Source organism: Umezawaea sp. (assembly GCF_036375055.1).
GTDB lineage: Bacteria > Actinomycetota > Actinomycetes > Mycobacteriales > Pseudonocardiaceae > Umezawaea.
In genome coordinates this window covers 57252-107164 of the sequence record NZ_DASUSQ010000017.1, presented here as the reverse complement: position 1 = coordinate 107164, position 49913 = coordinate 57252, and the positions used below count along the sequence as shown (strand labels likewise).

47 protein-coding genes and 1 pseudogene (1 of these 48 only partly in view) are annotated in these 49913 nt (G+C 74.3%); 21 read left to right on the top strand and 27 right to left on the bottom strand.

Features of this window, described 5'->3' with window-relative positions:
* Together VFZ92_RS06220 and VFZ92_RS06215 are read left to right on the top strand one after the other, a co-directional pair.
* Positions 1-1368, top strand: a pseudogene (locus tag VFZ92_RS06220) (hypothetical protein); the annotation flags it as partial.
* Positions 1369-1378: 10 nt separating this feature from the next.
* Positions 1379-1789 carry an MmcQ/YjbR family DNA-binding protein gene (locus VFZ92_RS06215; RefSeq protein WP_330874816.1) on the top strand — a complete coding sequence of 137 codons (411 nt, stop codon included), beginning with the start codon at positions 1379-1381 and terminating at the stop codon, positions 1787-1789.
* A gap of 1 nt (position 1790) precedes the next feature.
* Here the strand turns inward: VFZ92_RS06215 and VFZ92_RS06210 are convergent, their stop codons facing one another.
* The 6 genes from VFZ92_RS06210 to VFZ92_RS06185 are packed head-to-tail and all read right to left on the bottom strand — an operon-like array spanning position 1791 to position 8613.
* Positions 1791-2945, bottom strand: coding sequence for a lipid-transfer protein (locus VFZ92_RS06210; protein ID WP_330874815.1), 1155 nt, complete (start codon positions 2943-2945; stop codon positions 1791-1793).
* Positions 2942-3340 (bottom strand): MaoC/PaaZ C-terminal domain-containing protein, encoded by a 399-nt coding sequence (locus VFZ92_RS06205; RefSeq protein WP_330874814.1) that lies wholly within the window; start codon positions 3338-3340, stop codon positions 2942-2944. Before VFZ92_RS06205 ends, VFZ92_RS06210 begins: the two co-directional genes overlap by 4 nt.
* Positions 3337-4278, bottom strand: a complete 942-nt coding sequence (locus VFZ92_RS06200; RefSeq protein WP_330874813.1) for a bifunctional MaoC family dehydratase N-terminal/OB-fold nucleic acid binding domain-containing protein — start codon at positions 4276-4278, stop codon at positions 3337-3339. The genes VFZ92_RS06205 and VFZ92_RS06200 overlap by 4 nt, the downstream gene beginning before the upstream one ends.
* The gene (locus VFZ92_RS06195) at positions 4275-5438 is read right to left on the bottom strand and encodes an acyl-CoA dehydrogenase family protein (protein WP_330874812.1); all 1164 of its coding nucleotides are present in this window, start codon (positions 5436-5438) and stop codon (positions 4275-4277) included. Before VFZ92_RS06195 ends, VFZ92_RS06200 begins: the two co-directional genes overlap by 4 nt.
* Positions 5428-6516: an acyl-CoA dehydrogenase family protein gene (locus VFZ92_RS06190; RefSeq protein WP_330874811.1), complete on the bottom strand. Its 1089-nt coding sequence runs from the start codon at positions 6514-6516 to the stop codon at positions 5428-5430. The genes VFZ92_RS06195 and VFZ92_RS06190 overlap by 11 nt, the downstream gene beginning before the upstream one ends.
* A gap of 12 nt (positions 6517-6528) precedes the next feature.
* Positions 6529-8613, bottom strand: coding sequence for an acyl-CoA dehydrogenase (locus VFZ92_RS06185; RefSeq protein ID WP_330874810.1), 2085 nt, complete (start codon positions 8611-8613; stop codon positions 6529-6531).
* Between the two features lie 215 nt (positions 8614-8828).
* On the opposite strand from VFZ92_RS06185, the gene kstR reads away from it, so the two are divergent.
* Positions 8829-9455 (top strand): cholesterol catabolism transcriptional regulator KstR, encoded by a 627-nt coding sequence (gene kstR / locus VFZ92_RS06180; protein WP_330874809.1) that lies wholly within the window; start codon positions 8829-8831, stop codon positions 9453-9455.
* Here kstR and VFZ92_RS06175 read toward each other — a convergent pair.
* Both VFZ92_RS06175 and VFZ92_RS06170 read right to left on the bottom strand, forming a co-directional pair.
* A complete protein-coding gene (locus VFZ92_RS06175) occupies positions 9430-10473 on the bottom strand; it encodes an MBL fold metallo-hydrolase (RefSeq protein ID WP_330874808.1) in 1044 nt (347 codons plus the stop codon). The two genes, kstR and VFZ92_RS06175, sit on opposite strands and share 26 nt — an antisense overlap.
* Before the next feature lie 128 nt (positions 10474-10601).
* Positions 10602-11456: a DUF4394 domain-containing protein gene (locus VFZ92_RS06170; RefSeq protein ID WP_330874807.1), complete on the bottom strand. Its 855-nt coding sequence runs from the start codon at positions 11454-11456 to the stop codon at positions 10602-10604.
* A 152-nt stretch (positions 11457-11608) separates the two neighbouring features.
* Here VFZ92_RS06170 and VFZ92_RS06165 point away from each other — a divergent pair, with 152 nt between their 5' ends.
* On the top strand, positions 11609-12049 hold the full coding sequence (locus VFZ92_RS06165) for a hypothetical protein (protein ID WP_330874806.1): 441 nt from the start codon (positions 11609-11611) through the stop codon (positions 12047-12049).
* Positions 12050-12067: 18 nt separating this feature from the next.
* Here the strand turns inward: VFZ92_RS06165 and VFZ92_RS06160 are convergent, their stop codons facing one another.
* The gene (locus VFZ92_RS06160; protein WP_330874805.1) at positions 12068-15238 is read right to left on the bottom strand and encodes an AfsR/SARP family transcriptional regulator; all 3171 of its coding nucleotides are present in this window, start codon (positions 15236-15238) and stop codon (positions 12068-12070) included.
* A gap of 321 nt (positions 15239-15559) precedes the next feature.
* Positions 15560-16132 carry a TetR/AcrR family transcriptional regulator gene (locus tag VFZ92_RS06155; RefSeq protein ID WP_330874804.1) on the bottom strand — a complete coding sequence of 191 codons (573 nt, stop codon included), beginning with the start codon at positions 16130-16132 and terminating at the stop codon, positions 15560-15562.
* Between the two features lie 148 nt (positions 16133-16280).
* On the opposite strand from VFZ92_RS06155, the gene VFZ92_RS06150 reads away from it, so the two are divergent.
* The 3 genes from VFZ92_RS06150 to VFZ92_RS06140 are packed head-to-tail and all read left to right on the top strand — an operon-like array spanning position 16281 to position 19923.
* Positions 16281-16823: a 2Fe-2S iron-sulfur cluster-binding protein gene (locus VFZ92_RS06150; RefSeq protein ID WP_330874803.1), complete on the top strand. Its 543-nt coding sequence runs from the start codon at positions 16281-16283 to the stop codon at positions 16821-16823.
* Complete coding sequence (locus VFZ92_RS06145; protein WP_330874802.1) at positions 16820-17812, top strand: xanthine dehydrogenase family protein subunit M; 993 nt, start codon at positions 16820-16822, stop codon at positions 17810-17812. Before VFZ92_RS06150 ends, VFZ92_RS06145 begins: the two co-directional genes overlap by 4 nt.
* Positions 17809-19923, top strand: coding sequence for a xanthine dehydrogenase family protein molybdopterin-binding subunit (locus VFZ92_RS06140; RefSeq protein WP_330874801.1), 2115 nt, complete (start codon positions 17809-17811; stop codon positions 19921-19923). The genes VFZ92_RS06145 and VFZ92_RS06140 overlap by 4 nt, the downstream gene beginning before the upstream one ends.
* Positions 19924-20324: 401 nt before the next feature.
* Here VFZ92_RS06140 and VFZ92_RS06135 read toward each other — a convergent pair whose 3' ends face one another.
* The 7 genes from VFZ92_RS06135 to VFZ92_RS06105 all read right to left on the bottom strand — a co-directional run bounded on the left by VFZ92_RS06135 (position 20325) and on the right by VFZ92_RS06105 (position 25786).
* Positions 20325-20486 (bottom strand): hypothetical protein, encoded by a 162-nt coding sequence (locus VFZ92_RS06135; RefSeq protein WP_330874800.1) that lies wholly within the window; start codon positions 20484-20486, stop codon positions 20325-20327.
* A gap of 93 nt (positions 20487-20579) precedes the next feature.
* Positions 20580-21581, bottom strand: coding sequence for a proline racemase family protein (locus VFZ92_RS06130; protein WP_330874799.1), 1002 nt, complete (start codon positions 21579-21581; stop codon positions 20580-20582).
* Between the two features lies 1 nt (position 21582).
* Positions 21583-22491, bottom strand: coding sequence for a dihydrodipicolinate synthase family protein (locus VFZ92_RS06125; protein ID WP_330874798.1), 909 nt, complete (start codon positions 22489-22491; stop codon positions 21583-21585).
* Positions 22488-23756 (bottom strand): FAD-dependent oxidoreductase, encoded by a 1269-nt coding sequence (locus tag VFZ92_RS06120; RefSeq protein ID WP_330874797.1) that lies wholly within the window; start codon positions 23754-23756, stop codon positions 22488-22490. Before VFZ92_RS06120 ends, VFZ92_RS06125 begins: the two co-directional genes overlap by 4 nt.
* Positions 23753-24010 carry a (2Fe-2S)-binding protein gene (locus tag VFZ92_RS06115; protein WP_330874796.1) on the bottom strand — a complete coding sequence of 86 codons (258 nt, stop codon included), beginning with the start codon at positions 24008-24010 and terminating at the stop codon, positions 23753-23755. Before VFZ92_RS06115 ends, VFZ92_RS06120 begins: the two co-directional genes overlap by 4 nt.
* Entirely contained in the window at positions 24007-25149 is a 1143-nt protein-coding gene (locus VFZ92_RS06110) for an NAD(P)/FAD-dependent oxidoreductase (RefSeq protein WP_330874795.1), read from the bottom strand. Before VFZ92_RS06110 ends, VFZ92_RS06115 begins: the two co-directional genes overlap by 4 nt.
* 61 nt (positions 25150-25210) lie before the next feature.
* Positions 25211-25786 carry an XRE family transcriptional regulator gene (locus tag VFZ92_RS06105; RefSeq protein ID WP_330874794.1) on the bottom strand — a complete coding sequence of 192 codons (576 nt, stop codon included), beginning with the start codon at positions 25784-25786 and terminating at the stop codon, positions 25211-25213.
* Between the two features lie 123 nt (positions 25787-25909).
* Between VFZ92_RS06105 and VFZ92_RS06100 the strand changes: the two genes are divergently transcribed.
* The 3 genes from VFZ92_RS06100 to VFZ92_RS06090 are packed head-to-tail and all read left to right on the top strand — an operon-like array spanning position 25910 to position 27526.
* Positions 25910-26098, top strand: a complete 189-nt coding sequence (locus VFZ92_RS06100; RefSeq protein WP_330874793.1) for a hypothetical protein — start codon at positions 25910-25912, stop codon at positions 26096-26098.
* On the top strand, positions 26073-27002 hold the full coding sequence (locus VFZ92_RS06095) for a helix-turn-helix domain-containing protein (RefSeq protein WP_330874792.1): 930 nt from the start codon (positions 26073-26075) through the stop codon (positions 27000-27002). The genes VFZ92_RS06100 and VFZ92_RS06095 overlap by 26 nt, the downstream gene beginning before the upstream one ends.
* 29 nt (positions 27003-27031) lie before the next feature.
* Positions 27032-27526 carry a hemerythrin domain-containing protein gene (locus VFZ92_RS06090; RefSeq protein WP_330874791.1) on the top strand — a complete coding sequence of 165 codons (495 nt, stop codon included), beginning with the start codon at positions 27032-27034 and terminating at the stop codon, positions 27524-27526.
* A gap of 4 nt (positions 27527-27530) precedes the next feature.
* Here the strand turns inward: VFZ92_RS06090 and VFZ92_RS06085 are convergent, their stop codons facing one another.
* A complete protein-coding gene (locus tag VFZ92_RS06085) occupies positions 27531-28409 on the bottom strand; it encodes an alpha/beta hydrolase (protein WP_330874790.1) in 879 nt (292 codons plus the stop codon).
* 139 nt (positions 28410-28548) lie between these two features.
* Between VFZ92_RS06085 and VFZ92_RS06080 the strand changes: the two genes are divergently transcribed.
* The 3 genes from VFZ92_RS06080 (at position 28549) to VFZ92_RS06070 (ending at position 33777) form a co-directional block, all read left to right on the top strand.
* Positions 28549-31575 carry a BTAD domain-containing putative transcriptional regulator gene (locus VFZ92_RS06080; protein ID WP_330874789.1) on the top strand — a complete coding sequence of 1009 codons (3027 nt, stop codon included), beginning with the start codon at positions 28549-28551 and terminating at the stop codon, positions 31573-31575.
* Between the two features lie 108 nt (positions 31576-31683).
* Positions 31684-31872 (top strand): hypothetical protein, encoded by a 189-nt coding sequence (locus tag VFZ92_RS06075; RefSeq protein WP_330874788.1) that lies wholly within the window; start codon positions 31684-31686, stop codon positions 31870-31872.
* A gap of 54 nt (positions 31873-31926) precedes the next feature.
* A complete protein-coding gene (locus VFZ92_RS06070) occupies positions 31927-33777 on the top strand; it encodes a glycoside hydrolase family 5 protein (protein ID WP_330874787.1) in 1851 nt (616 codons plus the stop codon).
* Between the two features lie 47 nt (positions 33778-33824).
* Here VFZ92_RS06070 and VFZ92_RS06065 read toward each other — a convergent pair whose 3' ends face one another.
* The 3 genes from VFZ92_RS06065 to VFZ92_RS06055 all read right to left on the bottom strand — a co-directional run bounded on the left by VFZ92_RS06065 (position 33825) and on the right by VFZ92_RS06055 (position 36566).
* Positions 33825-34583: a DUF742 domain-containing protein gene (locus tag VFZ92_RS06065; protein WP_330874786.1), complete on the bottom strand. Its 759-nt coding sequence runs from the start codon at positions 34581-34583 to the stop codon at positions 33825-33827.
* Between the two features lie 31 nt (positions 34584-34614).
* Positions 34615-35721, bottom strand: coding sequence for a PTS mannitol transporter subunit IICB (locus tag VFZ92_RS06060; RefSeq protein WP_330874785.1), 1107 nt, complete (start codon positions 35719-35721; stop codon positions 34615-34617).
* Positions 35722-35984: 263 nt separating this feature from the next.
* Positions 35985-36566 carry a TetR/AcrR family transcriptional regulator gene (locus VFZ92_RS06055; protein ID WP_330874784.1) on the bottom strand — a complete coding sequence of 194 codons (582 nt, stop codon included), beginning with the start codon at positions 36564-36566 and terminating at the stop codon, positions 35985-35987.
* Between the two features lie 87 nt (positions 36567-36653).
* On the opposite strand from VFZ92_RS06055, the gene VFZ92_RS06050 reads away from it, so the two are divergent.
* Positions 36654-38063, top strand: coding sequence for an FAD-dependent monooxygenase (locus VFZ92_RS06050; RefSeq protein ID WP_330874783.1), 1410 nt, complete (start codon positions 36654-36656; stop codon positions 38061-38063).
* Between the two features lie 17 nt (positions 38064-38080).
* The gene (locus VFZ92_RS06045; protein WP_330874782.1) at positions 38081-38419 is read left to right on the top strand and encodes a putative quinol monooxygenase; all 339 of its coding nucleotides are present in this window, start codon (positions 38081-38083) and stop codon (positions 38417-38419) included.
* 167 nt (positions 38420-38586) lie between these two features.
* On the opposite strand, the gene VFZ92_RS06040 is transcribed toward VFZ92_RS06045, so the two are convergent.
* Positions 38587-39336: an NADPH-dependent F420 reductase gene (locus VFZ92_RS06040; protein ID WP_330874781.1), complete on the bottom strand. Its 750-nt coding sequence runs from the start codon at positions 39334-39336 to the stop codon at positions 38587-38589.
* Between the two features lie 45 nt (positions 39337-39381).
* On the opposite strand from VFZ92_RS06040, the gene VFZ92_RS06035 reads away from it, so the two are divergent.
* Positions 39382-39972 carry a TetR/AcrR family transcriptional regulator gene (locus VFZ92_RS06035; RefSeq protein ID WP_330874780.1) on the top strand — a complete coding sequence of 197 codons (591 nt, stop codon included), beginning with the start codon at positions 39382-39384 and terminating at the stop codon, positions 39970-39972.
* Between the two features lie 84 nt (positions 39973-40056).
* On the opposite strand, the gene VFZ92_RS42410 is transcribed toward VFZ92_RS06035, so the two are convergent.
* From VFZ92_RS42410 to VFZ92_RS06020, 3 genes are all read right to left on the bottom strand, one after another.
* A complete protein-coding gene (locus VFZ92_RS42410; protein WP_414719828.1) occupies positions 40057-40578 on the bottom strand; it encodes a hypothetical protein in 522 nt (173 codons plus the stop codon).
* 67 nt (positions 40579-40645) lie between these two features.
* Positions 40646-41764 (bottom strand): NAD(P)/FAD-dependent oxidoreductase, encoded by a 1119-nt coding sequence (locus tag VFZ92_RS06025; protein WP_330874779.1) that lies wholly within the window; start codon positions 41762-41764, stop codon positions 40646-40648.
* Between the two features lie 137 nt (positions 41765-41901).
* Positions 41902-42774 carry a hypothetical protein gene (locus VFZ92_RS06020; RefSeq protein ID WP_330874778.1) on the bottom strand — a complete coding sequence of 291 codons (873 nt, stop codon included), beginning with the start codon at positions 42772-42774 and terminating at the stop codon, positions 41902-41904.
* 156 nt (positions 42775-42930) lie between these two features.
* On the opposite strand from VFZ92_RS06020, the gene VFZ92_RS06015 reads away from it, so the two are divergent.
* The 3 genes from VFZ92_RS06015 to VFZ92_RS06005 are packed head-to-tail and all read left to right on the top strand — an operon-like array spanning position 42931 to position 47080.
* Positions 42931-44640, top strand: a complete 1710-nt coding sequence (locus VFZ92_RS06015) for an alpha-glucosidase (protein ID WP_330874777.1) — start codon at positions 42931-42933, stop codon at positions 44638-44640.
* Positions 44640-45875 (top strand): FAD-binding protein, encoded by a 1236-nt coding sequence (locus VFZ92_RS06010; protein ID WP_330874776.1) that lies wholly within the window; start codon positions 44640-44642, stop codon positions 45873-45875. The genes VFZ92_RS06015 and VFZ92_RS06010 overlap by 1 nt, the downstream gene beginning before the upstream one ends.
* Positions 45876-45895: 20 nt before the next feature.
* Entirely contained in the window at positions 45896-47080 is a 1185-nt protein-coding gene (locus tag VFZ92_RS06005) for a hypothetical protein (RefSeq protein ID WP_330874775.1), read from the top strand.
* A gap of 3 nt (positions 47081-47083) precedes the next feature.
* Here VFZ92_RS06005 and VFZ92_RS06000 read toward each other — a convergent pair whose 3' ends face one another.
* Together VFZ92_RS06000 and VFZ92_RS05995 are read right to left on the bottom strand one after the other, a co-directional pair.
* Positions 47084-47290 (bottom strand): hypothetical protein, encoded by a 207-nt coding sequence (locus tag VFZ92_RS06000; RefSeq protein ID WP_330874774.1) that lies wholly within the window; start codon positions 47288-47290, stop codon positions 47084-47086.
* Complete coding sequence (locus VFZ92_RS05995) at positions 47275-48273, bottom strand: aldo/keto reductase (RefSeq protein ID WP_330874773.1); 999 nt, start codon at positions 48271-48273, stop codon at positions 47275-47277. Before VFZ92_RS05995 ends, VFZ92_RS06000 begins: the two co-directional genes overlap by 16 nt.
* 102 nt (positions 48274-48375) lie before the next feature.
* Here VFZ92_RS05995 and VFZ92_RS05990 point away from each other — a divergent pair, with 102 nt between their 5' ends.
* Both VFZ92_RS05990 and VFZ92_RS05985 read left to right on the top strand, forming a co-directional pair.
* On the top strand, positions 48376-49218 hold the full coding sequence (locus tag VFZ92_RS05990) for a helix-turn-helix transcriptional regulator (protein WP_330874772.1): 843 nt from the start codon (positions 48376-48378) through the stop codon (positions 49216-49218).
* A 170-nt stretch (positions 49219-49388) separates the two neighbouring features.
* On the top strand, positions 49389-49913 hold the 5' portion of the coding sequence (locus VFZ92_RS05985) for a beta-1,3-glucanase family protein (protein WP_330874771.1). 1065 nt of this gene lie beyond the right edge of the window; 525 of the gene's 1590 nt are visible here — the first part of the coding sequence; it begins with the start codon at positions 49389-49391; the stop codon falls past the right edge of the window.

The following is a 49913-nucleotide window of genomic DNA, read 5'->3' as shown; positions in this document are numbered from 1 at the left end:
GTTACGGTGCGGTGGCCCGTTCCCGACGTCGTGGGGGCCACCGTGCCGATCGTCGCCCGTCCGCCGCTGCTCGTGGCGCTCCTCGCGTTCGTGACGGCGGTGGTGACCGCGCCCGCGGTGAACGCCTCGCCCGCCGGGCGCACGCCGGTGGTCTTCGTGCACGGCCAGCAGGGGTCGGCGCAGCAGTGGCAGTCGACCGCGAAGCGGTTGTCCACCAACGGGTACCCCGACCGGCTGCTGCACGCCTACGAGTACGACACCAGCGTGGCCACCAACGACGCCGCGGTCGCCGGCCTCGACGGGTTCCTCGCGGACGTGCTGGCCCGCACCGGAGCGCGGTCGGTGGACGTCGTGGCGCACTCCCGCGGCACGACCGTCCTGCACGCCTTCCTGGGCACGCCCGAACGGGCGGCGCTGGTGCGCCGGTACGTCAACGTCGACGGCAGGTCCAGCGCCGCCCCGCCGGGTGGCGTGCCGACGCTCGCGCTGTGGGGAAGCCTGCAACCGACCGGCTCCATCGGCGGCGCGACCAACGTGTACCTGACCCACCTGGGGCACACGGAGACCGCGACGTCGGCGGAGAGCTTCGCCCACGTCCACCGCTTCCTCACCGGCCGGGACGCGGCCACCACCGACGTGCGGCCCGAACCGCCCGCGCTCGTCCGGATCGCGGGCCGGGCGGCGTACTTCCCGCAGAACCAGGGGGTCGCGGGCCGGCTGCGGGTCTGGGCGCTCGACGGCCGGACCGGGGCGCGCCGCGCCGTCCGGCAGAGCGTGGAGGTCGGGGCGGACGGCGCGTTCGGGCCGCTGCGGGTGAACGGCCGCGAGCACTACGAGCTGGTGCTCGAACGCGAGGGCGAGCGCACGTACCACTACTACTTCGAGCCGTTCGAGCGCAGCGACCTGTTCCTGCGCCTCCAGGTCTCCGGTCCGGGCGGCATCGGCGACCTGATCGACCAGTGCCCCGGCAGTTCGGCGTTCACCGTGCTGCGCAACCGGGAGTGGTGGGCCGACCAGCCGACCGACAACGACCGCCTGGAGTTCGACGGGGTCGACGTGCTGGCACCCGCCGTCGCGCCGCGCGCCCGGCAGGTGCTCGCGGGCTTCGTGTTCGACGACGGCTGCGACGGCGTGTCCGTGCCGGGGACCCCGCCCGCCCCGTTCGGCTCACTGCCGTTCCTGACCGGCGTGGACACCTACCTGCCGGCCCAGCCCAGCGGCACCGTCCGCCTCACCCAGACCGCGCGCGGAAGCGACGGCCGGTCGCGGACCCTCGCCGTGCCGAACTGGCCGTCGGACCTGCACACGATCAGCGTGCAGTTCAAGGACTACCTCGATCACGCGTTCGGCGACGGCCCGCACCGGTAGGGTCGGCCGGGTGGTCGACTGCGGAGACGTGCCCGCGCCCGTCCTGGCCCGGCTGCGGTCGCTGTGCCTCGGGCTGCCCGACGCCTACGAGGAACAGGCCTGGCGGGGCACGCGGTGGATGGTGCGCAAGCGGACCTTCGCCCACGTCCTCACGGTCGAACCCGAGCACCCGGCGGCGTACGCGAGGGCCTCGGGAGCGACGGAGCCGATCGTCGTCATGACGTTCCGGGCGCCCGGTTCCGAACTCGACGCGCTGGTCGGCACCGGCCACCCGTTCTTCAAGGCCGGGTGGGGAACCGACGTCGTCGGTCTGGTGATCACCGACGACGTCGACTGGGAGGAGGTCGGTGAGCTGCTGACCGACAGCTACTGCGTGCTGGCGCCGAAGAAGCTGGTCGCCCTGGTGGACCGGCCGGACTGAGCTACGCCACCCCCAGCACCAGCCCGCTGGTCGGCACGCCGGTGCCCGCCGTCACCAGCACGTGCCCCACGCCGCGCACCTGGTTCACCGCCGTGCCCCGCACCTGCCGCACCGCCTCGGCGATCCCGTTCATCCCGTGCACGTACGCCTCCCCGAGCTGGCCGCCGTGCGGGTTGAGCGGCAGTCCGCCGTCCAGCTCCAGCATCCCGTCCGCGATGAAGTGCCTGGCCTCGCCGCGCTCGCAGAACCCCAGCTCCTCCAGCTGCACCAGGACGAACGGCGTGAAGTGGTCGTAGAGCACGGCGACGTCCACATCGGACGGACCGAGGCCCGACTGGCGCCACAGCGCCGTCGCGACGACCCCCATCTCCGGCAGTCCGGTGAGGTCGTCGCGGTAGTAGCTGGTCATGGTGAACTGGTCGGCGCCGCTGCCCTGCGCGGCGGCCCTGATCACCGCGGGCGGCCTGCGCAGGTCGCGCGCCCGTTCCGCGCTGGTCACGACGATCGCCACGCCGCCGTCGCTCTCCTGGCAGCAGTCGAGCAGCCGCAGCGGTTCGGCGATCCACCGGGACGACTGGTGGTCCTCCAGGGTGATCGGGCGCTCGTGGAACCACGCCTTCGGGTTGGTGGCCGCGTGCTTGCGGTCGACGACGGCGACGCGGCCGAAGTCCTCGCTGGTGGCGCCGTGGACGTGCATGTACCGGCGGGCGAACATGGCGACCATCGCGGCGGGCGTGCCCAGACCCATCGGGTAGGACCAGCTGTTGTCGACCGAACCGGCCGCCGCCGTCCGCACCTGGCCGAACCGGTGCCCGGACCGCTCGTTGAACGCGCGGTAGCAGACGACCACCTCGGCCACCCCGGTCGCGACGGCCATCGCCGCCTGCTGCACCGTCGCGCACGCGGCGCCGCCGCCGTAGTGGACCCGGCTGAAGAACCGCAGCTCCGGTATCCCCAGTTCCCGCGCCACGGCGATCTCGGCGTTGGTGTCCATGGTGAAGCTCACCAGTCCGTCCACGTCGGACGGTTCGAGCCCGGCGTCGGCGAGCGCGTCGCGCACGGCCTCGGCGGCCAGCCCCAGCTCGCTGCGGCCGGAGTCCTTGGAGAAGTCGGTGGCCCCGATCCCGACGACCGCGGCGGCCCCGGACAGGCTCATGCGGGCACCTCGATCCGGACGGTGGCGACGACGTGGTCGCCGTGGGCGGTGCGGCCCACCACCTCGACCACGTAGCCGTCGTCGCCGAAGCGGTCGACGACCTGGCCGAAGAACTTCAGCGTGTCGTGGGCGTAGCAGGGAGCGCCGAGCCGGACGTCGACCGCGCGCACCAGCGCCGCCGGACCCGCCCAGTCGGTGACGTAGCGCTGCACCAGACCGGTCGTGGTGAGGATGTTGACGAAGATGTCCTTCGAGCCGCGCGCCACGGCGAGGTCGCGGTCGTGGTGCACGTCCTGGAAGTCCCGCGTCGCGAGGGCGGTGCTGACGACGAACGTCGGGGTGGCCTCGACGTGCACCTCCGGCAGCGAGTCCCCGAGGGTCGGTGTCCCGGTCATGAGCGGCCTCCCGCGCGTGGTCGCCAACTCGGCATGGTCAGGTCGTCGTCGACCCGCGTGAACACGACCTCGACGGGCAGGCCCACGCGGACGTCGTCCGGCGCGATCCCGGTCAGCTCGCCCAGCATCCGCACGCCCTCGTCCAGCTCGACCAGCGCGACGACGAACGGCGTCTCCCGGCCGGGCACGCGGGGGTGGTGGTGCACGACGTAGCTGTAGACCTCGCCGACGCCGTCGGAGACGAGGTGGGTCGGCTTGGTGGCGCCGCACTCCGGGCACATCGGCCCCGGCGGGTGCCGCAGCAGCCCGCACCCCCCGCACCGCTGGATCCGCAGCTCCCCCAGCGCCGTGCCCTCCCAGAAGTACTCGGTGTCGAGGGTGGTCGCGGGCCGGATCACCGGCGCGGGCGCGACCCGCGCCGTCTCGGCGGGTTCGGCGGCCGGGCGGAACTTCAGCACCCGGAACCGCATCTCCGCGACCACCTCGTCCCCGACGTACCAGGTGTTCCCGGTCGTCACGAACCAGCCCTCGCCCAGCGCCGTCCGCTTGGGCCCCACCACGTCCTCCAGCCGCGTCGTCACCGCGACGTGCTCGCCGTGCCGCAGGTAGCGGTGGTAGGTCTGGTCGCTGTTGGTCGCCACGACGGAGGTGAACCCGGCCTCGTCGAGCACGGCGATCATCGCGCCGAGCGGGTCGTCCGGGGCGCGCCGCCCGTGCAGGCCGCCCATCGTCCACACCTGGATCATCGCGGGCGGCGCGACCAGCCCTCCGTGCCCGGCCGCCACGGCCGCCCCCCGGTCGGTGTAGACCGGGTTCGCGTCGCCGAGGGCCTCCACCCAGTTGAGCACCATCGGCAGGTTCACCGGGTCGCGGGCGAACCGGCGTTCGCTCTCGCCCGCCGCGGCGATCCGGGCGGCCTCCCGCTCCACGGCGCTCATCGCGGCACCCTCGGCAGTCCCAGCCCGATGGACGCCACCAGCTCGCGCTGGACCTCGTTGACGCCGCCGCCGAAGGTGAGCACGAGGTTCCGCTTCGCCTGCACGTCCAGCCAGAGCGCCAGCTCGGCGGTCTCGGGGTCGGCCGGGTCGCCGTGCCTGCCGACGACCTCCTCCAGCACCCGCCCGACCCGCTGGGTCCTCTCGGAGGAGAACACCTTGGTCGCCGAGGCGTCGGCGACCTCCCCGCCGGGGGACGAGGCCACCTGCCAGTTCAGCAGCTCGTTGACCCGCACCACGGCCCGCACCTCCGCGAACGCCCGTCGCACGTCGGGTCGCGCGAGCAGCGGCCCGCCGTCCGGGCCCGTCCTGGTCGACGCCCACCGGCGTACCCGGTCGAGCTGCGCGGCGATCCGGCCCGCCGGTCCGAGCATGACCCGCTCGTGGTTGAGCTGGGTGGTGATGAGCCGCCAGCCCGCGTCCTCCTCGCCGACCCGCATCCCGACCGGCACCCGCACGTCGGTGTAGTAGGTCGCGTTGACGTGGTGGGCGCCGTCGCAGGTGATGATCGGCGTCCACGAGTAGCCGGGGTCGGTGGTGTCGACGATCAGGATCGAGATCCCGCGGTGCCGGGAGCCCTCCGCGCCGGTCCGGCACGCCAGCCACACGAAGTCGGCGTCGTGCCCGCCCGTGGTGAACGTCTTCTGGCCGTTCACCACGTAGTGGTCGCCGTCGCGAACGGCCCTGGTGCGCAGCGACGCCAGGTCCGTGCCCGCCTCCGGCTCGGTGTAGCCGATCGCGAAGTGCACCTCGCCGGACAGGATGCGCGGCAGGAAGAAGTCCTTCTGCTCCCGCGTCCCGTGCGCCTGCAACGTGGGCCCGACGGTCTGGAGGGTCACGTAGGGCAGCGGCACGTCCGCTCGCGCGGCCTCGTTGACGAAGACCTGCTGCTCGACCTCGCCGAACCCGCGTCCGCCGTACTCCTCGGGCCAGCCGACGCCGAGCCACCCGTCGCGGCCCATCCGGCGCACCAGCGCGCGGTAGACCTCGCCGTGGCGCTCGGTGAGCATCGCCGCGCGGTCGTCCGGGGACAGCAGCCCGGCGAAGTAGGCGCGCAGCTCGTCGCGCAGCGCGCGCTGGCCGTCCGTGAGGTCAACGAACACCGGGCTCCTCCTCGTGCCGGGCGAGCAGGTCCAGCCGGTGCTCCGCGCCGCCGACGAACCGGGTGAGGTCCTTGGCCAGCCCGTAGAACCGGTGCATCGGGTGGGTGATGTCCACGCCCAGCCCGCCGTGCAGGTGGTGGCACGTGTGCACGGCCACGAGCGCCTCGCCCGCGAGCCAGTGCGCGGCGGTGTCCAGGTCGAGGTCGGCGTCGCGGCCGGTCGACAGGCGCCAGCACGCGGCCAGCGCGGCCAGGTGCAGCGTGCGGGCGGCGACGTAGACGTCGGCGACCTGGCCCGCGACGGCCTGGAACGCCGACAGCGGCTTGCCGAACTGGTGCCGCGTCCCCACGTGCGCCACGGTCAGGTCGAGCGCGCCCGCCAGGACGCCGTCGCCGAGCGCGCAGGCGCCCGCGAGCGCGAACCGGCGCAGTCCGGTCACCGCGCCGTCGCCCAGCAGGGCCGCGGCGGGCACCCGGACGTCGTGCAGCCGCACGGTGGCCTCCGGCGCGCCGCCGGAGGAGCGGGTCGGCACCAGCGACACGCCGTCCGCCGTCGGGTCCACGACCAGCACGCCGGGTCCGTCCCGGAGCGTGGCCGTCACCAGGACGCGGTGCGCGGTCCCCGCGAACGGCACGCCCACCTTCGTGCCGGACAGCACGTACTCCGCGCCGTCGAGCCGGGCCGCGGTGCGGGGCTCGGAGGGCAGCGGGTCGGAGGGCTCGCTCTGCGCCGCGGTGAGCACACCGCCGTGCGCCGCCACCACCGGCAGGAGTTCGTCCTGCTGGTCGGGGGTGCCGTAGCGGACGACCGGCAGCACGCCCAGCGCCAGCGCGGCGAACGCGGGCACGGCCGCGGCCCGGCGGCCGACCTCGGTCAGCACCGCGGCGACCTCCAGGAGGCCCAGCCCGTCACCGCCGAGCCGTTCCGGCACCGCGAGCGCGGTCAGCCCTGCCTCGCCCATCGCCTTCCACGCCGCGTCGTCGTAACCGGGGTCGCCGCGCTCGCCGGTCTCCCGGTCCAGCACCCGCGCGCACAGGCCCCGCACCTCGTCCTGGGTCTCGTCGGGGGCAAAGTCCACGTCGACTCCTCGTCAGTGCGCGTTGTCCCTCGGCAGGCCGAGGATCCGTTCGCCCGCCAGGTTCAGCAGGACCTGCGTGGTGCCGCCCGCGATGCTGAGGCACCGGCTGAGCAGGAACTCGTGCACGGCCTCCCGCGCCGGGCCCTCGGTGGTCGCGCCGTCCGGTCCGAGCAGGTCGACGGCGAACTCCGCCACGGTCTGCCGGTGCCGCACGCCGACCAGCTTGCGCACGCTGGACCCCGCGCCGGGGTCCTCGCCGCCCAGCCGCCGCAGGCTCGCCCGCAGGTCGAGCAGCGACACCGCGAGCCCTTCGCCGACCAGCGCTCCCACGCGTTCCCGCACGTCCGGGTCGTGGGCGGCGTCCCCGGCGAGGAGCCGTTCCAGCGACTCCCCCAGCGACGACCCGCGCCCCATCGCCACGCGCTCGTCGGCCAGCGTCGAGCGGGCGAGCTTCCAGCCGCCGTCCACCTCGCCCACCACGCGGTCGTCCGGCACGAACACGGCGTCCAGGAACACCTCGTTGAACACCGACTCGCCGGTGATCTCCCGCAGCGGCCGCACGTCGAGGCCCGGCGTGCGCATGTCCACCAGGAAGTAGGTGATGCCGCGGTGCTTCGGGGCCTCGGGATCGGTGCGGGCCAGGCAGATCGCCCAGTCCGCCTCCCTCGCCAGCGACGTCCACACCTTCTGGCCGGTCAGCAGCCACCCGCCGTCGGTCCGCACGGCCCTGGTGCGCAACGACGCCAGGTCCGACCCGGCCTCCGGCTCGCTGAACATCTGGCACCAGGTGATCTCGCCGAGCAGCGTCGGCCGCACGAACCGCTCGCGCTGCTCTTGCGTCCCGTGGCGCAGGATCGTCGGCGCCGCCCAGCCGCCGATGACCAGGTCCGGCCGCCGCACGCCGACGCGGTCCAGCTCCTCGTCGATCACCAGGAGCCGCGCGGGTGACGCGTCGAGCCCGTACGGCTCCGGCCAGTGGGGCACGAGGTAGCCGGTGTCGACCAGCCGGGCGCGCCGCCGCTCGGGCGGCAGCGCCGCGACCTGCTCGGCCACCGCGCGGGCGGCGGCGCGGTCCTCGGCGGAGTCGTCGTCGAGGTCGATGCGCAACGACCGGCGCGCGCCGCCGAGCACCAGGTCCGCGGCCCGCCTGCGCCACCTGGCGGAGCCACCGGCGAGCTGCCGCAGGGCCAGGGCGCGGCGCAGGTACCGGTGGGCGTCGTGCTCCCAGGTGAACCCGATGCCGCCGAGCACCTGGACGCAGTCCTTCGCGTTGTCGACCGCGGCGTCCAGCGCGACGGCGGCGGCGACCGCCGCGGCCAGCGGGTGCTCCGCGGGGGCCTCGTCGGCCGCGCGCGCCGCGTCCCACGCGACGGCGCTCGCCCGTTCCACCCGGCACAGCATCTCGACGCACAGGTGCTTGACCGCCTGGAACGACCCGATCGGCCTGCCGAACTGCTCGCGGTGGCGGGCGTGCTCGACGGCGGTGCGCAGGCACCACCCGGCGATCCCGCTCGCCTCCGCGGCGAACAGCGTGACGGCGAGGTCGAGCGGGTCGGGCGGGTCGACCAGGACGTGGTCCGGCGGCACCTCGACCCCGTCCAGGGTCACGCCGCCCAGCGGTCGGGAGAGGTCGACGGCCGCGCGCTCGGCGGTGGTCACGGCCTCGGCGGGCACGACGAACCAGACGTCCCCGTCGGTGAGCAGCAGGTGCGTGGTCGCGCCCGCGCCGAGGACGTGCTCCACCGCGCCGCTCACCACGAGTCCGCCGTCGGCGCGCCGCACCGCGTCCACCGCGCCGCCGGAGAGCGCCAGCCCGACCGTCGCGGTCCCGTCCGCGAGGCGCCGGGACAGCTCGGCCTCCCGGCACAGCACGCCCGCCAGCGCGGTGGGCAGGACCGGGCCGGGCACCAGGGAGTCCGCCGCCTGTTCGAGGACGGCCGCCAGGTCGACCACGCCGCCGCCCTCCTCGGGCCGCGTGAGGGAGAAGACCCCGAGGCGCGCGAGGTCGGGCCAGTGCACGGGGCGCTCGGCCTTGGCGGCCCACTCGCGCACGCCCGCCTGCGCCGCGCGCTGCTCGTCGGTCATCGCGATGGGCATGCGACCTCCTCCGGTACCCGAGGTCGACTATAGAACGTGTTCCAGTTTTGCCGACAGCCCCAGAACGGTAGAAAGTGGAACGAGATCGTCTCGAATAGTTCGCGGCAGAGAGGGTGACACAGGCCACCGCCCGGCTCGCGGGCGCGATGCGGTCAGGTATCATATTCGCACTACTGGAACAGGTTCCTATCAGACCGTGCAGGGGGATCACCTCGGTGGCAGCCGCATCGAAACCACGCGCGACCGGCACGGTCGCGCTCGGCACGCTGGCGGGCGAAGAGCTCGGGTCGGCCGCCCAGCGCGACCGGCGCAAGCGGATCATCGACGCGACCATCGCGCTGGCGTCCAAGGGCGGGTACGACGCCGTGCAGATGCGCGCGGTCGCCGATCGGGCCGACGTCGCCCTGGGCACCCTGTACCGGTACTTCCCGTCCAAGGTCCACCTGCTGGTGTCCAGCCTCGCCGCGGAGTTCGAGCGCGCCCAGGAGAAGATGGACCGCACCACGATCCCCGGCGAGAACCCCTACGAGCGCGTGCTCTTCGTCCTCGGCCGGATCACCCGCGGCCTCCAGCGCAACCCGCACCTCACCGAGGCGATGACCCGCGCGTTCACCTTCGCCGACGCCTCGGCGAGCGCGGAGGTCGACACCGTCGCGCTGCTCATGGAGCGCATGTTCACCGGCGCGATGAGCGACGAGGAGCCGACCGAGGAGCACAAGGCCATCGCCAGGGTGATCGGTGACGTCTGGCTGTCGAACCTGGTCGCGTGGGTGACGAGGCGGGCGACGGCCACGGACGTCGCCACCCGCCTCGAACTCACCGTTCGGCTGCTGCTCGCCTGACCGGCGCGTACTCGACCACACCGTCCACCACGGACGACTCCAGCTCGCCGCGGACCACCAGCACGTCCAGGTGCGCCCCGGTCTCGCCGGTCGCCAGGATCCGGTCGAACAGGCCCAGGTCCTCGAACCGGCGCTGCCTGCTGGTCCAGCCGAGCTTGCGCGCGGCCTCGTACGTCGTGACCGCGCCGGAGAGCACCGCCTCCAGCGTCGCCCCCAGGCGGTCCTCGTGGTGCGCCACCAGCTCGTCGACGCGGGCGTGCACGCTGGGCGCGACGGGCCCGTGCGCGGGCAGCAGCCGCATGTCCGGATAGGACCGCACCAGCCGCAGCGAGTCCAGGTAGTCGCCGAGCGGGAGCGCCGACCGCGCGGGCTCGAACCCGATGGACGGGGTGATGTGCGGCAGCACGTGGTCACCGGCGAAGAGCAGCGACGACCCGGCGTCGACGTAGACCACGTGGCCGTTGGTGTGGCCGGGGGTCGGCACCGCCCGCAGCACCCGGCTCCGCAGCGCCACGTCCACCGTGCCGTCGAGCCACTCGTCCGGCTCCTCGTACCCCCGCCGCGCCTCGTCCCGGTCGAAGTTCCGGTACGCCACCCGCAGTTCCTCGGCCACGCCCTCCGCGCCCCAGCGGGCCAGCTCGGCCAACTGGCCGTCCGCCTGACCGCTGAGGATCTTCGCCAGCGACGGCTGCTCGCCGATCCCCAGCGCGACCTTGGCCCCGAACAGCTTCCGGAGCGTGACCGCCATCGTGTAGTGGTCGCGGTGCAGGTGCGTGACCAGGAACCGGTGCACCTGCTCCAGCCCGTACCCGATGGCGTCGAGCGACTCCTCCAACCGCGCGCGGGCCTCGTCCAACGCCCACCCGGAGTCGATCAGCACGAGCCCGTCGCCGTCCTCGACGGCGTACACGTTCACCGCGCGCAGACCGTCCATCGGCAGGGGAAGCGGTATCCGGTGCACGCCCGGCGCCACCTCGTAGGTCCCCTGCTCCGTCCAGGCGTGCTTGGATTCCGGCATCCGCACCTCCGCGTCGTTCGGAGGCCGATGCTATCCGGGACCGGTGGCGCGGCACGGTGTCCGGACACGGGAAAACCTGGTGGGCGCGGTCGGGAACGCGCCCACCAGGCGTCGGGGACCCGGTCGTCTCAGCTGCCGGTCAGCGAGATGGCCAGGTCGGGGAACGCGAACGGGTGCCTCCCGATGGCGGTGGCCTCACCGTTGAGCAGGTTGACGCTGTACAGGCTCGTCGAGCCGTTGGGCGCCGTGAGGCTGGCGAACCCGAGCACCGAGGCGGCCTTGCCGCCGTTCAGGACGCTGAAGATGTCGAAGCCGGCCTTGAGGCCCGCGTCCACGGTGAGCGACCCGGTCGGGACCAGGCTCCCCAGGTTGGGCGGCGACTGGATCACGACCTGGTCCAGGATCGTGCCGATGTCGAACAGCGTGGTGGCGCTGTCGGGGTTCAGGTCGTTGTTGGTGTACGCGGCGGCGGTGACGCCCTTGGTCGTCGCGGGTGACGGCGGGGTGTTCAGGTTGCCGTCCTCGTCCGTGGTGTGGGTGGCCAGGTTGTGGCGCAGGTTCTGGCCGTTGTCGCTGATCACCCGCAGGCGGTCGGCCGCCGGGTTGAAGTCGACGCCGAAGGTCGTGCCGTACAGCGCGACCGACAGCTGCGACACCTTCGTGAGGACCGGTTCCGGGGTGAACTTGACCGTGTACACACCGCCCTTGTTGCCCACGACGTACAGCAGGCCGTCCTGCACCCGGTAGTCGAGCCCGATCGCGGCGTCGTCGCCGACGAAACCGACGATCTCCTTGACCCAGTCGAGCCTGTCCGGCCGGTCGGTGGTGTAGGTGGCCATCACCCTGCCGTCGGGCGAGATTCCGTACGCTCTCAGGCTGGGCACCGCGGCGGAGCTGCTGCCGGGGCTCCCCACGACCACCGCCGCCACCACCGACACCGCCACGGCCGCTGCCGTGAGCCCCTTCTTGATCCGTGCGTGCATGTCCCTCTCCCCTTCTCGGACCGTTCGCCGCCCGACGCTATTCGGCGCGACTGGACATCCGTTGGACGCCGGCGCGGCTACTCGGATCAGCCCCTTGTCCCCGTCCTGAGCCGGCACCACAGTGGAGTCACGAACCAGGAGGGGGACGTGCGATGAGGATCAGGCGAGGGGTGGCGGTGCTCGCGGGGTGCGCCGCGGTCCTGGCGGCAGCGGTGTCGCCCGCCGCGGGCAGCGCGCCCGGGGGTGCGGCCCTGACGTGCTCCGGGGACGTCAAGACCACCGGACCGCTGCCGATCGAGGACGCGTCGTGGACCTACGTCTACACGCTGACGTGGTGCGTGGAGGGCGGGAGGATCGTCGACGCGGTGCAGGAGGTGAGCCACGTCCTGCACACGGCGAGCTGCGCGTGGGTCGGGCGGAAGGAGGAGAAGATCGAGCCGGGCGTCGCGGCGTGGACCGCCTTCGACATGAGCGAGTTCCGGTGCGTGGACGGTGACGGCAAGACCGAGGGCGTGAACCCGTGGGTCGACGTGACCTTCTACCCGAACGGCCACTTCGACCCCGCCGACGGCGTCGAGCGGTCGGCGCGGTAGCCGGTGCCCGGCACCGGGTCAGACCGGGGACCGCCCCCGTGCCCGTTGGAGCAGGGCCAGGGTGCGGGCCGCGCCGCGGCGGTCACCGGTCCGGCGGTGGACGGCGAGCGCGCGACTGGCGTGCCGGAGCGCGGCTCGCCGTTCACCCGACGCCAGGAAGATGCCCGCGAGGGCGGTCATCGCCTGGCCCCGCAACGCCTGGAAGCCCGCCTCCTCGGCCAGCGCGAGGGCGTGCCGGGCCCGACCCGCGTCCCCGGTGACCGTCGCCAGACCGATGATGATGTCGACCTCGGGGTACCGGTCGCCGGTCTCGCCGATGAGGTCGAGCGCCTGCTGGTAGCGGTCGACGGCGTCCTTCCGGTGGCCGAGGTGGTGGTGCAGGGACGCGAGGGTGGCCAGCGCCTCCGCCTCGGTCCTGGGGTCACCGGTCTCCTGGGCGAGCGTGAGACCCGCGCGAGCGTGGTCCAGCGCCTCGGAGCGGCGGCCGAGGTCGAACAGGGCGGCCGCCAGCCTGCTGTTCGCCTCGGCCTCACCGCTGCGGTCACCGCCCTCGCGGTGCAGGGTGAGCGCCCTGGTGAGCAGGTCGGCCGCTTCCTCGGGCAGCCCTCGGGCCCGCTGCGCCTGCCCGAGGTTGCACAGGTTGATCGCCTCGCCGTACTGCGACCCGATCCGCCGGTACCGGCTCAGCGCCTGGCCGTAGTGCTCCGCCGCCAGGGAGAGCCTGCCCATCTCCCAGTGGACGAGCCCGAGGTTGCCGAGCGCGACGGCCTCGCCCGCGACCTGGCCGATCCCGCGGCTGAGCGCCAGCGCGCGCTCGAACCGGGCGGCGGCGACGCCCAGCTTCCCGGACTGCCAGTACACGCACCCGAGGTTGCCGAGCACGGCCGCCTCGGCCTCCACCCACCCGGCTCGGCGCGCGAGCAGCAGCCCGTGGGTGTAGTGCCGGACGGCCTGCCGGTACCGGCCCTGGCGGAAGTGCACGTCGGCGAGGCTGAGCCGGGCCGCCGCCCCCGCGCGGTGCTCGCCCGCCTCCTCGCCCGCGTCCTCGGCGGCGGCGAGCCCCGCCTCCGCGGTGGCCAGCCAGTCCACCCGCCGCATGCTCATCCAGAAGTAGCCGCGCAGGGCGTCGGCGAGCCGCCACGCCATGGGCCGGGGTCCGCTGCGCGCCGCCTCCCGGACGGCCGCGACGAGGTTGCCGCGCTCGGAGTCCAGCCAGTTCGACGCCGAGACCAGGTCCGTGACGGCGGAGGGCGTCCGCGCGCCGCTGTCGGGCGCGGGCAGCCGCAGCATGTGCGGGTAGAGCCTGCGGGCGGCGCTGTCCACCGCGTGCAGGTACCAGTCGTAGAGGCGGTGCAGGGCGGCGTCGCGGTCCTCCTCCGGCTCCCTGGCGTCCAGCTGTTCGGCCGCGTAGCGGCGGAGGAGGTCGTGGAAGCGGTGGCGGTCGGGTCCGTTGCGCTCGACGAGGTGCGCCGAGGCGAGCCGGTCCAGCAGCCGACCGGCGTGCTCCGGGTCCGCGCCGACGAGGGCGGCGACCGCCTCGGTGCTGAAGTCGGTGCCCGGCACCAGGCTCAGCAGGCGGAACAGCCGCCGCACGCCAGCGGGCAGCGCGGCGCAGGACAGGTCGAAGGCGGTGCGCACCGCGGCGTGCTCGTCGCCCCGCACCGACAGGGCCGCCAGCAGGTTGCCCTCCCGCAGCCGCGCGACGTAGTCCTCGACCCCGTGGCCGGGGTGGTCGGCGAGGTTGGCCGCCGCGATCCGCAGCGCGAGCGGGAGGTAGGCGCACAGCTCGGCCAGTTCGGCGGCCGCCGCGTGGTCGGTGCCGAGCACCGACGCCAGCAGCTCCAGCGCGTCGCCGGGGCTGAGCACGTCGAGCGTGAGCTGGCGGGCTCCGTGCGTGGCGACCAGGCCCGTCATCCGGTCGCGCCCGGTGACCAGCACCAGGGAACCGGGACCGGCGGGCAGCAGCGGCCGGATCTGGTCCGGCCCGACAACGTTGTCCAGCAGCACGAGCGTCCGGCGGTCCGTCATCAGCGTCCGGTACATCGCCGACGCGGTCTCCAGGTCGAACGGCACGCGCTCCGCCGGCACGCCCAGCGCGGACAGGAACTGCGCGAGCACCTCGACCGGCGTGGCCGCCGGGCCCGGCGTGTGGCCGCGCAGGTTGGCGTAGAGCTGCCCGTCGGGGAACCGGTCGCGGACGCGGTGGGCCCAGTGCACGGCGAGCGCCGTCTTGCCGACGCCCGCGGTCCCGGAGATCGCGGCGATCGTCACCGCGCCGCCCGTCCGCTCGCGGTCCAGCAGCAGGTCGTCCAACGTGGACAGCTGTGCGGTCCGGCCGGTGAACCCGGCGGGTTCCGCGGGGAGCTGCTTCGGGATCCGCAGCACCGACCGGGGTTCGGCGGTGCCCGTCGCGCTCGCGGTCGGGGCGCCGTTGTCGTGCAGCAGCGCCGTGTGGGCGTCGCGCAGCTCCGGTCCGGGGTCGATGCCGAGCTCGTCGACGAGCCGGTCGCGGACGTCGTGGTAGATCTGGAAGGCCTTCGCCCGCTGGCCCACGGCGTGGTAGGCGCGGATGAGGCGGGCCTGGGCGGGTTCGTCCAGCGGTTGCTCGGCCGCGGCCTCGGCGACCTCGGGGAGGATGTCGGCCGCCGATCCGATCTCGATCATCGCGTCGCCGTAGCGGGCGAGGACCTCCCACCGCTTGGCGACCAGCGCCACGACCTTCGGGTACGTGGACAGGAACGGGACGTCCGCCAGCGGGCGCCCCTGCCACAGCCGCAGCGCCTCGCCGAGCAGCGCCGCCACGCCGACCGCGTCGTCCTTGCGCTGCGCGATGCCCGCCTCGGCGACGAGCCCGCGGAACTCCACCAGGTCGATGTCCACCGCGTCCTGGTTCACCGCGTAGCCACCGCCGAGGTGCGGGAGGACCTCGCTGCTGGTCCGCCGCGGCCGGTCGGGCTCCAGCAGCCTGCGCAGGTGCTTGATGTGCGTCTGGAGCACGTTGACCGCGCTCCGCGGCGGGCGGTCGCCCCACAGCGCGTCGACCAGTTCGAGCTTGGTCATCGCCTCGCCCTCGGCGAGCACCAGCAGTCCCAGCACGGCTCGCCGGGCGGGTGGACCGAGGTCGACCTCGACACCGTCGTTCCACGCCCGCGACGAACCCAGCACCTGGATGCGCACAGACTTGGCCACTGGGCGGAACGTATCCAAACGACCGGACCCCGGCAAGAACATCTCGGTAAACCTCGTCGCCCCGAACGACATTGGGTCCGCTCAGGCTAGCGCCACCGCAACCGAGTGGTCCGTTCCGACCAGGGGCGGGCGGGGAGGAGGGGCGGTCGCCGGAGGAAGCCGACGGCCGCCGCCCCGAAGTATCCGGCATCCTCCCCCGCGCGACCACCCGCCCGCCGCCGGGGCGACCCGGTGCGGTGACCGCGATCCGCACCGGGTCCCGCGCGTCCCAGGTGGACTCCTCGCGCCGGGCGGCGCGGAACGGGGTCGGCGGCGACCGCGCTAGCGGCTGGCGACGAGGCCGTCCATCAGCAGGTCCAGCAGGCGTCCCGCCAGGTCCGGCTGGGGTGGTTTGCCGCACGTGACGGCGATGCCCATGAGGCTCGCGACGACGTCGGAGGCCGCGACGTCGGCCCGGAGGGCGCCGTCGGCGACCCCGGCCTCCAGCAGGGTCGTGACGGAGTCGCGCAGCATCTCGCCGGTGTGGTCGTACGGGTTGACGCCGGAGTCGACGAGCGAGCGGAGGGCGTCGGCCATGCCGATCTTGGCGTTCACGTAGTCCATGAACCGGCCCATCCACGCCCGCAGCGCCTCGCGCGGCGGGAGCGCGGCGAGGAGTTCACCGGCGGCCTCGCAGAGCTTGGCCAGCTCGCTGCGGTAGGCGGCCTCGATCAGCGCCTCGCGGGTCGGGAAGTTGCGGTACAGGGTGGCCGGGCCGACGCCCGCCTCCTTGGCGATGCGGTCGAGCGTGGCGTCGAGGCCGTCCCTGGCGAACATGCTGACGGCCGTGCAGAGGATCTTGTCGCGGTTGCGCTGGGCGTCGGCGCGCAGCGGGCGGCCCTCGATCCTGCCCATGCCGACCGTCCTCTCCTGCCCCACTTGCAAGTGGAGACTGCTATCACTTAGCCTCTCAAGTGAGAGCGATCTCCACTTTAGTCGGCGTGCGCCCTCTGAACACGCACGATGGGAAAAGGGGATCGCCCGACCCCTGAGAGGACATGCTGTGCCACCCACCACGCGCAGTGACATCTCGTTGCGGGTCAACGGGGAGACTCACGCGCTCACCGTCGACAACCGCACCACCCTCCTGGACGCGCTGAGGGAGAACCTCGGGCTGACAGGTACGAAGAAGGGCTGCGACCAGGGCCAGTGCGGCGCGTGCACCGTGCTGGCCGACGGCAGGCGGGCCGTCTCGTGCCTCCAGCTCGCCGTCGCGGCCGAAGGCTCCGACATCACCACGATCGAGGGAATCGCCGAGGGCGAGGACCTGCACCCGGTCCAGGAGGCGTTCCTCGAACTCGACGGCTACCAGTGCGGGTACTGCACCTCCGGCCAGATCTGCTCGGCCGTCGCCGTCATCCGGGAGCACGCGGCGGGCTGGCCGAGCGCGGCCACCGCCGACGTGCGGCCCGACGCGGAACCCGCCCCGCTGGACGAGGCGGAGATCCGCGAGCGCATGAGCGGGAACCTGTGCCGGTGCGGTGCGTACCCGGCCATCGTGCGCGCGGTCGCCCGCGCCGCCGACGGATCGAAGGTGACGGCGTGAAGGAGTTCGGCTACAGCCGCGCGACGGGGGTGCGGGACGCGGTCGCCCTGCTCGCGCACGAGCCCGAGGCCCGGTTCCTCGGCGGCGGCACCAACCTCGTCGACCTGATGAAGGCGGGCGTGGAGACGCCCGACCTGCTGGTCGACGTCCGCGGCCTGCCGCTCGGCCGGATCGAGGTGCGCGCCGACGGTGCCCTCACCATCGGCGCGACGGTCACCAACAGCGACCTCGCCGCGCACCCCGAGGTGCGGCGGCGCTTCCCGGCGCTGGCCGAGGCCGTGCTGGCGGGTGCGTCCGGCCAGCTCCGCAACGTGGCCACGGTCGGCGGCAACCTGCTCCAGCGCACCCGCTGCGGCTACTTCACCGACACCGCGTTCGCGTGCAACAAGCGCGAGCCCGGCAGCGGCTGCCCGGCCATCACCGGGGAGCACCACAACCACGCGATCCTCGGCGCGTCCGACCACTGCGTCGCCACGAACCCGTCCGACATGGGCGTGGCGCTCGCGGCGTTCGACGCGGTCGTGTCCTACGAGACCGTCGACGGCCCCGGCGAGCTGCCGCTGACCGGCTTCTACCCGCCGGTCGGCGACACCCCGCACGTGGAGACGGCGCTGCCCGCGGGCGCGCTGATCACCGCCGTCACGCTGCCCGCGGCCCCGGTCGCGGAGCGGTCGCGGTACCGCAAGGTCCGCGAGCGGGCGTCCTACGCGTTCGCCAACGGCTCGATCGCCGCGGCGCTGCACGTCGAGGACGGCGTGGTGCGCGACGTCCGGATCGCCTTCGGCGCCGTGGCGTCGCGCCCGTGGCGCGCCCACACGGCCGAGCGGGCGCTGACCGGTGGTCCCGCGACGGCCCAGGCGTTCGGCGCCGCGGCCGACGCCGAGCTGGCCGCCGCCGCACCGCTGGCGCACAACGGCTACAAGGTGCCGCTCGTGCGCAACCTCGTGGTCTCCGTGCTCACCGAACTCGCCGAGGAGGCGTCCCGATGACCGACCTGACGGACAGCCCCACCCGCACGTCACCCGGATCGATCGGCACGTCGACCGTGCGGCTGGAGGGCAGGGAGAAGGTCACCGGCGCGGCACGCTACGCGGCCGACGTCCCGTTCGAGGGCCTCGCGCACGGGTCGCTGGTGCTCGCGACGGTGGCGCACGGCCGGGTCCGCTCGGTCGAGGTCGCCCCCGTGCTCGCCATGCCCGGCGTGATCGGCGTGCTGCACCACGGCAACGCCCCGCGCCTCAACCCCGACGCAGGCATCTTCGGGATGCCCGACGGGACGCTCCAGCTCCTCCAGGACGACCGGGTGCCGCACGTCGGCAGGCCGGTGGCCCTGGTCGTCGCGGAGACCCTGGAGCAGGCGAGGGCGGGCGCGGACGCGCTGGTCGTCACCTACGACGAGGAACCGCACGACATCGCCTTCTCCGCCGACCACCCCGGTCTCCGCTCCCCCGCGTCGGCGCCGGTCGAGGCCAAGGGCGACGTGGACGCCGAGATCGCCGCCTCCCCGGTGGTGGTGGACCAGTGGTACGCCACGCCCGAGGAGCACCACGGGTCGATGGAGCCGCACGCCTCGATGGCCCGCTGGGAGAACGGCCGCCTGGAGGTGGTCGACTCCAACCAGGGCTCGTACCTCGTGTCGTCCGTGCTCGCCATGCTGTTCCACCTGGACGAGGGCGTCGTGCGGGTGCGCGCCGAGCACGTGGGCGGCGGGTTCGGCTCCAAGGCGGTCGGACCGCAGCTCATCACCGCGGTGATGGCCGCGACCACGTTCGACCGCCCGGTCCGGGTCGCGCTGACCCGCCGCCAGGTGTTCACCCTGACCGGCATGAGGCCCGCGACGCGGCAGCACATCCGGCTGGGCGCGGACTCCGCCGGACGGCTGCGGGCCGTCGACCACGAGACGGCCACCCACACGTCCACGATCCACGAGTACGTGGAGCGCGGCGGCGAGGCCACGCACGCGCTGTACGCCGCGGACGCCATCCGCATCAGCACCAAGCTGGTGCCGGTGAACCTGCCGACGCCCACGTGGATGCGCGCTCCGGGCTGCGCGCCCGGCTCGTTCGCGCTGGAGTCGGCGATGGACGAGCTGGCCGAGGCGACCGGGATCGACCCGGTGGAGCTGCGGCTGCGCAACGAGCCGCGGGTCGGGCCGATGACCGGTCTGCCGTTCAGCAGCCGCAACCTCGTGGGCTGCCTGACCGAGGGCGCCCGCCGCTTCGGCTGGGCCGACCGCGACCCCCGGCCGGGCGTCCGCCGCGACGGCCGGTGGCTGCTCGGCACCGGCATGGCCGCCGGGATCTACGGCGCGGGCTCGCTGCCGTCCACCGCGGCGATCAGGGCCGACGCCGACGGCGGGTACACGGTGTCCATCGCCGCCGCCGACATCGGCACCGGGGCGCGGACGGCGCTCGCGCTCGTGGCGGCGGAGGCGCTGGACGTGCACCCGTCGGCGGTGCGCATGGAGATCGCCGACAGCGACCTGGGCCAGGCCTGGTTCGCGGGCGGCTCCAGGGGCACCTCGTCCTGGTCGTGGGCCATCACGGCCGCCGCGGCCGACCTGCGCGACCGGCTGGTCGGCGTCGACCGGATCCCCGCCGAGGGGATCACCGGCCGCGCCGACACCGCCGCGCAGATCGCCGCCCTGGAGCAGCAGGAGCGGTACGCGCACGGCGCCCAGTTCGCCGAGGTGGCCGTCGACCCGCTGACCGGTGAGGTGCGGGTCAGGCGGATGCTCGGGATCTTCGCCGCGGGCCGGATCGTCAACCCGCTGACCGCGCGCAGCCAGCTCGTGGGCGGCATGGTCATGGGTCTGTCGATGGCGCTGCACGAGGAGGGCGTCCGCGACGGGCGGCAGGGCCGCCAGGTGAACGGCGACTTCGCCGGTTACCACGTCGCCGCGCACGCCGACGTGCCGGACATCGAGGCCGACTGGGTCGACGACCACGACCCGAGCCACCCCAGCGGCATCAAGGGGGTCGGCGAGGTCGCCATCGTGGGCACCGCGGCGGCGGTCGCGAACGCCGTGTGGCACGCCACCGGGGTCCGCCACCGCGAACTGCCGATCAGCGTCGGCCGGGTGCTCGCGCACCAGGCGTGAGGTCAGCGGTGGGCCCGACCGTCCGGGCCCACCCCTGACTCCGTGGAGGTCATCGTCGAAGAACCACCTCGACCCGGATCGCCACGCCGTTCTGCCTGCCGCGTCGGGGTTGTGGTCGACCGACACGGGCAGGTGTTCGCGAAGGCGTCGCGGAGACCTGCGAGCGGACCGCCGCTCCCCCGCCGGAACCGCCGCACTTCGCCGGGACGTCGGCGCCGCTGTCGGTCGACGCGACACCCACCCGGACCACGTCGATCGCCCGCCGCGGCGAGGCTGGCGGTGCGGAGTCCGCCGGCTCGGCCTCGCGGTACCCGTCGCCGAACACCACCGGGTTGTAGCGGGTCCGGGGTCGCCCGCGTCCACGATCCTCGTGGTCCCGACGACCCCGCCGTCCTCGGTGGTCACGAGCCACCTCCGAGCGGGAAGCGGGCAGGCTCCGTCGCACCCTCCGCCCAGACCCCGAGGTGGCCGTCGAGCTGGTCGGTCGGGGGCACGAGCACCTCGACCGCCTCCCGCGACCACACCCGCACCTCGCGGCCCCCGTGCTCGAAGACCAGCCGCACCGCCCGCGGCGCCGGTTCGTCCGACGCCGTGGGGTTCCCCTCTCCCGGCTCACCCCTCCCGGCGTTCCACCCCCGTTCCAGTCCGCTCCGCGGTCAGAGCACGAACCCCTCGGGGAACGGGTCGGTCGGGTCGAGGAGGTACTGGGCGGTGCCGGTGATCCACGCCCGACCGGTGATGGTCGGGACCACGGCGTCGACCGGTCCGACCCGCTCGGCGCGCACGAGCCTGCCGGTGAACCTGGTGCCCAGCAGGGATTCGTTCACGTAGTCCACTCCGAGGGCCAGTTCGCCGCGCGCGTGGAGCTGGGCGAGGCGGGCCGACGTGCCGGTGCCGCACGGGGAGCGGTCGAACCAGCCGGGGTGGATGGCCATCGCGTTGCGCGAGTCGCCGCCGTCCACACCGGGCGCGGTGAACTGGACGTGCTTGCAGCCCGAGATCGCCGGGTCGACCGGGTGCACGGGCCGGTCGACGGCGTCGATCGCGGCCATCACGTCCAGTCCCGCGGCGAGGATGCGGTCCTTCTCCGCGCGGTCGAACGGGATGCCGAGGTCGGCCAGCGGCAGGATCGCGTAGAAGTTGCCGCCGTAGGCCATGTCGTAGCGGACGGTCCCCAGGCCGGGCACGGCCACGGTCGCGTCCAGCCTGGTCGCGAACGACGGCACGTTCTCGATCGTCACCGACTCGGCGCGGCCGTCGCGCACGGCCACGCTCGCCTCGACGAGACCGGCCGGGGTGTCCAGGCGGACCACGGTCTCCGGCTCGGTCACGGGCACCATGCCGGTCTCCACCAGGACCGTCGCCACGCCGATCGTGCCGTGCCCGCACATCGGCAGGCACCCGGACACCTCGATGTACAGGACGCCCCAGTCGGCGTCGGGGCGGGTCGGCGGCTGGAGGATCGCGCCGCTCATCGCCGAGTGGCCGCGCGGCTCGTTGACCAGGAACCGGCGCAGGTGGTCGAGGTGCTCGACGAAGTGCAGCCGCCGCAGCGCCATCGTGTCGCCGGGGATCACGCCGACGCCACCGGTGATCACCCTGGTGGGCATCCCCTCGGTGTGCGAGTCGACGGCGGTCAGGCAGCGGGTCGAGCGCACGTCACGCCTCCCGCAGGTGGTCGAACGCCCGGCGCAGGTCCGCGTCGAGCACGTCCAGCTGGGCCTGGGACAGCGGTCCGCGCGGCGGCCTGCACGGGCCGCCGAAGCGCCCGGCCGCGTCCATCCCGCGCTTGATGGCCTGCACGAACTCCGTGCGGGAGTCCCAGCGGAACGCCGCGACCAGCGGTTCGTACAGCGCCCGCGCCTCCTCGACCCTCCCGGCGCGCGCCAGCTCGTAGAGCCGCGCCGACTCGGCCGGGAAGACGTTGGGGAACCCGGCGAACCACCCCGTCGCGCCCATCAGCAGCGACTCCAGCACCACGTCGTCCGCGCCCGCGACCACGGTCAGGCCCGGCGCGCGCTCGCGGATCTCCAGCACCCGCCGCACGTCGCCGGAGAACTCCTTGACCGCCACCACGCCGTCGATCGCGGCGATCTCGGCGAGCAGGTCGGGGGTGAGGTCGACCTTGGTGTCGAACGGGTTGTTGTAGACCATCACCGGCAGGCCGACCGCGGCCACCTCGGTGAAGTGGGCGACGACCTCGCGCGGGTTGGCCCGGTACATCGTCGGTGGCAGGCACAGCACACCGTCCGCGCCGTCCTCGGCGGCCAGTTCCGCCCAGTGGCGGGCCTGGTGCGACCCCGGTCCGTGCACGCCGACCACGACCACCGCGTCCGCTCCCACCGCGGCCACGGCGGTGCGCACGACCTCCCGGCGCTCGGCGTCGGTGAGCGAGGAGTACTCGCCGAGCGACCCGTTCGGGCCGACGCCGCGGCAGCCGTTGTCGACCACCCACCGGCAGTGCTCCGCGTAGCGGTCCAGGTCCGGACGCAGGCCCGCGGGCGCGCTCGGGTCCTCGGCGTAGGGCAGCGCGGTCGCCACGATCACGCCGTCGAGACGTTCGGTCACGGGTCCTCCTCGGGGTCCTGGGCCAGTTCGCCCAGCCGCAGCGGCGTGGCGAAGGGTCTGCGGTGGAACGCGTCGGCGTCGGGCAGCGGGTGCCCGAGCCGGGCGGCGGCCAGGTCGGCGACCTCCCGGCCGCACACCCGGCCCTGGCAGGAGCCGAGCCCGGCGCGGCTGACGAGCTTGAGGGTGCGGCCGTCGGCGGCACCGAGGTCGAGCGCGGCGTCCAGGGCGCGCGCGGTGACCTCCTCGCACCGGCACACCAGCGTGTCCGGGGTGAGCCAGCCGTGGCGGCCGGACGGGAGGGGGTGCGCGGCGGCCAGCGCGGCGGCGAACGCCCTCCCCCGCCGGACGGCCCGCAGCGCGCCCGGTGGCGGCTCCGGCGCACCGGCCGCCGCCGCGCCCGCCACGGCGCCCTCGGCGGCGGCGAGGGCGGCGCCACCGATGCCGGTGATCTCCCCCGCCGCGTACACGCCGGGGACGGTCGTCGCGCCGACGGCGTCGACCCGCACGAACCCGTCGCGCAGGGCGCAGCCCAGGCTGACGGCGAGGTCGAGGCGCGGGGTGAAGCCGTGGCCGACGCACACCGCGTCCACGGCGACCCTGGTGCTGTCGCGGACGGACCAGTCCGGGCGGAGCCGGGCGACGGTCACCCCGGTGACCCGGTCGGTGCCGTGCGCGGCCACCACGGCGGTCCTGGTGCGCACCCGGCGCAGCAGCGCCGCGTACCCGGCCAGCTCCCCCAGCTTGCCCGCCGCCGCCAGGGGGTGCCGCAGCCAGCCGCCGGGCCCGTTGGCCTCCAGCACGGTGACCTCCGAGCCGACCCGCAGCAGCGAGGCCGCCACGGGCAGCAGGAACGGCCCGGTGCCCGACACGACGACCCGCCTGCCGACCGCCACGCCGTGCTCCTTGGCCAGCGCCTGCGCCGCGCCCGCCGTGTACACGCCGGGCAGGTCCCAGCCGGGGAACGGGACCACGCGGTCGTGCGCGCCGGTGGCCAGCACGACGGCGTCGGCGTCGAGCACGCGGCCGGTCCGGTGTGGACTGTCGGCCGGACCGCGGCGCACGTGCAGCCGCAGGCCTTCCGCGGCCCACGCGGTGCTCTCGGCCAGGTGGCGCACCCCCTGGTCGACGGCCTGCGGGGTGCCCCGGTGGTACTGGCCGCCCGCGTGCCGCTCGGCGTCCACCAGCACGACGGCAGCGCCCGCCCGCGCGGCGGCACCGGCCGCGGCGAGCCCGGCGGGGCCGCCGCCCACCACGACGACCCTCATCCGGGCAGCTCCGCCCCGTGCTGGGTGCGCACGGCGTCGCCGTCGGAGGGCACCCGCTGGCACGCCCGCACGTCCGGCACGCCGTTCACCACCACCAGGCAGTCGAAGCACACACCGATGCCGCAGAACACCCCGCGCGGCCTGCCGCCGTTCCTGGTGGTGCGCCAGGACGACCGCCCGGCGGCGATCAGGACGGCGGCGATCGTCCGCCCCTCCGGCACGTCGTGCGGCTCGCCGTCGACGGTGATCCTCATGCGCACACCCCCGGTCTGTCCACTCGGAACGGTCGTGGGTCGACGTGCGGGTCCGCGCCGGTGACCAGCTCGGCGAGCAGCCGCCCGGTCGCCGCCGCGAGCCCGATGCCCGCGCCCTCGTGGCCGGTCGCGTGCCAGAGTCCGGGACGGCGCGGGTCGGCGCCGATGACGGGCAGGTGGTCGGGCGCGTACGGGCGGAACCCGCCGTAGGAGCGCAGGACGGGGACGTCCCGCAGCACCGGGAACAGCCCGACCGCGCGGCGGGCGAGCGCGCGCGGCACCTCGACCCGCGGCGACGCGTCGAAGCCGACCCGCTCGCGGCTCGACCCGATCAGGACGGTGCCGCCCGCCGTCGCCTCGACCACCGTCGAGACCTGGAGGTCGGCGTCGCCGCTCGCGACCGCGCCCACGTAGTCGGCGTCGTACACCTTGTGCCGCACGGTGCCCGGCGGCAGCGCGGCCGTCACGAGGACGACGCCCCGGCGCGGCAGCACGCTGACCGGCGCGCCGAACGCGGCCGACACCTCGCCGGACCACGGTCCGCAGGCGATCACCGCGGCGCCGCACGGCACGTCGCCGTCGGCGGTCCGCACGGCCGCGACCGCGCCGTGCGCCAGCCTGACCCCGAGCGCCCGCACGCCGGGCCGCAGCACCCCTCCCCGGCGGCGGACGGCCGCGAGCAGGGCCTTCGTCACGAGCACGGGCTGGACCTGCGCGTCCTGCGGGTAGTGGACGGCCGCGACCACGGCGCGGGTGAGGTGCGGTTCGAGGTCGAACGCCTCGGCGGGGGTGAGGGGCCGCGCGTCCACGCCCGCGCTCCGCTGGGCGGCGGCGAGGTCCAGCAGCGGCTCGACCGCCCCGGTGGCGACGACCAGGCCGCCCTTGGCGTCCCACTCCACGTCCGCGCCGAGGTCGGCGAGCAGGTCGGGCCAGCGGCGCAGCGACGCCAGCGCGAGGTCGAGTTCGGGGCCGGGCCCCTTGTCGGAGACCAGGACGTTGCCCTCGCCCGCGGCGGACGTGCCCGCGCCGAGCGGGCCGCGGTCGAGGACGGTGACCCGCAGTCCGGCCGCGCTCAGCGCCTCGGCGCACGCCGCGCCGATGACGCCCGCGCCGACCACGACCACGTCCGGGTTCCGCACTCGCACTCCAATCGTTCATTGAAGTGAACGATCCGAGCCTAGGCTCGGGGCAGGACCGGGGTCAATCCCCGTGCGAGGCGTGCACGCCGTCCGGGTACTCCAGCAGCAGCACGGACTCCACCGGCCCTCCGACGGTCTCGTAGGTGTGCGCCGCCCGCGCGGGGAAGCACACGTAGTCGCCCGGCCCCAGCTCGTGGGGCGCGTGCGCCGGGCCGACCCGGAGCGAGCCCGACGTGACCAGCACGTGCTCCCGACCGGGGTGGCCTGCCGAGTACTGGGTCTGGCCGGGGCGGACGCGCTGGTCGTAGACCTCGACGACCGTGTCGCCGAGCGTCAGCCTGCGGACCATGCGGAGGTCGACGGCGTTGCTGGAGAGCACGTCGAGGTCGGCGGCGCGCACCAGCACGACCTCCGAGTCGGCGGGCGCGGTCAGCAGGTCGGACACCGGCACCCCCAGTGCGTTCGACAAACTGAACACCGTGTCGATGGTGGGATTGCCCGACCCCGATTCGAGCTGGGACAGCGTGCCCTTGGCGATGCCCGACCGGCGCGCCAGTTCCGACAGCGACAGACCGCCGCGGTCGCGCAGCGCGCGCAGGTTCGCCGCGAGCACCTGACCGGCTTGCTCCCTGACCACCTCGGGACCTCCTCCTCGCAGGCGAGCACCGTACGGGTGATGGCGGGCGCCCGACCACCCGACGCCGTTGACCCGTCACTCTGCCTGTTGTAGTACAGGAGGACTCGACCTCCAGGAGCTGCCGTGGACGGGGAAGCGCGCGGACGCGTGCTCGGCGCGCTGCCCGCCGACGACGGCCCCCACCGGACGGGAACGTGGCGGGGGCGCCCGCCCGAGCGGGTGTCCGGCGGGACGCGCACGACGTGGGCGGCGGGCGCGGGGCCGCCGAACCGGCGGGAGGCGGACGATGCCGTTGCGGCCCTCGGTCTCTGACGACGTCACCGCCCTGCCCCGCGGCGGGCAGAACGCGATCGGCGTGGCGCTCGGGCTCCTCGGCGACGAGTGGACGCTGCTGGTGCTGCGCCACGCGCTGTCGGGCACGCGTCTCTACGGCGACTGGATGCGCGCGATGCCGATCTCGCACGCCGTCCTCGCGGGCAGGCTGGGGCGGCTCACGCAGTTCGGGCTGCTGGAGCGGGTCGTCTACTCCCAGCGGCCGGAGCGCTTCGAGTACCGGCTGACCCGCCGCGGCCGGGGGGTGTGGCCGATCCTGCTCGGCATCTGGTCGTGGGAGCTGACCCACGTGGAGCGGCACGCGGAGGAGCTGCCGAGGATGGGCCACCGCGGCCACGCCTTCGAGCCGGTGCTGGTGTGCGGCGGGTGCGCGGCCCCGGTCCGACCGCGCGACCTCGTCGGCGGGTTCGGGCCGAGCGGCACGTGGGCGCGGTCGATGCCGTCGGCCACGACCCGGCGCCGCTCCGCCGCCGCGCCCGGCCACCAGGACGGCTTCTTCCCCCAGACCACGGCGCTGGTCGGGAACCGGTGGTCGTGTGCGATGCTGGGCGCCGCCTTCCAGGGGGCGCGCCGGTTCGGCGACTTCGAGCGGCACCTGTCCGCGCCGCCCGTGGTGGTCGCCGACCGGCTGAGGACGTTCGCGGAGCTGGACGTCGTGACGGCCTCCGCGAACGGCGGCTACCGGCTCACGCCGAAGGGGCTGGCGTTCTTCCCCGTCGCCGTGCACACGATGGAGTGGGCGCAGCGGTGGTTCCGCTCCCCGGAGGGTCCCGCGCTGGCCTACCGGCACACCGCGTGCGGCGCCCCGTTCCACCCGCGCTACTCGTGCTCGGGGTGCGGGGAGCAGCTGCGCGGCAGCGCGGTCCAGCGGCTCGACCAGTAGGCCGCGCCCGACGACCCGGAGGACTCCGCGTGCACACCCGCCTCACCGCGTTCGGCAACCAGCTGATCGAGGTCCACGTCTGGCTGCGCGGACAGCTGGAGGACCTCCGCGACGACGTCGACGCCTACTTCGCGGGCGACGGGCTGCTCCCCCGCGACCTGCGGGCCCACTGCCTGTCGTTCTGCTCCGCCCTGACCCGCCACCACACCGGCGAGGACCGGATCGCGTTCCCGGAGATCGCCGAGGAGTTCCCCGAGCTGCGCCCGGTGATCACCCAGCTCAGGACCGACCACAACCGGATCGACTGGATCCTCGGCGCGCTGGACAAGCTGCTGACCGGCCTGCCGGACGAACCCGACCCGGCCGACAGGGCGCGGGTGGTGGCGGAGCTGGACGGGCTCTCGGCGATCATGGAGACGCACTTCACCTACGAGGAGAAGAAGCTGATCACCGTGCTCAACGGCATGGACCTGCCGGCGTGGCGGGCGGAGCGGCCCGACTTCCTGCTGTCCGACGAGGACTGAGCCCCTACCTGGCGAGCAGGTCGCGCAGCGCCTTCACGACCTCGCCGGGGGCTTCCTCGGCCATGAAGTGCCCGCACGTCACGGTCCGGTGGTCCAGGTCGGGAGCCCACGGCCGCCAGCGGGCGGCGGCGTCGAAGCCGAGCGCCGAGCCCCAGTCCTGCTGGAGCACCGCCACGGGCATCCGCAGGTGGTTGCCTGCCGCGCGGTCGGCCTCGTCGTGCTCGACGTCGACGGCGGCGGACGCGCGGTAGTCGGCGACGATCGACGGGATCGCCCCCCGGCACGCCGCCAGGTAGGCCGCGCGGACGTCGGCGGGGATCGCGTCGGGGTCGTTGGCCCAGAGGTCGAGGAAGTAGCCGAAGAACTCGTCGGGGGCACCCGCGATCAGCGCCTCCGGCAGGCCGGGCGGCTGGGCCATCAGGTACAGGTGGAAGGCGACGGCGGCCGAGGTGCCGTGCAGGACGTCCCACGTGTCCAGGGTGGGCAGGACGTCGAGGGAAGCCAGGTGGGTGATGGCGTCCGGGTGGTCGAGGCCCGCGCGGACGGCGACCAGCGCGCCCCGGTCGTGGCCCGCGAGCGCGAACCGGTCGTGGCCCAGCGCGCGGGCGAGCGCGACGACGTCGGCGGCCATCGTCCGCTTGGAGTAGGTCTGCCCGTCCAGGTCGGCGGGCTTGTCGCTGGCGCCGTAGCCGCGCAGGTCGGGGCAGATGACGGTGTGGTCGGCGGCCAGGTCGGCGGCGACGTGCCGCCACATCAGGTGGGTCTGCGGGAAGCCGTGCAGCAGCACGACGGGACTGCCGGAGCCGCCGACGGCGGCCGTGAGCGAGACGCCGTCGGCGACGGTGACGCGGTGCTGGGCGAACCCGGTGATCTGCGGTGCCACGTGGTGCTTCTCCCTGTGCTCGGTGCGTACCGGACCGACTCTGCGGGACGCCGATCAGCACCGGATCAGCACCGGATCAGCACCGGCTCGGCACCGGCTCGGCCCGGCGCCCCCGCGGCCCGGCCGCTAGGTTGTGCCGGTGGTGAGGTTCGGTGTGCTGGGCCCGGTGGAGGCCTCCGACGAGCGGGGACCGGTGAACCTCAGGGGGGCCAGGCACCGGGCCGTGCTGGCCCGGCTCCTGGTCGCCAGGGGGCGGACCGTGCCCGCCGCGGTGCTCGTGGACGACCTGTGGGACGAGCCCCCGGACGGGGCGCTCGGCGCGGTGCAGACGTTCGTCGGCGCGCTGCGCAAGGCGCTGGAGCCCGACCGTCCACCCCGGACGCCGTCGCGCCTGCTGGTCACCGCTCCCCCCGGCTACGCGCTGCGGGCCGAGCCGGACGCGGTGGACGCCCTGCGGTTCGAGGCCGCCGTCACCGAGGCCGCCGCCTCCCGGCCCGAAGCCGCGCTCGCGCTGCTGGACGACGCGCTGGGGCTGTGGCGCGGGCCCGCCTACGCGGAGTTCGCCGACCGGGCGTGGGCACGGGGCGAGGCCGCCCGGCTGGACGAGGTGCGGCTGCTGGCCGTGGCCCGCAGGGCGGAGGCCGCGCTCGCGCTGGGCCTGGCCGCGGAGTCGGTGCCCGACCTGGAGGCCCACGTCGCCGCGCACCCGCTGCACGAGGACGGCCGACGGCTGCTGGCGCTCGCGCTGTACCGGACGGGACGGCAGGGCGACGCGCTGGCGACGGTGCGCCGGGCCCGCGAGGCGCTGCTCACCGAACTGGGCGTCGACCCCGGCGAGGGCCTGCGGCGGCTGGAGGCGGACATCCTCGCCCAGGCCCCGCACCTCACGCCCCGAGCGCGGGTCGAGCACCCGTTCGTCGGCCGGGAGGCCGAGCTGGCCGACCTGGAGGACGCCGCCGCGACCACGTCCCGGCCCCGGCTGGCGCTGGTGTCCGGCATGGCGGGTGCGGGCAAGACCGCGCTGGTCAGGACCCTGGCCGACCGGCTGGCCGTTCGCGGGTGGACCACCGCGTGGGGCACGTGCCCCGAACTGCGCGGCGGGACGGCGCCGTGGACCGGGATGCGCGCGGCGCTCGGCGTGCCCGACGGCGGCGCGTTCGAGGCGCGCGAGCCGGTGCTGCTGGTGTTCGACGACCTGCACTGGGCCGACGAGGACACCCTGGCGGTGGTGACGTCGCTGGTCGCCGACCCCGGTACCGGGCCGGTGCTGGTCGTCGGCACCTACCGCTCGACCGACATCACCCCGGCGCTCGCCGACGCGCTGGGCCGCGCCGCCCGCGTCGAGCCGACCAGGGTCTACCTGGGCGGTCTGAGCAGGCCGCAGGTCGCCGAGGTGGTCAGGGCGACCACCCGGCGCGAGATGTCACCGGACGGGGTGCGGCTGGTGCACGCCAGGAGCGCGGGCAACCCGTTCTTCGTCCGCGAGCTGACGCGGCTGTGGGAGGCCGAGGGCGATCCGGGGCTGCTCGCCGTGCCCGCGGGGGTCCGCGACGTCATCCGGCACCGGCTCGCGGGGCTGTCCGAGACCACCAGGACGCACCTGCGGCAGGCCGCCGTCCTCGGCGACGAGGTGGACCTGGACGTGCTGGTCGCGCTCGCGGGCGACGAGGACGCGGTGCTCGACTCGGTGGAGTCCGCCGTGCGCGCCGGGTTCCTGGTGGAGCGCTCCGACCACCCCCGGTTCGCCCACGCCCTCGTCAGGGAGACCCTGTACGAGGACGGCACCCGCGCCCGGCGGACGCGGTGGCACGCGGCCGTCGCCGACGTCGTGGAGCGGACGCGGCCGGACGACGTGGAGACGATCGCCCACCACCTGCTGCACGCCGGGGGCCGGGCCGACGCGGACCGCACCGCGGGTTTCGCGCGTGCCGCGGCCGAGCGGGCGGAACAGCGGTCCGCTCCGCACGAGGCGGCCCGGCTGTGGCGGGAGGTCGTGGCCCGCACCGGGGCGGGCCGGGCGCGGCTGGAGGCCGTGATGGGTCTGGTGCGGGCGCTGGCGGTGACCGGCGACCTGCGGGAGGCGCGGGGGCTGCGCGCGGAGGCGACCGGCGCGGCGGAGGCGTTCGGCGACCCGGTGCTGACCGCGGGGGTGATCGGCTCGTTCGACGTGCCCGCGATCTGGACCGCCAACGACGACGAGGCCCTGTCGGCCCGCCTGGTGGCGACCGCGGAGCGGACCCTGGCGGCGCTGCCCGCCGACCGCACCGGCGACCGCGCCCGGCTGCTGGTCACCATCGCCGTGGAGCGGCGCGCCGACCCCGGTCCCGTGGGCGACCGGGCGGCGCGGGAGGCCGAGGCCCTCGCCCGCGACCTCGGCGACCCGACGCTGCTGGCGTTCGCCCTCAACGGGCGGTTCCTCCAGACGTTCCACCGCGCCGGGCTGGCCCCCGAGCGGGGTCGGATCGGCGCGGAGCTCCTGGAGGTGGCCCGCGCCCACCGCCTGGTCGTGTTCGAGGTGCTGGCGCACCTGATCGGGATCCAGTCGAGCGCCGCCGTGGGCGACCTCGCGACCGCCGACCGGCACGCGGCGGCGGCGGACGACCTCGCGGCCCGGCACGAACTCCCGGTCGTCGGGGTGTTCACGGCCTGGTACGCCGCGCTCCGGCTGGCGGTGACCGGCCGGACCGCCGAGGCCGTCACCGCCTACCGCGCCGCCGCCTCCCGCCTGACCGGCACGGGGATGCCCGGTCTTGAGGACGGTCTGCTGCCGTTCGCGCTGCTCGGGCTCGGGGTGCGGACCGCGGACGCGGACTGGGGACCGTACCGGCCGTGGACCGGCGACCAGGACGTCCCGGACTCACCGCGCGACCTGCTCCTCGAAGCCCGCACGTGCCTGCGCGCACAGGCCGCCCTCCGCTCCGGGGACCGGCCGACGCTGGAGCGCGTGCACGCCGACCTGCTCCCCGCCGCCGACGAGATCGCAGGCGCGGGCAGCGGACTCGTCGCGTTCGGGCCCGTCGCCCACCACCTCGGCGACCTCGCGACGGCGCTCGGCCGGAACGCGGAAGCCACCACCCACTACCGGCACGCGCTCCTCGTCGCCGAACGAGCGGGAGCACCCCACTGGGCGGCCGCCGCACGGGAAGCGTTGGAGCGCAAGCGATAACGGTGTTCAGCCGCCGAATCCCGCACGAATGTGGTGTCCGGTCACGAGAATCCTCAAGCCTTTCTCAAAAGGGGATCGGAACGGCGCGGAAAATCCTAATCTGCCGCTATGAGAATCCTCTTCTGGACCACCGTCCTCTGCGTCGACGCCGCCCAGGGGGCCCTGGCCCTCCCCGTGATCGCGGGCGCCGTCATCGTCGCCTGCGCCGACGCCCACGCGCACACCCGTCGTCGGGGCCGCTTCCCGAACCGCGCCCAGCAGTGGCACCAACCTCCCGACGTGGGAGCCGCGGTGTGAGCATCCGCCGATCGGCCCCTGCCGCCGGGCGGCCTCCCCCGCTACCGTCCAGACATGAAGCTTGTTCGCGTATCGCTGGCGGTCGTGGTGGTGGCCGGAACGGTGCTGGTGCCGTCCGCGAGCGCCGCGCCCGCGGAGCCGGACTGGGTCGGGCCGCTGAGCACCCGCGGGCGGTACGTGGTCGACGCCCGCGGTGACCGGTTCAAGCTGAGGTCGGGCAACTGGCACGGCGCGAGCGGGACGTGGAACGGGTCCGGCGACATCGCCGACCCGGCGAACCACCACGCGGGCGAGAAGGCCGACCAGGTGCCGCTCGGGCTGGACCGCGCGCCGGTGGACACGATCATCGACGGGTTCGCCGAACTGGGGCTCAACAGCGTCCGGCTGCCGTTCTCGAACCAGATGGTCCACGACACGGCCGTGCTGCCGGACGCCTCGGTCGCGGCCAACCCCGGCCTGCGCGGCAGGACCCCGTTGCAGGTCTACGACTTCGTCGTGGAACGGCTGACCGCGCGCGGCTTCGCGGTGATCCTCAACAACCACACGACCACCTCGCGGTGGTGCTGCGGCGTCGACGGCAACGAGCGGTGGAACACCGCGCAGAGCACGCGGCAGTGGCAGGACGACTGGCTGTTCATGGCCCGCCGGTACGCGGGGAACGAGCGGGTGGTCGGCGCGGACCTCTACAACGAGGTGCGGCGCTCCGTCTGGGACGACCCGAACTGGGGTTCCGGGGACGACCGCGACTGGCAGCGGGCCAGCCAGGAGGTGGCCGACCGGATCCAGCTGGAGGCCAACCGGAACCTGCTGATCATCGTGGAGGGCATCAACTGGACCGGCATCCCGGTCGACGGCCTGCCGCACGGGCGGCCGACGCTGGAACCGGTGCGGACGCTGTCGCACACGCTGGTCGACTCCGGGAAGCTGGTGTACTCCGCCCACTTCTACGGCTACACGGGGCCGAACCACTCCGGGGCCACCGGGATCGGCGAGACGACCGACCCGAGGTACCAGGACCTCTCCCTCGACGAGCTGCGGGAGGTGCTGCGGCGCCAGGCGTTCTACGTGTCGGCGGAGACGGGGGCGCACTTCACCGCGCCGGTGTGGATCAGCGAGTTCGGCGTCGGCGGGCGGGAGAACACCGACGCCAGGTCCAAGGTCTGGTTCTCGAACTTCGTCGACGAGCTGGTGCGGGCCGACGCGGACTTCGCCTACTGGCCGGCGGTCGGGTTCCACACCAACCGGACCGGGAACGGGTGGGCGCTGCTGCACTGGGACGCCGCGGGCAACCGGGTGGGCGTGTTCGACGGCGACGACTGGCGGGCCCCGGCGTGGTCCCGGCTGGTCGGCGCGGCGGGGAGGACCGGGCAGGTCGCGCAGGTCCCCCGGTGGTCGATGCTGAACCTGGACCACGGCGACTTCCAGCCGTCGCGGGCGGTCAGGGCGCGGCCCGACTGGAACCCCGGGGCGCGCAAGGGCGCCTGCCCGGACGGCCAGCGGGTGATCGGGTTGGCGCACACCGGCAACCGCGGGCTGTGCACCGGGGACTGGGCGGCGCCCACGTCGCTCGTGACCGTGCGGGACGAGTCCTTCGTGGACGTCGACTGGGCGTCCGGGTACACGAAGGTGCAGTGCCCCGCGGACCACTACCTGGTGGGGTACAGCGTGACCGGCGCCGCGTTCTCCGCCGGGCTGTGCGCGCGGGCGGCGGGCCCGCTGGGGCGCACCGGGCGCACGGTGTGGTTCGACCGCGGGGACAACCGGCCCTCGGGCGGGCCCGGCGGGGAGTTCGCGCTCCGGGCGTACAAGGGGCAGTGCTCGGCGGAGGAGTACGTGGCCGGGGTCGCCTACACCGGGCGCATCGGGTCGGCGCGCACGCCCGACGCGCTGCTCTGCCGCCGGTAGGGGCGGCCCGCGCGGTCGGAGCGGGTGGCGGTCGGAGCGGGTCGCGGTCAGACCAGGTCGCGCAGGCCGTCCCGGATCCGCTCCAGCAGCTCGCGGCTCGGCCGCGCGTCGACCAGGGCCGCGCCGTGCTCGACCGTGACCAGGCCCGCCTCGACGGCGTCGGCGATGAGGACCCTCGTGACGCCCACCGGCGCGTCCAGGTAGGACGACACCTCGGCCACCGACTGCGGCGCCGCGCGGCACAGGTCGCAGATGGAGAGCATGTCCTGGGTGAACGCGGGGTTCACCGGGTCGCGCTCGTGCAGCCCGGTGACCGACACCAGGGTTTCCAGGCGCAGGTCGTAACCCTGCGAGACCCTGCCGTGGGTGCGGATGTACGGGCGCACGACCAGGTCGTCGTCCGCCCACTGCGCGGCGGTGTCCGCGCCCTCCTGCTGCCGGGTCGTGACGGGTACCGGGCGGGGTGTCACGGGCTGCATGTCGACGGCGGTGAACGCCTCCCACACCGCGGGGTCGGGTTCCGGTTCCACCTCCGCGAACGCCTGCCAGCCCGGTGGTGACAGCGGTTCCGGCTCGGGTTCGGGTGCGGCGGGCTCGACCACGGGCACGCCCGCCCACATCGTGGTCGCGATCCGCTCGGTCCGCGGCTGCGGGGTCGGTTCCGGCTCGGGTTCGGGCTGGGACGGCGGTTCCGGGCAGGGGCGGAAGTCGTTGTCCGCCCACTGCTGGTAGTCCGGCCAGCCCCCGAACGCGAGGGGGTGGAACTTCGGTTCCCTGGCGCGCTTCTTCCGCCCGTGCGTGCTCATCGCCGGACCGATCCGCTCGGTGCTCGGGGCGTCACCGGGTGGCCGCCGCGCGCGGAACCGGTGTGGAGACCAGGCCCCCGGTCTCGACCTGGTCGTCCCGGCCCCTGCCGAACTTGAGCAGCACCGCCGCCACGACGAACGAGACGACGGTCGCGGCGGCGACACCGGCGACCACGCTCAGGTGACCGCCCTTCGGCGTGACCGCCATGAGCGAGATGATGCTGCCGGGCGACGGCGTCGCGATCAGGCCCGCACCGGTCAGGGTGAACACGAACACGCCCGCCGCGCCGCCCGCGATGGCGGCCAGCACGAGGCGCGGAGCGGCCAGCACGTACGGGAAGTAGATCTCGTGGATGCCGCCGATGAAGTGGATGATCATCGCGCCGGGAGCCGTGGCGCGCACCATCCGGTCGCCGAAGAGCGCGCAGGCCAGCAGGATGCCCAGGCCGGGGCCGGGGTTGGTCTCCAGCAGGAAGTGGATCGCCTTGCCGTGCGCGGCGGCGTCCTGCACGCCCAGCGGGGCGAGGACGCCGTGGTTGACGGCGTTGTTGAGGAACAGGACCTTCGCGGGCTCGATCAGGATCGCCACCAGCGGCAGCAGGTGGGCGTCGACCACGACCTGCACGCCGTTGCCCAGCGCCTTCGTCGCGACCTCGACCGCGGGACCGATGCTGAGCATGCTGACGAGGGCGAGAGCGCCGCCGATGATGCCCGCGCTGAAGTTGTCGACGAGCATCTTGAAGCCGGAGGACACCCGGCCGCCGACGTACCGGTCGAACACCTTGATGCACAGCGCGGCCAGCGGTCCCATGATCATGGCGCCGAAGAACATCGGGTTCTCGGTGCCGACGACCACGCCCATGGTGGCGATCGAGCCGACCACGCCGCCGCGCTGCCCGTGCACCAGCTTGCCGCCGGTGTAGCCGATCAGGACGGGCAGCAGGACCTTCACCATCGGGTCGACCAACTGCGCGAAGGTCGGGTTCGGCAGCCACCCGCCCGGAATGAACAACGCGGTGATGAGTCCCCACGCGATGAATGCGCCGATGTTCGGCATGACGATGCTCGCCAGGTGACCCCCGAGCCGCTGCACGGTGATCCTGGTCGGCCTCTTCGCGGGCTGATCTTCGTTGATCATCGGTTTCACGCACTTCCCTCGGCGCTGGTCAGGGATGCGGCCGGCTCAGGCATCGCGGGCGAATCTAGCGCCGTGGGTCGAGCACGGTCAATCGGAGATCGCGGAATGTTGCGCGCCCGAGATGACTTTCCGGAAAATCGTTCCACGGTGGGAAAAATTGGATAGCGAACACATGGACCACAGGGGTTGACAATCCAGTTCGGGGACCGTTTACAGGGGCGCACAGCCACATATAGGGGTGTCCAGACCGGACCGCGGTCCGCTCAGCCCGCCGCCGGGCCCGTGAGGTAGCGGGTGAGCACCGGAGCGATCCACGCCCGCAGCTCGTCGTGGCTCATCGCCACCAGCGGGGGCACCCGCAGGACGTAGCGCGACAGGGCCAGTCCCAGGATCTGGGTGCCGACGAGCGCCGCCCGTTCCGCGGGGCGGTCGACCGCGGCGGCGGCCAGCGCCGGGGACACCTGGCGGGTGAACAGCTCCAGCATCTTGTCGGCCGCGACCTTGCTCGTCGTCGCCGCGCGCAGCAGCGAGAGGAACCCGGCGCTGTCCTCCCACACGGCGAAGAACCGCGGCACCAGCGCGTCCGCGAGGTCCTCCGGCGCGACGCCGGTCAGGTCGGGCAGTTCCAGGTCGAACTCCGCGGCCTCGGTGAACAGCGCGTCCTTCGAGCCGAAGTAGCGGATCACCATCGCCGGGTCGACACCGACGTCGGCCGCGATCTCGCGAACGGTCACGCGGTCGAACCCGTCGGCGCCGAACCGGGCGCGCGCCGCGTCGAGGATCGCGGCACGGGTCGCGGGGGCGGAGCGGCGGCGGGGTTCGGGCAGGCGGCGGGGTTCGGGCATGAGCCCAGGATAAGTCAACAGTCATTGACTTAACTCGCCGACCCTGCCACCGTGGAAGTCAACAGCCGTTGACTTGAAGGAGGGGTGATGGACACCGTCGATGTCCTGGTCGTCGGGGCGGGTCCCACGGGCTGCACGGTCGCGGGCGAAGTCGCGATGGCAGGCCGCTCGGTGCTGGTGCTCGACAAGCACGGGGCACCGTCCCCGCTGAGCCGCGCGTTCGGCGTGCACGCGCGGACGTTGGAGGTCATGGACACCAGGGGGCTCGCGGGCGAACTGCGGAGCACCGGCACCGCCTCGCCCGGCCTCGCGCTGTGGCGCGGCGCCGAGGTCAACCTGACCACGTTGGCCTCGCCGTTCCCGTTCCTGCTGGTCACACCGCAGGTGAACGTGGACACCCTGCTGGAGGAGCGGGCGGTCGGCCTCGGCGCGAACGTCGTGCGCGGCGCGACGGCCACCCGGCTGACGCAGCAGGACGACGGCGTGGTCGTGCGGGCCACCACGCCCGACGGCGAGCGCGAGTGGAAGGCGTCCTACGTCGTCGGCGCCGACGGCGTGCGCAGCACGGTCCGCCACCTGGTCGGGCAGCCGTTCCCCGGTGAGGTGCTGCTGACGTCGATCGTGCTCGCCGACGTGCACCTGGCCGAGCCGCCGGACACCACCGTCGCGGTGAACGCCGCCGAGGACTGCTTCGCGTTCCTCGCGCCGTTCGGCGACGGCTGGTTCCGCGTCATCGTCTGGGACCGCCGCAACGAGGACGACGACGCGTTCCGGGGGGACGAGGCGATGGTGCGCGACGTGCTGCGGCGCGCCATGGGCACCGACCACGGCATGGGCGAGGTCCGGTGGCTCTCGCAGTTCCAGAGCGACGAGCGCCAGGTCGAGGCCTACCGCACGGGCCGCGTGTTCCTGGCGGGCGACGCCGCCCACGTGCACTCCCCCGCGGGCGGGCAGGGCATGAACACCGGCATCCAGGACGCGTTCAACCTCGGCTGGAAGCTCGCGGCCGTCCTCGGCGGCGCCGACCCCGCGATCCTCGACACCTACCACGACGAGCGGCACCCGGTCGGGAAGCTGGTGCTGCGCAGCAGCGGCGCCACGATCCGGCTGATGACCGTGCGCTCCCGGCTCGGCCGCACCCTGCGCCGCTACGTGCTGCCGTTCCTGCTCGGTCGGGACAAGGTCGCCCGCAAGGCCGCCGGGATGTTCTCCGGTGTCGGCATCGCCTACGGTCGCGGGCCCGGCGACCACAGGCTCGTCGGCACGCGCGCGCCGGACGTGCCGCTGGCCGCCTGCCGGCTGTTCGAGGCGTTGCGCGGCGGCGGGTTCGTGCTGGTGCTGGAGAACGACGCCCCGGCGGCCGACGGTCCCGTCCGCGTCGAGCGCCGCGTCGACGGCGGCCCCGGCCTGCTCGTCAGGCCCGACGGCTACGTCGCCTGGGCGGGCGACACCCGCACCGACGGCTGGCGCGCCGCGCTCGACCGCTGGACCACCTGACCAGGGGAGGGCTCCTCGTGCTCGTCATCACGATCCGCTTCACCGTCCGTCCGGAGTGGACGGACCGCTGGCCGGCCCTGGTGGCGGAGTTCACCAGTGCCACCAGGGCCGAGGACGGCAACGCGTGGTTCCGCTGGTCCCGCGACGTGGACGACCCGACCGTGTTCTACCTGATGGAGGGGCACCGGGAGAGCGGCGTCGAGGAGCACCTGCGGTCGCCGCTGATCCCGAAGATCCAGCGGGAGTGGCCGCGGGCGCTCGTCGACACCCCGGTGGTGATCAGGACGACGGTGCCGGGCGAGGGCTGGGAACCGCTCGACCTGCTCCCCGTCCCGGCGCGGTCGACCACGGACTAGCGCCGGGTCCCGCCAGGCCCAGCCCGGCAGTCCGCAAGGCCAGCGCCAGGCCCGGCCCGGCCCGGCCCGACGATCCACACGTCCAGCGCCGGGCCCGGCCGGACCGTCCGCACGCCCAGCGCCGGGCCTTGCCCGACCCGGCCCCAGCCGCGCGTCCGGCCTGCCCGCTAGCGGTGCGCCTTGGCCAGCGCGGCCGTGACGGCCTCGGCGTCGGCGGGCTGGGCGCCCGGCACGCCCAGTTCGTCGACCTCCGTGCCGGGCGCGGAGTAGATCACGCAGTACGCGGGCGCCCCGTTCTCGAACCGCCAGCTCTCCGCGAGGGTGCCCGCGTCGTGCGCGTCGTAGCCCAGGTCGTCCAGCAGCGCCGCGACCCGCGCCTTGGCGTCCGCGTCGTCGCCCGCGATCGGCAGGGTGCTGCGGTCGGGCGCGCCCGACGGCCGGGGCAGGTCGGCGAGGTGGCGGTAGTAGATGCTGTTGAACACCTTGACGACCTTCGAGCCCGGCAGGTGGGCCTGGAGCAGCCCGCTCGTGGTGGCCGACCCGTCCTCCAGCTCCGCGATCACCCCGTCCCGCTCGGGGTAGTAGTTGTTCGTGTCGATCACGACCTTGCCCGCCAACGGCTCCACCGGCACGTCCCGGTAGGCTTTCAGCGGCACCGTCACCACCACCACGTCACCGGCGTCCGCCGCCTCGGCGGGCGTGGCCGCGCGCGCCCTCGGCCCCAGTTCGGCGACCAGGTCGGCGAGCGTCTCCGGTCCGCGCGAGTTGCTCAGCACCACGTCGTGCCCCGCCGCCACCGCCAACCTCGCCACGGTCGTGCCGATTTTGCCCGCACCGATCAGTCCCACCGTCGACATCGCTGTTCCCTCACTCCTCGTGGTGTGCGCCGTTTCTGGCTCACACGGTCCACTATCCATGAATTTCTGGCTCGTGCAATCCAGAAATCTTGATAGGCTCCGCCCATGCCCCGCGAACTGACCACCAAGGGCCTCGCCACCCGGAGCCGCATCGTCGAGCACGCCGCCGCGGTCGCGCGCGACCGCGGCGTGGCGCAGACGAGCCTGGAGTGCGTCCGCGCGTCCGCGAAGGTGAGCAACAGCCAGCTGTTCCACTACTTCCCCGAGGGCAGGTCGGCGCTGATGCTCGCCGTCGCCCGGTACGAGGCCGACACGATCCTGGCCGACCAGGAGGCCAGGCTCAGCGGGGCGAAGACCTGGCGGGCGTGGGAGGAGTGGGCGGAGGCGATGTGCGCGCACTACGAGTCCCAGGGCTCCCGCTGCGACCTCACCACGCTGCTCAGCCAGCTCGACCCGGACAACCCCGGCGTCCAGGCGGTCCTGGTCGACGTGTTCGACCGCTGGGAGCGCGTGCTGGCCGACGGGATCCGCGCCATGCAGGCCGCGGGCAAGGTCCGGCCCGGCCTCGACGCCGACACCACGGCCCAGGTGGTCGTCGCGGGCGTCGTGGGCAGCACGATGCACATGGCCGCGACCGGCTCCACGGCCCGCCTCCGCACCACGCTGCGCGCGGCGCTCGCGGCGCTGCGGAGCTGACCACCCCGACGAGGCGACGGAGCAGCGGACGAGCGGACCGGTCGGGGCGTTCGCCCGCGACGGCGTCGTGCGCGTGACCGTGAACTACCGGCCGCGGAGGGGTTCCTGTTCCTCGACGACGGGATCGCGAACCCCGGTCTGCTGGACCGGGTCGCCGCGCTGGAGTGGGTGCGGGACACCATCTCCGCGGTCGGCGGCGACCCGGCGCGCGGAGTGGACCTCGTGCGGGTTCTGCCCGACGGCGGCGAACCGGCGTTCCACGTCGTCCAGCGCCGCGCGGATCTCGTGCAGGCCGGTGTCGGGGAAGTCGACCGCGCACTCCACCAGCCAGGCGTACCAGCGGAGCGGGTCCGACACGTCGCCCGAGGTGAACCGGTGCGGACGCCGGTCGTGCTGGAACAGGCGGTGGGTGACGTCCCACCGGCCGCGCAGCCGGTTGGCGTCGGCGAGCGCGCGGCGGGCCAGGTACGTCATCCGCGGTGCGTCGGCGGCGCCGGCCCTGACCACGACGGACTCCGGCGACCTGAGGCGCAGCCCCGAGTCCTGTTCGGCCAGTGCCTCGTTGAACGCGACCCGCAGCTCGAATCCCGTCGCCGGGGTGATCACAGCCGCAGAGCCCATGGCGTGCCGCGCGGGGGCGGAACCCGTTGCCGCGGCGGGGATCGGGCGGTGGCTACTGCCCGGCGAACGCCGCGAACCGGTCCACCAGCCCCTGCGGCGCGTCCGAGCGGAAGCACACCTCCAGGCTCTCGGCGGACATCGCCGCGGACGCCTCGGCGCGCGGGAACAGGGCGTCCTCGTAGACCGCCAGCGCCTTCTCCACGTCGTCGGGGTGCGCGAGCAGCGCGGCGGCGAGGTCGGCGCCGTCGACCATCGCCAGGTTGGCCCCCTCGCCCGCGAACGGGGACATGAGGTGGGCCGCGTCGCCCAGGAGGGTCACGCCGGGGACGCGGTCCCAGCGGTGGCCGATCGGGAGGGCGTGCACCTGGCGCGGCACGAGGGGTTCGTCGGTGTCGGCGATCAGGGCGCGGAGGCTGTCGTCCCAGTCGGCGAAGCCCGCCAGGACGTCGGGGGTGAGCGTGAGCGGGTCGATCCGGTCGAGCCAGTCGGCCGGGACCCTCAGCGCGCCGTAGACGTGCAGGCCGCCGTCCGGTTCGCGGTGGGCCAGCACGCCCCTGCCCCCTCCCAGCGCGAACAGGAAGCCGCCGCCGACCACGGCCGCGCTCGCGGGGTGGCGGACGTCGGCGTCGTGCAGCCGGGCCTCCACGAACGACAGGCCGGTGTAGGCGGGGACGGCCGAGGAGACGAGCGGGCGGACCCTGGACCACGCGCCGTCCGCGCCGACGAGCAGGTCGGTGGTGAGGGTGGTGCCGTCGGCGAGCACGACCTCGTGGCGGCCGTCGCCCAGCGGGACAGCGCCGGTGACCTTCGCGCCCCAGCGGACCTCGGGGACCGAGGCCAGCAGGATGTCGCGCAGGGTCCGGCGGTGGACCTCCGGGCGGTCGCCGTCGCCGTCGTCGGGGTGCTCGACGTGCACGACGGCGTGCCGGTCCAGCACGCGCAGCGCCTGGCCGCCCTGGTGGACGGCCGCGCGGAACTCCTCGTGCAGGCCCGCGGCGCGCAGGGCGACCTGGCCGGAGTCCTCGTGCACGTCGAGCATCCCGCCCTGCGAGCGGGCGGTGGGCGAGGCGTCGGCGTCGAGCACGGTCGCCTCGACGCCGTTCACGTGCAGGATCCGGGCCAGCACGAGGCCGCTCAGTCCCGCTCCGACGATGGTGGTGCGGTGGTGCATGGCGTGTTCTCCGTCCACGATCGCCGCCCGGTGCCGTGAGGCGGCTCCGAGTGGACCGGCGTCCTGCCACGAAGCTAACGAACATGTTCGTTCCGAACAAGTACGGAGCGAACATGTTCGTCATCACACCCTGGGCCCTACCGCGCGTCGTCCTCGTTGCTCGGCGTGACGCGCTGCCGCGGCGGCGGACCGCCCGGCAGGGCGTCCCGGCGCCGCTCGGTCTTCGCGGACTCCGCGAGGTGACGGGTGGCGACCCGCGCCAGGACGTCCAGCGCGGCGCGGACCTCCAGGTGGTCCAGCGCGTCCACGTCACCCGACAGCAGCGGACCGCCCAGGGTGGTCCAGCCGGTGCCGTCGGCACCGACCTCCAGGGTGGTCGTCGCGCCGGTCGGCGTCGTCAGGGTCACGACGGCGCCGACCGCGACGGCGTGCCGCCCCGAGTGCAGGACCGAGCGGCGGCGCAGGTCGGCGTCCGCCACGAGCCGCTCCCGCTCCCCCGCGCCAGCCAGCGCGCGCAGGGCGTGGTGGGTCAGGTCGCCGCCCCGGTCGGCCAGGTCGCGCAGCAGTTCCGGCCGGGTCCAGCCCGGCCCCTGGTCGGTCGGCGGGTCCAGCACGTCCGCGACCAGCTCCAGCACGCCCGAGGCCACGTGGGCGGCACGGGTGACGGGGTCGGCGGGGTCGTGGCCGAACGCGGGCCGCGTGACGGCGTCGGCCACCTGCCCGACCGCCCGCACGGAGTCGGCCCGCAGCGGCGACCCCCGGCCCGCGAGCGGGCCGGCCCGGTCCGCGGCGCGGTCGCCGACGGCGACGTCGCGGGCGGCGAGGTCGGCGTAGACGGTGTCGCGGGAGACGCGGGCCAGCCGGGCGAGTTCGGCGACGTTCCGGGTGCCGGTGCGCCACGCCGCCGCCACGAGGTCGGCGCGGTCGGCCGACAGGCGTTCCCGCCGGTCGGCCCACCCGATGAGCGCGGCCAGTGCCGCGACGCGTGCTGGTTCGAGGTCGTCGTCCATGCCGCCACCCTATGTCGACGGACTCGACATGTCGAGTCAGTCGACATAGGGCGAGGGCGGCCGGTGCTGATCCACCCCACCCCGTACGGTCCACCGGGAAGCCAGGATGGAGGCCGAGCGCGGGAGCCGACCCGCGCGGCCGACGAGAGGAGCCCGATGACCGACCGGCCAACCGCCCCGTGGTGGACGTCCGCCGTCGTCTACCAGGTCTACCCGCGCAGCTTCGCGGACTCGACGGGTGACGGGGTCGGCGACCTCGTCGGCATCACGTCCCGGTTGGACCACCTCCAGCGGCTCGGCGTCGACGTGGTCTGGCTGTCGCCGATCTACCTCTCGCCGCAGGCCGACAACGGCTACGACATCTCGGACTACCAGGCCGTCGACCCGGTCTTCGGCACGCTGGAGGACTTCGACCGGCTGCTGGCGGAGGTCCACGAGCGCGGGATGCGGCTGGTCATGGACCTGGTCGTCAACCACACCTCCGACGAGCACCCGTGGTTCGTGGAGTCGCGCTCCAGCACCGACAACCCGAAGCGCGACTGGTACTGGTGGCGGCCCGCGCGCGAGGGCTTCACGGCGGGCGAGCCGGGTGCCGAGCCGACGAACTGGGAGTCGTTCTTCTCCGGGCCGACGTGGACGCTCGACGAGACCACCGGCGAGTACTACCTGCACCTGTTCGACCGCAAGCAGCCGGACCTCAACTGGGAGAACCCCGAGGTGCGCGCGGCCGTGCACGAGATGATGCGGTGGTGGCTCGACCGGGGCGTCGACGGCTTCCGGATGGACGTCATCAACTTCATCTCCAAGGACCCCGCGCTGCCCGACGGGCCCACGACCGGCACCGGCGGGCTCGGCAACGGCTTCGCGCACTTCGCGACCGGCCCCCGCGTGCACGAGTTCCTCCAGGAGATGCGCCGCGAGGTGTTCGCGGGCCGGACCGGCGACTTCCTGACCGTGGGCGAGATGCCCGGCGTCACGTGGCAGGACGCGCGCCTGTTCACCGATCCCGAGCGGGGCGAGGTGGACATGGTGTTCCAGTTCGAGCACGTCTCGCTCGACCACGGGCCGGGCGGCAAGTTCGACCCCAAGCCGCTGGACCTGCGCGACCTCAAGGCGTCGCTGGGCCGCTGGCAGACCGCGCTCGGCGAGACCGGGTGGAACAGCCTGTACTGGAACAACCACGACCAGCCCAGGGTGGTGTCGCGCTTCGGCGACGGCTCGCCCGTCTCGGCGACGGCGCTGGCCACCGTGCTGCACCTGCACCGGGGCACGCCGTACGTCTACCAGGGCGAGGAGCTGGGGATGACCAACGCCCCGTTCGCGGGCGTGGACGACCTGCGCGACGTGGAGTCGCTCAACCACCACCAGCGCGCCGTGGAGGCGGGCCAGGACCCGGAGGCGGTCCTGGCGGCGCTGCGCGCGATGGGCCGCGACAACGCCCGCACCCCGGTGCAGTGGACCGCGGGCCACGCGGCCGGGTTCACCAGCGGCACCCCGTGGATCGCCGTCAACCCGAACCACACCTGGCTCAACGCGGCGGCGCAGTACGACGACCCCGACTCGGTGTTCCACCACTACCGGCGGCTCGTCGAGCTGCGCCACACCCGCGCCGTGGTCGCGCTGGGCGACTTCACCATGCTGCTGGCCGACCACCCGCACGTCTACGCCTACGAACGGCGGCTGGACGACACCCGGCTCCTGGTCCTGGCGAACCTGCACGGCACCGAGCAGACCGTGGACCTGGCCCCCGAGTGGGCGGACGCGGCCGTCGTCCTGACCAACACCGCGGGGCACTCGCTGACCGCGGGCCGCGCGACCCTCCAGCCGTGGGCCGCGCTCGTGCTCGACCTGACCGGAGGGCAGTGATGACGACCGGGGCGAGGAACTGGGCGGGCAACGTCGTCTTCTCCGCCGAGCACGTGGAGGCGCCGACGACCGCCGAGCGGTTGCGCGAGGTCGTGGCGACCGCCGGGAAGGCGCACGTGCTGGGCGCGGGGCACTCGTTCAGCCGGATCGCGGACACCACCGGGACGCTGATCACCCTGCGGGACCTGCCCGCCTCGGTGGAGGTGTCGGCGGACCGGAGGTCGGCGCGGGTCGGGGCGGGCCTGCGGCTCGCCGAGGTGGCGACCCTGCTGGACGCGGAGGGCCTGGCGCTGCACAACCTCCCGTCGCTGCCGCACATCACCGTCGCGGGCGCCGTCGCCACCGCGACCCACGGGTCCGGCGACCGCAACGGGTCGCTGGCGAGCGCGGTCCGGTCGCTGGACCTGATCACGGCGGACGGGGGCACCACCACGCTGGCGCGCGGCGACGACCGCTTCGACGGGGCGGTCGTGTCGTTCGGGTCGCTCGGGGTCGTCACGAGCGTCGACCTCGACGTGGTGCCCGCGTTCGAGGTGGAGCAGCGCGTGCACGAGGGCCTGCCGTTCGAGGTGCTCGCCGAGCGGTCGGCGGAGCTGTTCGCGCAGGCGTACAGCATCAGCGTGTTCACCGACTGGCGGGAGTCGTTCTCCCCGTGGGTGAAGCGCCGCACCTCGGACGCCCCTGCCGACCTCGGCTGGACGGGCGCGCGCGAGGCGACCGGCGGGCGGCACCCGATCCCCGGTGCCTCGCCCGAGTTCTGCACCCGGCAGCACGGCGAGCCGGGGCCGTGGCACGCGCGGCTGCCGCACTTCCGCGCCGAGTTCACCCCGAGCGCGGGCGACGAGCTCCAGTCGGAGTACGCCGTGGCGCGGGAGCACACGGAGGGAGCGCTGCGGGCGCTCAAGGAGCTGGGCCCGGTGATCTCGCCGGTGCTGCTGGTGTCGGAGATCCGCACCGTCGACGCGGACCCGTACTGGCTGAGCCCGTTCCAGGGCAGGGCGAGCACGGCGTTCCACTTCACCTGGGTGCCGGACGCGCACGCGGTGCGCCCGGTGCTGACGCTGATCGAGCGGGCGCTGGCGCCGTACTCCGTCCGGCCGCACTGGGGGAAGCTGCACGAGACCGCTCCCGCCGACCGGTACGAGCACTGGTCCCGGTTCGCCGCGCTGCGCGACGGCCTCGACCCAGGGGGGAAGTTCCGCAACGAGGTGGTCGACCACTACTTCCCCGGCTGAGTTTCCGACATCATCGAGGCATGGCCTCGAAGATGTCGTGGCGCCACCACCTCGCCCACACCGTCCCGGTCACCGTCTACTGGTTCCCCGAAGAGGACGACTGGCGCACGGGCGCCGTGCGGAAAGCCCTGGGCGACGGCGCGTCCGGGCACCCGGTCGACCCGCAGGCGACCGAGGCCGAGACCGACGGGTGGTCCGCCGCGGCGACCGCGTACGTCGAGGAGGTCGCCGCGGCGGCGGCCGAGCTGGACCGGGTCGCCGCGCGGACGGCGAGGTGGCGGCGCACGCCGCTGGTGAGCCGGTGGGCCGCGGCGCGGCTCGCGGAGGCCCGAACGTCCTTCGAGGACAGGGTCTCGGCGGCGACCGCGCGCTACCAGCCGGTGCGGAAGGCCGTCGAGGACCGGCTCGCCGAGCAGGAGGAGACCCGGCGCCGCGAGGCCGAGGAGGAGCGGGAGCGGCGCGCACGGGCGTGGCGGCTGGCCGAGGGCCGGTTCCAGGCGTGGCAGCGCAGGCACGCCGTCGCCGACCAGGTGCTGCCCGGCGGGCGGACGCCGAGGCAGCTCGCGGCCGACGGCGGAGCGCCCGCCGAGTGGCCGGGGGAGGTGGTCGCGCTGGTCGGCGACGTCGACGAGTGGTGGGCGGGGCTGCGGGAGTCGGTCGTCAACCGGCGCGCCCGCGAGGCCGCCGTGCGCACGGTGGTCGACGCGGTCGACGCGACCACCGCCGCGCTCGACAAGGCGGGCAGGCCGGGCATCCAGCGGATCGAGGACCAGCCCCCGGTGCACCTGGACGGCTGGTGGGTCGAGTTCTCCTGGAAGGGCCTGCCGGGCGTCCAGCGGCTGAGCAGGCCGCCGGACATCCCCGTGGACCACCTGTGGCAGGGCGACTGGTGGTACGACCTCTACCTCTACGACCGCCTGGTGCTCACGCCGGGCTGGCGGGGCGACTACCGGTTCGCGACCGCCACGAGCAGCGAGATCGCCAACGGCATGGCCCGCCGCCACTCGTGGCTGATGTGGAGCGTGGAGGAGTTCGCCGACATGCTGTTCCCGGACATCGTGACCTACCGGCAGCGGTACCACTTCGAGGCGGACGACGTCGAGATCCCGATGACCGACTACGCGGACCCCGCCGTGTTCGTCCCGTACGTCGAGGCCGTCGCCCGGCGCGTGGTCGGCGTGTTCCGCGAGCTGGCGCGGGACTGACCCTCAGCGCGCGGCCGTGAACGCGTCGACCGGGGCGAGGTCGAGCGCCGCCACCCGCGCACCGCGGCGACCCGTGGTGGCGGTGACGTCGACCGCGACGCGGGCGGTCTCCGCGCCTGCCCGGTCGACCACGGGTCCCGGACACAGGTCGCCACCCGCCACTCCCCCGGCCGCCGCGGTGGTCGCGCCGAAGCTCACGCGCTCGCCCACGCGTCGCGCAGGAAGGCCGGGTAGCGGTCGCCGTACGCGCCGTGCGGCAGGATCTCGCGGACCAGGTCGAGGTCGGCGGGCGTGAGCACCAGGTCGACGGCGGCGGCGTTCTCGGCCAGCCTGGTCGTGCTGCGGGTGCCGGGGATGGGCACGAGGTGCTCGTCCTGGGCGAGCAGCCACGCCAGCGCCAGCTGGGTCACCGTGGCGCCCTTGGCCGCGGCGAGTTCGGTCAGGCGGGCCGTGGCCGCGACGTTCGCCGTGTAGTTGTCGCCCTGCCAGCGGGCGTCGAAGCGGCGCATGTCGCCCTCGGGGTACTCCGCTCCCGGCTTCACGGCCGACGTGAGGAAGCCGCGGCCGAGCGGCGAGTACGGCACAAAGCCGATGCCGAGGTCGCGCACCAGCGGCAGGACCTCGTCCTCCACCTCGCGCTCGAAGACGGAGTACTCGGTCTGGAGCACCGAGACGGGGTGCGTGGCGTGCGCGCGGCGGATGGTCTCCGGCCCGGCCTCGGAGAGCCCGAAGTAGAGGACCTTGCCCGCCGCCACCAGCTCGCCGACGGCTCCGGCGACGTCCTCGATCGGCACGGCCGGGTCGACGCGGTGCTGGTAGAACACGTCGATGTGGTCGGTGCGCAGGAGCCGCAGGCTCTCCTCGGCCACCTCGCGGATGTGCTCGGGCCTGCTGTTCAGCGCGGCGCCGACGGTGGCGGGGTCGCTGAGGTCGAAGCCGAACTTGGTCGCCAGCACCACCTCGTCGCGGAAGCCCTCGACGGCCTCGCCGACGAGCGCCTCGCTGGTGCCCTCGCCCATGCCGTACAGCTCGGCGGTGTCGATGAAGGTGATGCCGAGCTCGTGCGCGCGGCGGATCGTGGCGATGCCGTCGGCGCGGTCACCGCCGGGACCGTAGGCCATGGTCATGCCCATCGTGCCCAGTCCCAACGCGGAAACGGTCAGGCCCTGCGCACCGAGAGTTCGTGTCTGCATGGGTCCCACCCTGCGCCCGTGCTCGACGGCCCACCAGCTCCCGTCCAACCCGGGCACGGCATGACCAGGCAGGACCGGGACCGGGTTCGTAGAGTGGGTGGCGTGGCACAGGACAGAGCCGAGCTGGGCGCGTTCCTCCGCTCGCGGCGCGACCGGCTGACGCCCGCGCAGGCGGGGATCGAGCCGTTCCCCGGCCCGCGGCGGGTCCCCGGCCTGCGCAAGGAGGAGTTGGCGGTGCTCGCGGGCCTGAGCCCGGACTACTACAGCAGGCTCGAACAGGGGCGGCAGGCGAACATCTCGACCGCCGTGCTCGACGGGCTGGCCAGGGCGCTGCGGTTGTCCGACGTCGAGCGCGCCCACCTGGTCGACCTGGCCGAGCCGACGGCGCGGCGGCGGGCGACCACGGTCGTACCGGTGCAGCGGGCCGATCCGGGCCTGCTGCGGATCATGTCGGCCCTCGACCACCTCCCGGTGCTGCTGCTGGGCCAGCGCACCGACGTGCTGGCCACCAACGCCCTGTTCAGCGCCGTGCTCTACGACCTGGCGCCGGGCTCGTCGCTGGCCCGCTTCCTCTTCCTGGACCCGCTGGCGCGGGAGCGGATCGTCAACTGGCCGTACTTCGCCTCGAACACGGTGGCCACGCTGCGCCGCGAGGTCGCGCGCAGGCCGCAGGACGGAAGGCTCACCGCGCTGATCGACGAGCTGCGGGCCGCCGAACCGGACGCGGCCCGCTGGTGGGCCGACCACCAGGTGCGCGACCACGCGTCGGTGGCGAAGCTGATCCGCCACCCGGTCGGCGGCGACCTGGCGTTCGACATCGAGATCGTGTCCGCGCCGCAGGAGCCGGACCAGCAGCTGATCGTCTACACCGTGCAGCCCGACTCGCCCACGGCCAAGGTGCTGCCGCTGCTGGCGAGCTGGCACCGAGACGCAACAGTTTCGTAACCCCTAGTGGGCTCACGTCCACTTGACACGGATCCAGGCTGGGCCGGACGCTGTGAGAGCGCTTCCACCGACGGTGGTCGGCGGTGGCGCACCGTCCTTCCTCGCCTCCCGGCGGCGGTCCCCCCACCTCACCGGGAAGCGGTCCCTGCCCGCGTCACCGAGGAGATTCCTTGCGCACCACAACGAAGTGGTTGAGCGCGCTCACCGCGCTCGCCGTGGCGGCCTCCGTCGCCCTCGTCGCCAGACCGGCGGCGGCCATCGGCCCCGACCTGCTCCCCCTCACCGTCACCAACAACAGCGGCCGTTCCGACGCGGTGTACCTGTACGTCCTGGGCACCGACATCCGCAACGGGCGGCTCGGCTACGTCAACCAGGGCGGCGGCTTCACGCCGTGGCCCGCGGGCGGTCTCCCCCCGACGCCCGCCCCGGACGTGTCCATCGCGGGCCCCGGCAACGGCGGCAACGTGACCGTGCGCGTGCCGCGGTTCATCTCCGGCCGCGTCTACATGTCCTTCGGCGAGAAGCTGAAGCTCTCGCTCACCCCGGACGGCTTCGTCCAGCCCGCGCCCTGGGCGGGCGACGCCAACAAGAACATCCTGTTCGACTGGAGCGAGTTCACCTACAACGACGCCGGCCTCTGGCTCAACAGCTCGCAGGTCGACCAGTTCGCCGTGCCGCACGCGGTCACGGTGACC

Excerpts from the sequence above, each read along its gene's own strand:
- VFZ92_RS06035 (WP_330874780.1), top strand. The coding sequence starts at position 39,382 with ATGCCCCGCGAACTGACCACCAAGGGCCTCGCCACCCGGAGCCGCATC.
- VFZ92_RS06095 (WP_330874792.1), top strand. The coding sequence starts at position 26,073 with ATGCCGTTGCGGCCCTCGGTCTCTGACGACGTCACCGCCCTGCCCCGC.
- VFZ92_RS06200 (WP_330874813.1), bottom strand. The coding sequence starts at position 4,278 with ATGAGCGCCGTGGAGCGGGAGGCCGCCCGGATCGCCGCGGCGGGCGAG.
- VFZ92_RS06075 (WP_330874788.1), top strand. The coding sequence starts at position 31,684 with ATGAGAATCCTCTTCTGGACCACCGTCCTCTGCGTCGACGCCGCCCAG.
- VFZ92_RS06010 (WP_330874776.1), top strand. The coding sequence starts at position 44,640 with ATGACGACCGGGGCGAGGAACTGGGCGGGCAACGTCGTCTTCTCCGCC.
- VFZ92_RS06040 (WP_330874781.1), bottom strand. The coding sequence starts at position 39,336 with ATGGATAGTGGACCGTGTGAGCCAGAAACGGCGCACACCACGAGGAGT.
- VFZ92_RS06070 (WP_330874787.1), top strand. The coding sequence starts at position 31,927 with ATGAAGCTTGTTCGCGTATCGCTGGCGGTCGTGGTGGTGGCCGGAACG.
- VFZ92_RS06065 (WP_330874786.1), bottom strand. The coding sequence starts at position 34,583 with ATGAGCACGCACGGGCGGAAGAAGCGCGCCAGGGAACCGAAGTTCCAC.
- VFZ92_RS06120 (WP_330874797.1), bottom strand. The coding sequence starts at position 23,756 with ATGAGGGTCGTCGTGGTGGGCGGCGGCCCCGCCGGGCTCGCCGCGGCC.
- VFZ92_RS06170 (WP_330874807.1), bottom strand. The coding sequence starts at position 11,456 with ATGCACGCACGGATCAAGAAGGGGCTCACGGCAGCGGCCGTGGCGGTG.
- VFZ92_RS06025 (WP_330874779.1), bottom strand. The coding sequence starts at position 41,764 with ATGCACCACCGCACCACCATCGTCGGAGCGGGACTGAGCGGCCTCGTG.
- VFZ92_RS06140 (WP_330874801.1), top strand. The coding sequence starts at position 17,809 with ATGACCGACCTGACGGACAGCCCCACCCGCACGTCACCCGGATCGATC.
- VFZ92_RS06005 (WP_330874775.1), top strand. The coding sequence starts at position 45,896 with ATGGCCTCGAAGATGTCGTGGCGCCACCACCTCGCCCACACCGTCCCG.
- VFZ92_RS06060 (WP_330874785.1), bottom strand. The coding sequence starts at position 35,721 with ATGATCAACGAAGATCAGCCCGCGAAGAGGCCGACCAGGATCACCGTG.
- VFZ92_RS06155 (WP_330874804.1), bottom strand. The coding sequence starts at position 16,132 with ATGGGCAGGATCGAGGGCCGCCCGCTGCGCGCCGACGCCCAGCGCAAC.
- VFZ92_RS05995 (WP_330874773.1), bottom strand. The coding sequence starts at position 48,273 with ATGCAGACACGAACTCTCGGTGCGCAGGGCCTGACCGTTTCCGCGTTG.
- VFZ92_RS06185 (WP_330874810.1), bottom strand. The coding sequence starts at position 8,613 with ATGCCCATCGCGATGACCGACGAGCAGCGCGCGGCGCAGGCGGGCGTG.
- VFZ92_RS06210 (WP_330874815.1), bottom strand. The coding sequence starts at position 2,945 with ATGAGCCTGTCCGGGGCCGCCGCGGTCGTCGGGATCGGGGCCACCGAC.
- VFZ92_RS06055 (WP_330874784.1), bottom strand. The coding sequence starts at position 36,566 with ATGCCCGAACCCCGCCGCCTGCCCGAACCCCGCCGCCGCTCCGCCCCC.
- VFZ92_RS06050 (WP_330874783.1), top strand. The coding sequence starts at position 36,654 with ATGGACACCGTCGATGTCCTGGTCGTCGGGGCGGGTCCCACGGGCTGC.
- VFZ92_RS06175 (WP_330874808.1), bottom strand. The coding sequence starts at position 10,473 with ATGCCGGAATCCAAGCACGCCTGGACGGAGCAGGGGACCTACGAGGTG.
- VFZ92_RS06205 (WP_330874814.1), bottom strand. The coding sequence starts at position 3,340 with ATGACCGGGACACCGACCCTCGGGGACTCGCTGCCGGAGGTGCACGTC.
- VFZ92_RS06115 (WP_330874796.1), bottom strand. The coding sequence starts at position 24,010 with ATGAGGATCACCGTCGACGGCGAGCCGCACGACGTGCCGGAGGGGCGG.
- VFZ92_RS06165 (WP_330874806.1), top strand. The coding sequence starts at position 11,609 with ATGAGGATCAGGCGAGGGGTGGCGGTGCTCGCGGGGTGCGCCGCGGTC.
- VFZ92_RS06020 (WP_330874778.1), bottom strand. The coding sequence starts at position 42,774 with ATGGACGACGACCTCGAACCAGCACGCGTCGCGGCACTGGCCGCGCTC.
- VFZ92_RS06015 (WP_330874777.1), top strand. The coding sequence starts at position 42,931 with ATGACCGACCGGCCAACCGCCCCGTGGTGGACGTCCGCCGTCGTCTAC.